General features: G+C 69.7%; 41 protein-coding genes and 1 tRNA gene. 29 read left to right on the top strand and 13 right to left on the bottom strand.

What is annotated here, in order from left to right; translation table 11 throughout:
- From T398_RS12590 to T398_RS12570, 5 genes are all read left to right on the top strand, one after another.
- Positions 1 to 287, top strand: a 287-nt coding sequence (locus tag T398_RS12590) for a transposase family protein (RefSeq protein ID WP_496446823.1), incomplete at its 5' end; no start/stop codon positions are given.
- An 81-nt stretch (positions 288 to 368) separates the two neighbouring features.
- Positions 369 to 653 carry a hypothetical protein gene (locus T398_RS12585; protein ID WP_496446822.1) on the top strand — a complete coding sequence of 95 codons (285 nt, stop codon included), beginning with the start codon at positions 369 to 371 and terminating at the stop codon, positions 651 to 653.
- A 585-nt stretch (positions 654 to 1238) separates the two neighbouring features.
- The gene (locus tag T398_RS12580) at positions 1239 to 2798 is read left to right on the top strand and encodes a replication initiator (protein WP_496446839.1); all 1560 of its coding nucleotides are present in this window, start codon (positions 1239 to 1241) and stop codon (positions 2796 to 2798) included.
- A complete protein-coding gene (locus T398_RS12575; protein ID WP_033669086.1) occupies positions 2795 to 2992 on the top strand; it encodes an excisionase family DNA-binding protein in 198 nt (65 codons plus the stop codon). The genes T398_RS12580 and T398_RS12575 overlap by 4 nt, the downstream gene beginning before the upstream one ends.
- A complete protein-coding gene (locus tag T398_RS12570; RefSeq protein WP_496446821.1) occupies positions 2992 to 4209 on the top strand; it encodes a tyrosine-type recombinase/integrase in 1218 nt (405 codons plus the stop codon). The genes T398_RS12575 and T398_RS12570 overlap by 1 nt, the downstream gene beginning before the upstream one ends.
- Before the next feature lie 71 nt (positions 4210 to 4280).
- Here T398_RS12570 and T398_RS12565 read toward each other — a convergent pair.
- Both T398_RS12565 and T398_RS12560 read right to left on the bottom strand, forming a co-directional pair.
- Positions 4281 to 4357, bottom strand: a tRNA-Pro gene (locus T398_RS12565).
- A 69-nt stretch (positions 4358 to 4426) separates the two neighbouring features.
- On the bottom strand, positions 4427 to 5320 hold the full coding sequence (locus T398_RS12560; RefSeq protein ID WP_496446819.1) for a metallophosphoesterase: 894 nt from the start codon (positions 5318 to 5320) through the stop codon (positions 4427 to 4429).
- 25 nt (positions 5321 to 5345) lie between these two features.
- Between T398_RS12560 and T398_RS12555 the strand changes: the two genes are divergently transcribed.
- The gene (locus T398_RS12555) at positions 5346 to 5783 is read left to right on the top strand and encodes a GatB/YqeY domain-containing protein (protein WP_496446817.1); all 438 of its coding nucleotides are present in this window, start codon (positions 5346 to 5348) and stop codon (positions 5781 to 5783) included.
- A gap of 72 nt (positions 5784 to 5855) precedes the next feature.
- On the opposite strand, the gene T398_RS12550 is transcribed toward T398_RS12555, so the two are convergent.
- Positions 5856 to 8285 carry a penicillin-binding protein gene (locus T398_RS12550; RefSeq protein WP_496446815.1) on the bottom strand — a complete coding sequence of 810 codons (2430 nt, stop codon included), beginning with the start codon at positions 8283 to 8285 and terminating at the stop codon, positions 5856 to 5858.
- A 405-nt stretch (positions 8286 to 8690) separates the two neighbouring features.
- On the opposite strand from T398_RS12550, the gene T398_RS12545 reads away from it, so the two are divergent.
- Positions 8691 to 9011, top strand: a complete 321-nt coding sequence (locus T398_RS12545; protein WP_496446813.1) for a WhiB family transcriptional regulator — start codon at positions 8691 to 8693, stop codon at positions 9009 to 9011.
- 115 nt (positions 9012 to 9126) lie between these two features.
- Here T398_RS12545 and bagB read toward each other — a convergent pair whose 3' ends face one another.
- The 3 genes from bagB to T398_RS12530 are packed head-to-tail and all read right to left on the bottom strand — an operon-like array spanning position 9127 to position 11963.
- Complete coding sequence (gene bagB, locus T398_RS12540) at positions 9127 to 10284, bottom strand: ATPase BagB (RefSeq protein ID WP_496446811.1); 1158 nt, start codon at positions 10282 to 10284, stop codon at positions 9127 to 9129.
- A gap of 54 nt (positions 10285 to 10338) precedes the next feature.
- Positions 10339 to 11316, bottom strand: coding sequence for an ATPase BagA (bagA, locus tag T398_RS12535; RefSeq protein WP_496446809.1), 978 nt, complete (start codon positions 11314 to 11316; stop codon positions 10339 to 10341).
- 20 nt (positions 11317 to 11336) lie between these two features.
- Positions 11337 to 11963: an Rv0361 family membrane protein gene (locus tag T398_RS12530; RefSeq protein ID WP_496446808.1), complete on the bottom strand. Its 627-nt coding sequence runs from the start codon at positions 11961 to 11963 to the stop codon at positions 11337 to 11339.
- Between the two features lie 314 nt (positions 11964 to 12277).
- Here T398_RS12530 and T398_RS12525 point away from each other — a divergent pair, with 314 nt between their 5' ends.
- From T398_RS12525 to T398_RS12485, 9 genes are all read left to right on the top strand, one after another.
- Positions 12278 to 12667, top strand: a complete 390-nt coding sequence (locus tag T398_RS12525) for a hypothetical protein (protein WP_496446806.1) — start codon at positions 12278 to 12280, stop codon at positions 12665 to 12667.
- A 48-nt stretch (positions 12668 to 12715) separates the two neighbouring features.
- Entirely contained in the window at positions 12716 to 12871 is a 156-nt protein-coding gene (gene sp36 / locus T398_RS12520; RefSeq protein WP_013736319.1) for a Sp36 family protein, read from the top strand.
- On the top strand, positions 12868 to 13329 hold the full coding sequence (locus T398_RS12515) for a RidA family protein (protein WP_496446805.1): 462 nt from the start codon (positions 12868 to 12870) through the stop codon (positions 13327 to 13329). The genes sp36 and T398_RS12515 overlap by 4 nt, the downstream gene beginning before the upstream one ends.
- Before the next feature lie 113 nt (positions 13330 to 13442).
- On the top strand, positions 13443 to 14264 hold the full coding sequence (locus tag T398_RS12510) for an MBL fold metallo-hydrolase (RefSeq protein WP_496446803.1): 822 nt from the start codon (positions 13443 to 13445) through the stop codon (positions 14262 to 14264).
- Between the two features lie 2 nt (positions 14265 to 14266).
- A complete protein-coding gene (locus T398_RS12505; protein ID WP_496446802.1) occupies positions 14267 to 17839 on the top strand; it encodes an adenylate/guanylate cyclase domain-containing protein in 3573 nt (1190 codons plus the stop codon).
- A 128-nt stretch (positions 17840 to 17967) separates the two neighbouring features.
- Positions 17968 to 18447 (top strand): hypothetical protein, encoded by a 480-nt coding sequence (locus tag T398_RS12500; protein WP_496446800.1) that lies wholly within the window; start codon positions 17968 to 17970, stop codon positions 18445 to 18447.
- 69 nt (positions 18448 to 18516) lie between these two features.
- Positions 18517 to 20013: a serine/threonine-protein kinase gene (locus T398_RS12495; RefSeq protein ID WP_496446837.1), complete on the top strand. Its 1497-nt coding sequence runs from the start codon at positions 18517 to 18519 to the stop codon at positions 20011 to 20013.
- Between the two features lie 53 nt (positions 20014 to 20066).
- On the top strand, positions 20067 to 20705 hold the full coding sequence (locus T398_RS12490) for an HAD-IA family hydrolase (RefSeq protein WP_496446798.1): 639 nt from the start codon (positions 20067 to 20069) through the stop codon (positions 20703 to 20705).
- Between the two features lie 194 nt (positions 20706 to 20899).
- Positions 20900 to 22306 carry a right-handed parallel beta-helix repeat-containing protein gene (locus tag T398_RS12485; protein ID WP_496446796.1) on the top strand — a complete coding sequence of 469 codons (1407 nt, stop codon included), beginning with the start codon at positions 20900 to 20902 and terminating at the stop codon, positions 22304 to 22306.
- Positions 22307 to 22457: 151 nt separating this feature from the next.
- On the opposite strand, the gene T398_RS12480 is transcribed toward T398_RS12485, so the two are convergent.
- The 5 genes from T398_RS12480 to T398_RS12460 all read right to left on the bottom strand — a co-directional run bounded on the left by T398_RS12480 (position 22458) and on the right by T398_RS12460 (position 29077).
- Positions 22458 to 23153: a copper homeostasis protein CutC gene (locus T398_RS12480; RefSeq protein ID WP_496446795.1), complete on the bottom strand. Its 696-nt coding sequence runs from the start codon at positions 23151 to 23153 to the stop codon at positions 22458 to 22460.
- Entirely contained in the window at positions 23150 to 25330 is a 2181-nt protein-coding gene (locus tag T398_RS12475) for an ABC transporter ATP-binding protein (RefSeq protein WP_496446794.1), read from the bottom strand. Before T398_RS12475 ends, T398_RS12480 begins: the two co-directional genes overlap by 4 nt.
- A 12-nt stretch (positions 25331 to 25342) precedes the next feature.
- Positions 25343 to 26245: an ABC transporter permease gene (locus T398_RS12470; protein ID WP_496446792.1), complete on the bottom strand. Its 903-nt coding sequence runs from the start codon at positions 26243 to 26245 to the stop codon at positions 25343 to 25345.
- Entirely contained in the window at positions 26242 to 27201 is a 960-nt protein-coding gene (locus tag T398_RS12465; protein ID WP_496446790.1) for an ABC transporter permease, read from the bottom strand. Before T398_RS12465 ends, T398_RS12470 begins: the two co-directional genes overlap by 4 nt.
- A gap of 73 nt (positions 27202 to 27274) precedes the next feature.
- A complete protein-coding gene (locus tag T398_RS12460; protein WP_496446789.1) occupies positions 27275 to 29077 on the bottom strand; it encodes a peptide ABC transporter substrate-binding protein in 1803 nt (600 codons plus the stop codon).
- 296 nt (positions 29078 to 29373) lie between these two features.
- Between T398_RS12460 and T398_RS12455 the strand changes: the two genes are divergently transcribed.
- The 4 genes from T398_RS12455 (at position 29374) to T398_RS12440 (ending at position 34588) form a co-directional block, all read left to right on the top strand.
- A complete protein-coding gene (locus tag T398_RS12455; protein WP_496446787.1) occupies positions 29374 to 30516 on the top strand; it encodes an ROK family protein in 1143 nt (380 codons plus the stop codon).
- A 13-nt stretch (positions 30517 to 30529) separates the two neighbouring features.
- Positions 30530 to 31999 (top strand): M81 family metallopeptidase, encoded by a 1470-nt coding sequence (locus T398_RS12450; protein ID WP_496446786.1) that lies wholly within the window; start codon positions 30530 to 30532, stop codon positions 31997 to 31999.
- Positions 31996 to 32985, top strand: coding sequence for an ROK family protein (locus T398_RS12445; RefSeq protein ID WP_496446784.1), 990 nt, complete (start codon positions 31996 to 31998; stop codon positions 32983 to 32985). Before T398_RS12450 ends, T398_RS12445 begins: the two co-directional genes overlap by 4 nt.
- A gap of 187 nt (positions 32986 to 33172) precedes the next feature.
- Positions 33173 to 34588 (top strand): right-handed parallel beta-helix repeat-containing protein, encoded by a 1416-nt coding sequence (locus T398_RS12440; RefSeq protein ID WP_496446782.1) that lies wholly within the window; start codon positions 33173 to 33175, stop codon positions 34586 to 34588.
- Between the two features lie 185 nt (positions 34589 to 34773).
- On the opposite strand, the gene T398_RS12435 is transcribed toward T398_RS12440, so the two are convergent.
- Positions 34774 to 35025 carry a FadR/GntR family transcriptional regulator gene (locus tag T398_RS12435; RefSeq protein WP_012015523.1) on the bottom strand — a complete coding sequence of 84 codons (252 nt, stop codon included), beginning with the start codon at positions 35023 to 35025 and terminating at the stop codon, positions 34774 to 34776.
- A 160-nt stretch (positions 35026 to 35185) separates the two neighbouring features.
- Between T398_RS12435 and T398_RS12430 the strand changes: the two genes are divergently transcribed.
- The 3 genes from T398_RS12430 to cas3 all read left to right on the top strand — a co-directional run bounded on the left by T398_RS12430 (position 35186) and on the right by cas3 (position 38081).
- Positions 35186 to 35608 (top strand): hypothetical protein, encoded by a 423-nt coding sequence (locus tag T398_RS12430; RefSeq protein ID WP_496446835.1) that lies wholly within the window; start codon positions 35186 to 35188, stop codon positions 35606 to 35608.
- A complete protein-coding gene (locus tag T398_RS12425; protein ID WP_496446840.1) occupies positions 35605 to 35733 on the top strand; it encodes a hypothetical protein in 129 nt (42 codons plus the stop codon). The genes T398_RS12430 and T398_RS12425 overlap by 4 nt, the downstream gene beginning before the upstream one ends.
- Positions 35734 to 35876: 143 nt before the next feature.
- Positions 35877 to 38081 (top strand): CRISPR-associated helicase Cas3', encoded by a 2205-nt coding sequence (gene cas3, locus T398_RS12420; protein WP_496446834.1) that lies wholly within the window; start codon positions 35877 to 35879, stop codon positions 38079 to 38081.
- 58 nt (positions 38082 to 38139) lie between these two features.
- Here cas3 and T398_RS12415 read toward each other — a convergent pair whose 3' ends face one another.
- Positions 38140 to 38343: a hypothetical protein gene (locus T398_RS12415; protein WP_491639981.1), complete on the bottom strand. Its 204-nt coding sequence runs from the start codon at positions 38341 to 38343 to the stop codon at positions 38140 to 38142.
- A gap of 553 nt (positions 38344 to 38896) precedes the next feature.
- Here T398_RS12415 and cas5c point away from each other — a divergent pair.
- Genes cas5c through cas2 form a run of 6 tightly spaced genes read left to right on the top strand, consistent with a single transcriptional unit; the run spans position 38897 to position 44237 of the window.
- Positions 38897 to 39586: a type I-C CRISPR-associated protein Cas5c gene (gene cas5c / locus T398_RS12410; protein ID WP_491639989.1), complete on the top strand. Its 690-nt coding sequence runs from the start codon at positions 38897 to 38899 to the stop codon at positions 39584 to 39586.
- Positions 39586 to 41415 carry a type I-C CRISPR-associated protein Cas8c/Csd1 gene (gene cas8c / locus T398_RS12405; RefSeq protein WP_496446779.1) on the top strand — a complete coding sequence of 610 codons (1830 nt, stop codon included), beginning with the start codon at positions 39586 to 39588 and terminating at the stop codon, positions 41413 to 41415. Before cas5c ends, cas8c begins: the two co-directional genes overlap by 1 nt.
- Entirely contained in the window at positions 41412 to 42275 is an 864-nt protein-coding gene (gene cas7c / locus T398_RS12400) for a type I-C CRISPR-associated protein Cas7/Csd2 (RefSeq protein WP_496446777.1), read from the top strand. Before cas8c ends, cas7c begins: the two co-directional genes overlap by 4 nt.
- The gene (gene cas4 / locus T398_RS12395; protein WP_496446775.1) at positions 42272 to 42922 is read left to right on the top strand and encodes a CRISPR-associated protein Cas4; all 651 of its coding nucleotides are present in this window, start codon (positions 42272 to 42274) and stop codon (positions 42920 to 42922) included. Before cas7c ends, cas4 begins: the two co-directional genes overlap by 4 nt.
- The gene (cas1c, locus tag T398_RS12390) at positions 42915 to 43943 is read left to right on the top strand and encodes a type I-C CRISPR-associated endonuclease Cas1c (RefSeq protein WP_496446773.1); all 1029 of its coding nucleotides are present in this window, start codon (positions 42915 to 42917) and stop codon (positions 43941 to 43943) included. Before cas4 ends, cas1c begins: the two co-directional genes overlap by 8 nt.
- A gap of 3 nt (positions 43944 to 43946) precedes the next feature.
- The gene (gene cas2 / locus T398_RS12385; RefSeq protein WP_496446772.1) at positions 43947 to 44237 is read left to right on the top strand and encodes a CRISPR-associated endonuclease Cas2; all 291 of its coding nucleotides are present in this window, start codon (positions 43947 to 43949) and stop codon (positions 44235 to 44237) included.
- Positions 44238 to 44338 lie beyond the last annotated feature (101 nt).

Raw genomic sequence — 44338 nt, 5'->3', positions numbered from 1 at the left:
CCTGGACCGGCGACGACCTGCGCGTGCTCGGCGACCTCGGCTACGAAGGCGAAGCGACCATGATCACGGTCGCGTTCAAGAAGCCCAAGAACGGTGCCTGCACCGACGTCCAGCAGCAGTTCAACCGCGCCCACAACGGCATCCGCGCCATCGCCGAACGTGGAAACTCCCTGCTCAAGACCACCTTCAAAGCGCTGCGCAACGTCAGCCTCTGCCCATGGAGCATCGGAAAGATCACCGCAGCCGCTCTGGTCCTCCTGCACATTGACCACGCCCGCACCACGTGATCACACACCGCCACGACCTGTTACGCGGAAAGGCTCACTGCTGCTCTTGAGGGCCGGGACCAAGCGCTTTCGCCGAATTCGGTGTTGGTGGGGCTGGCGCTCTACGACGACGACCGTTTCTTCGTCGAGCGATGGTGCTACCGGATCGCGCAGGATTGCGCTGACCTTTGGCTCGTCGCCACGGCGTCGCTTTGCCTGGGTCACCTCGCCCGACGCTTCGGGTATTTGGAGCCCGCGTCAGTCGTGCTCGTCCGTGAGCTTGCCGAGCGGACGGACCTCGACGGTCGGGTCTTCTCCGCACTGGAAGACGTGACGTTCTTCCTTGAGGAGTTGCCCAACCGGAGGAAGGCGGAACAGGGCAACTAGGCCGAACTTCAAGCATGTCCTGGGACCGAACCGTCAAGCATGTGGTGGGACCAGACTGGCGGCAATCCGGTTCGAGCGCCTTCGACGTGGGGTCACGGCGGGTTGACGTGTCGGTACCCGGTGCTACCCTGGCCCTCGTCGAGCACGTCAGCGCGGCCTTCCCGCCGGATCGCTGAACTCGACTCCGGAGTTGCCGAGCGGCCTATCTGCCGCTGACGCGGGTCACGTCCCGCCGGCTCTCGATCGCACCGGCCGTTGCATCGGCCCGAAATCCGCTGAGCGGCCCAGCACGGCCTTCCCTGCCGTCCACGATGGCCCTCGGATTCGCGCACCTCGACGGGTGGGGATCGCCTGCGGCAACCAGCCGGAAGCCGACCACCAGGCACCCCACCCGTCCCGGCATCACCCACGATCCAAGAACCCAGCTCAACGGCGGTCCAAGGCCGATGGCCTGCACCCGCCCTCCGGCGTGAGCCGCCCTCTCCGGCGGTGCCAGGAGACACCACGAACACCACCGACGGACACCGCTCCGGCGTCCGGTGGCAGTTCGTCGCCCGTCCCCTGCCACCCCTTGAGGAGAAAACCGTGTCCACCCTCACCGCCGGCCGTGACGCCCAGGCCCTGCGCCGCGCCGCCGCCCCGGACTACTTCGGCTGGCTGGAGCACACCCGCGCCGCCGGAGGCTGCACCCGCCCGATCCGTCTGATCGGCACCCTCACCGCCTTAGAACCCGGCACCGGCCGAGTCCTGGCCGAGCAGCACACCGACGAGCTGCCCGACCGGACGCTGTACAAGGCGTGCGGCAACCGCCGTGCCGCCCAGTGCCCCGACTGTGCCTGGGTCTACGCCGGTGACGCCTTCCAGGTCGTCCGCTGCGGTCTGACCGGCGGCAAGACCATCCCCGCCACCGTCAGCGCGCATCCGGTCGTCTTCGCCACCTTCACCGCGCCGTCCTTCGGCCCGGTGCACCACCGGCACATCCCCCGCCACACCTGCGCCCACCGGCGGCGCTGCGACTGCCGTCCCGCACCCTGCCGCGCCCGGAGCACCGCCGGCACCTGTCCACACGGGCAGCCCGCGGCCTGCTTCACCCGCCACGACGCCGACGATCCGCAGCTCGGTCGACCGCTCTGCCTGGACGGCTACGACCACGACCACCAGGCCGTCTGGAACTACTTCTCCGGCGAGCTGTGGCGGCGCACGAAACAGGCCATCGAACGCCACCTCACCGCAGTGTGCCGCCGACGCGGTATCCCACACGTCCAGGTCGTCACCGACTCCGGCCGGCTGCGCCGGGTGCCTCCGGTGCGGGTGTCCCACGGGAAGGTCGCCGAGATGCAACGCCGGGGTGCGGTGCACTTCCACGTCCTGCTGCGCCTCGACGGCGTCGACCCGCACGACCGGCACGCCCTGGTGCCGCCGCCGGCCGGCATCACCGTCGACGACCTCGACGCCGCCGTCCACGCCGCCACCCGACAGATCACCTTCACCACCCCACCGCACCCCGACCGCCCGCAGGGCTGGCCGATCGCCTGGGGCGAGCAGGTCGACGTACGCCGCATCGGCACCAGCGACGGCGACGTGACCGACGCCAAGGTGGCCGCCTACCTCGCCAAGTACGCCACCAAGTCCACCGAGGTCACCGGCCACCGCTCCACCCGACTCACCCCGGACGCCGTCGACGCCTACGCCGACCCGGAAGGCGACCACCTTGCCCGGCTCATCGACGCCTGCTGGCGACTCGGCCGCCCCATCCACCACCACACCACCCGGACAGCCGGGAAGACTGAAGACCGTCAAGGCGACCTTGACCCCACACCGAACGAGTACGCCGGGCTGCGCCGATGGGCGCACATGCTCGGCTACGGCGGCCACTTCCTCACCAAGGCCCGCCGCTACTCGGTCACCTTCGGCCTGCTCCGCGACACCCGCGCCGCCTACCGCCGCACCGAGCACACCGACACCGCCGACAGCGACGACACCGCCGGCACGGTCACCGTCGGCACGCTCACCTTCGTCGGCTCCGGCTGGCTGACCAACGGGGACGCCCTGCTCGCCAACAGCGCCGCCGCCCAACGCCGCGAACGCCAACGCATCGGCCGGGAGGAACTCGCCCACGAGGCGTGGTCGGGGGTGGCGGCGTGACCCAACACCTCACCCCTCGCTGGTATTCGCCCGCCGAGGTCGCCGTGCTGCTCGGCTTCGGCCTGTCCAAGGTCAAGATGAAGATCGCCACCGGGGAGCTGCGCTCCATCAAGGACGGCAAGTACCGCCGCGTCCTGCCCGAGTGGGTCGACGAGTACGTCCGCGAGCAGGTCCAGCGGCAGGAGGCCGCCTGATGCCCGCCCGCACCCGCGCCAACGGGGAAGGCTCGATCTTCCCCTACCGCAACGGCTTCGCCGCGTACGTCTGGGTCACCAAGCCCGACGGGCAGCGAACCCACAAGTACGTCTACGGCCAGACCCGGGAGGCCGTCCACGACAAGTGGATCAAGCTGCACCAGCAGGCCAAGGTCGGGCCGGTCGTCACCCGGGTGCCGACCCTCGGTGACTACCTGACCTACTGGCACCGGGAGGTCGTGCGCCCCAACCTCGCGCCGCTGACCTGCGCCACCTACGAGACGATCCTCCGGCTGTACGTGATCCCCGGCCTCGGCGGGAAGCGGCTCGACCGGCTCCAGGTGCGCGACGTGCAGACCTGGATCAACGAGGTGGCCCGCACCTGCCAGTGCTGCGCCCAGGGCAAGGACGCCCGCCGCCCGGAACTCAAGAAACGATGCTGCGCGCTCGGCCGGTGCTGCGGTGACACGCCGTCCGCCCGCACCGTCAAGGACGTCCGAGGTGTGCTGCGCTCCGCGCTCAACCACGCCGCCACCGAGGAACTGGTCACCCGCAACGCCGCCGCCCTGGTCAAGCTCCCACCGATCCGTCGCAGCAGGGGCCGGGCGTGGACCAGTGACGAGGCGCGTCGCTTCCTGGAGTCCGCGCGGGCCGACTGCGATCCGCTCTATGCCGCGTACGTGCTGATCCTGGTGCTCGGACTGCGCAAGGGTGAGGTGCTCGGCCTCACCGGGGACACCGTGGACCTGGCGGCGGGGGAGTTGTCGATCGGCTGGCAGTTGCAGCGGGTCGGCGGCCAACTGCTGCACCGGGAGACCAAGACGCAGACCTCGGACGCCACGCTCCCGCTGCCGGACATCTGCGCGGCGGCGCTCAACCTCCGCCAGCAGGCGAGGCAGGCCGACCGCGACCAGGCGGGCATCGCCTGGCAGGGCTCGCCGCTGCTGTTCACCACCCGCTACGGGACCCCCATCGAGCCGCGCAACTTCAACCGTTCCTGGGACGCCCGCTGCGCCCGCGCCGGGGTCCGGAGGACCACCGTGCATGACGCCCGGCGTACCTGCGCGACCCTGCTCGTCGACCTGGACGTGCACCCGCGCGTCATCATGCAGGTGCTCCGGCACGCGGAGGTGTCGGTGACGATGGAGATCTATTCGCAGGCGTCGTCGGACGCCACCCGCGACGCGCTCAAGCGTCTGGGCGAGAGCCTGCGTTGACTGCTGCTGTACTTCACTGCTGTACAGGCGCACAAGAGGGCACATCCGTCGATTGGATGTGCCCTCTTACCTGGTCGGGGTGGCCGGATTCGAACCGACGACCTCTTCGTCCCGAACGAAGCGCGCTACCAAGCTGCGCCACACCCCGAGGCGTGCCGACAAATAGTAGCCCACCCGATCCGCCGGTCAAATTCGGTATCCCCGTGCCGTCGCCGGCTCAGCGGGGGATCAGGGTCAGGATGCTCGCCTCGGGCGGGCAGGCGAAGCGGACCGGCGCGGTCGGATGGGTGCCAAGGCCGGCCGAGACGTGCAGCCAGGCGTCCGAGCCGGGCCAGCGGTGCAGGCCCTTGGCCATCGAGCGGTGCAGCCCGCAGTTCGTCACCAGGGCTCCGACCCCCGGTACGCAGACCTGACCGCCGTGGGTGTGGCCGGCGAGTAGCAGGCTGAACCCGTCGGCGGCCATCTGGTCCAGCACGGCCGGCTCCGGGGAGTGGCTGAGGGCGATCGAGAGGTTGGCCGTGGGGGAGACCGGGCCGGCGACGGACGCGTAGTCGTCCCGCTCGATGTGTGGGTCGTCCACCCCGACCAGCTCCACCAGCCGCCCGCCGGCCTTGAGCGTGGTACGGGCGTTGCTCAGGTCGGCCCAGCCGGCACCGGTGAAGATGTCCCGCAGTTCGTCGTAGGGCAGGGTCACGCCCTCGGTGTAGTCGCGGTCGGGCAGGAAGTAGGTGAACGGGTTCTTCCAGACCGGGCCGGTGTAGTCGTTGGAGCCGAAGACGAAGGCGCCCGGGTGGTTGAGGAGCGGCTGCAGCGCGCACAGGACCCCGGGGACCGCGTCGGGGTTGGCCATGTTGTCGCCGGTCACCAGGACCAGGTCCGGGTCCAGCCCGGCCAGCGACGCCACCCACTCCTGCTTGCGTCGCTGCCCGGGCATCATGTGCAGGTCGGACAGGTGCAGGATGCGCAGCGGCTCCGCGCCGGCCGGCAACACCGGCACCTCGTACCGCCGTAGGGTGAACATGTTGCGCTCGATCAGCGATGCGTACGCCAGGGTGGCCGCACCCACGACGGCGGTGCCGGCGGCGAAGCGGAATAGTGTGCGCTTTCCCATGGCTGACAGAGTAGTTTGACCGTCCATGGGTACCTTGAAGGACCGCCTGACCACGGACATGCGGGCCGCGCTGAAGGCACGTGACGAGATGACCACCTCCACGCTCCGGATGGCGCTGGCCGCCGTCGGTGCGGCCGAGGTCGCCGGTCAGGCCAAGCGGGAGCTCAGTGACGAGGAGGTGCTCGCCCTCCTGGGCAAGGAGGCGAAGAAGCGCCGGGAGGCGGCTGCCGCCTTCGCCGAGGCGGGCCGCGACGAGCAGGCCGCGAAGGAGACCGCCGAGGGTGTGGTGCTGGAGCGCTACCTGCCGAGTCAGCTCTCCGACGACGACCTGGCGGAGGCGGTCAGGACCGCCCTGACCACGGGTGGTTTCACCGGCATGGGGCAGATGGGCCCGGCGATGAAGGCCGCCCAGGCCGCTGGGGGGCGGGTCGCCGCCGAGGTACGCCGGCAGCTCGCCAGCTGACCTGGCGCCGGGTACGCGAAGGGGCGGCCAACCCGACCGGGGTGGCCGCCCCTTCGACGTCTCAGCGACCCACTAGTCGGCGGGGCGTTCCGTTGGTCTACCGCCGGTCGGCTCGGGCTGCGCGGTCGGTTCGGTCGGCTTGGTGGGCTTGGGGGCCGGGCCGGAGCTGACCTTGATGGTGACGACGCTGCCCTTGGCGGTACGGCCGGTTGGGCTGGTCCCGGCAACGGTGCCGGCCTGGCAGCTCGACTCGACCCGGTTCGTCGAGACGACCACCGCGAATCCGGCCCCGGTGATGCGGGACTTCGCCTTCTCCACGCTGACGCACTTGACGTTCGGGATCGACCGCTGGTCGCCGTAGCGGAGCTTGTTCTCCGGTGGGGTGAAGTCGACCCTGGGCTTGCCCTTCATCGCGTCGCGCAGCGTCTCGTACACCGGCGGGTTGATGCCCGTGGCCACGTTGTGACCCATCTGCTGGTTGGTCTGTGGCCAGTCCGGGTCGGCCATGATGCCGGCGACCGCGTACTGCTTGGTCATCGCGACCAGGGAGGCGGTCTTGTTCTTGTCGGTGGTGCCGGACTTGCCGGCGACCGGGGCGTCAACGATGCCCCGCACCTCGCCGGCGGTCGTGCCGGCGCACTTGGTTGTGGACGAGCGGTCCCCGACCGGGCAGCGGGCGGCGTCCACGGCGGCGCGGGCCACCTCGGTGCTGATCCGCTGTTCGCAGCGGGGGTTGGCGATGTCGAGCTTGTTGCCGGCCGGGTCGCGGATCTCCTGCACCGGGATCGGCTCGCAGTACAGCCCGTCGGCGCCGAGGGTGGCGTACGCGTTGGCCAGCTCCAGCGGCGTGGTCTGGGAGACGCCGAGGGTGAAGGCGCCCCACTGGCCGGCGTTCTTCTCCCGATCGAGGTCCTCCTGGGTGCGGAAGGTGATGCCGAGCTTCTTGGCGGCCTCGACCACCTTGTCCGCCCCCACCTGCTGCTGGAGGGGGACGAAGTAGGTGTTCACCGACCTTCCGAACGCGCTCCACATGTTGTGCACGCCGGCCATGTTGGGGTTTGCGTTCTTCGGGCAGTAGAAGTGGCCGTTGCAGGCGGCGGGGCTGTTCTCCTCGATGACGTAGTCGGACTGGAACTGACGCTCAGCGTTGATGGTGTGGCTGAGCGGGATGCCCTTCTCCAGCGCGGCCACCAGGGTGAAGATCTTGAAGGTGGAGCCGGCCTGGTAGCCGGTGATGCCGTCACCGCCGGTGAGGAGCGGGTTGACGGTGTTGGGATAGTTGCCGAGCGCCCCGGTTTCGCGCTTCGCCGGGTTGCTGTGGGGCTTGTTCTCCGGGTTGTCCGGGTCGTCGAGCTGGTAGTCGCGGTTGGCGGAGAGGGCGCGCACCCGGCCGGTGCCGGGCTCGACCGCGGCGAGCATCCGCGCGGCCTTACTGGTGGCGGGGAGGTTCTTCCGTACCGCCTCGTCGGCGGCCTTCTGGACCTGGGGCTCCAGGGTGGTGATGATTTCGAAGCCGCCGCTCTTGAGTAGCCGCTCCCGGTCGTACGAGGTGGAGCCGAACGCCTCCTGATCCATCCACCAGCGGTAGAAGTAGTCGCAGAAGAATCCCCACTCCTGCGTGTTGGTGTCAACGCAGCCGTTCGGCGCCCGCTTGCCGACGATCTTCGGCTTGCTGGCCTTGGCCTCCTCGGCCTCCTCCGCGCTGATGGCCTTGATTTTCACCATGTTGTCGAGGACGTAGTCGCGTCGGGCCAGTGCGCTCGGGTAGCCGCTGGGCGTGGTCGGGTCCAACGTGCTGGGCGCTTTGACCAGGCCGGCGAGGAGCGCCGCCTCGGCGATGGTGAGCTTGCTCGGCGGCTTGGCGAAGTAGACCTGACTGGCGGCGTGGATGCCGTAGGCGCCGTTGCCGAACGCGGCGATGTTGAGGTAGCGCCGCAGGATCTCGTCCTTGGAGAACTCCTTCTCGATCTGCACGGCGTAGCGCATCTCGCGCAGCTTGCGGGCGGTGGTGTCCTCGGTGGCCGCGACCACGTCGGCGGGGTGGGTCGCCGAGTACGCGATGGCGAGCCGGACGTACTGCATCGTCAGCGTGGAGGCGCCCTGCTGGTGGGCGCCCTCTTGGCTGTTGTTGATGAAGGCCCGGGCGACGCCGTTGAGGTCGACTCCGTTGTGTTCGTAGAAGTCGTGGTCCTCAGCGGCGAGGATCGCCTTCTGCATGGCCGGCGCGATGTCATCGATTTTGGCGATGTCGCGGCGGTTCTCGTCGTACATCGTGGCCACCGGTGTCTTGCCGTCGGCGGCGAGCAGGTGGCTTATCTGGGGCCCGGTGCCGACGGCCAGCTCGGTGGGGAGGGCGTCGAAGGTTTCGGCGCCGGCCTTCGCGGCCAGCCCGGACAGTGCCACCGCGGGGAAGGCCGCCGCGGCGACCACCACTCCGGCGAGTAGGCCACAGACGAGCAGCGATGCGGCGTTGGTCAGCACATTATGATCACGTTTCCGCATCCAGGTCACCTCGACAGGGTAGCGAACCAGCGGCGGGCGGCGCGGGGCGGCTTTTCCCCATTTCCTGCGCAGGCCCTCCTCGTTGTGTTAAACGCACGACCCCCGGTAGGCGGTTGCGGCCCAGGCGTCGCCGAGTCTCCTCATGGCGCGGGATGGGCGTCCAGCGTTTTGGTGGACCTCGGTGGGGTATGCGGGCGCCAGCCAGCCCGGTAAGCCGGGAGTGTCCGGAATAATGGATTTTGCCGACAACGTTGCGTAATCAGCCAACTACAGAGCATGATGGGAGCGGCGACAGCGCCACAGGTCGTCCGTGCCGCCTTGGGGGAGGTCGGTGGGCGATCGGGGGGAAAACAGCCGGCTGGTCCGCGATGGGGTCGGTAGTACTGCAAGGGGGGACGTGTACAGATGGGCATGATCACTGACTGGCCGTCGCTGGCGGCATGTCAGAACGGGGACCCGGACGCGTTGTTCGTACAGGGCGCCGAACAGAACGTGGCGAAGCGGATCTGCCGAAGCTGCCCAGTCCGGTACGAGTGCCTGGCCGACGCGCTGGACAACCGGATCGAGTTCGGCGTGTGGGGCGGCATGACCGAACGGGAACGGCGGGCGTTGCTGCGCCGCCATCCGCAGGTCGCCAGCTGGCGCAAGACGTTCGAGGCCGCGATGAAGAAGAACGCCAAGGAGAAGGCTGACCGGGACAAGGTCCTGGCAGCCACGGTCAGCTGACGAGTCTTTCTCGACCGCCCGCAGTCGGGCGGACGAGACCCCTGGCGCTGCGGCCGGCTACGGAGCACCCTGGCGCTGCGGCCGGCTACGGGGAGCACCCTGGCGCTGCGGCCGGCTACGGATCACCCTGGCCGGCCAGCGAACCGATCGTCCGCAGCCCGTCGATGTCGTGGACATCGGCGGGCTGCGCGGCTACCGAGGCCACCGGCACGGTCGGGAACGCCGCGGTGAACCGAGCAGCCACCCGCTGTTCGCGGATGGCCTGGTGGGCAAGGGTGGCATGGGCCCGGAGCGCGTCCACCGTGCCGTCGTGGCCGCCCAGCCTGGCCAGCCGGTCGGCGGCGGCCACGCTCTCGTCGGGGCCGAGCCCCGGGGCTGCCGGGCGGTGCACCCGGTTGAGCACCAACCCGGCGAGCGGCATCCGATCGGCCCGCAGCCGGCCCGCGAAGTACGCGGCCTCCCGGACCGCGTCCGGCTCCGGCGCGGCAACCAGGAGGAACGCCGTCTCCTGAGCCTGCAGGATGCGGTAGGTCTGCTCCGCTCGTTGGCGGAAACCGCCGAACATCGAATCGAGGGCGGCCACAAAGCCGGACAGATCACTCAACAACTGGGCGCCCAACAACTTCTGGACAACCTTCGAGAACATGCCGAACCCGGCGGTGACGAAGCTGAACATGCTCCGCCCGCCGGTGCGGGCCGGGGCAAGCAGCAGCCGCAGCATCCGGCCGTCCAGGAAGCGGGCGAGGCGAGCCGGTGCGTCGAGGAAATCCAACGCCGAGCGGGAGGGCGGAGTGTCCACCACGATCAGGTCCCACTCGCCCCGGGCGTGCAACTGCCCGAGCTTCTCCATCGCCATGTACTCCTGGGTGCCGGCGAAGGTGGAGCTCATGGCCGCGTAGAACGGGTTCGCGAAGATCTCGGCGGCCCGCGCCGGATCGGTGTGCTGGAGCACCACGTCGTCGAAGGTGCGTTTCATGTCGAGCATCATGGCGTGCAGCTCACCGCCGCTGGCCTCGACGTTGATCCCCTTGACCTGGCGCGGAGTGTTGTTCAGCTCGGTCAGCCCCAGCGACTGGGCCAGCCGGTGCGCCGGGTCGATGGTGAGCACCACCGTGCGGCGACCGTGCTCCTCCGCGGCCCGGAGCGCGAGCGCGGCGGCGGTGGTCGTCTTGCCCACCCCACCCGCCCCGCAGCAGACCACGATCCGTACGCCGGGATCGGCGAGGATCCGGTCAACATCCAGCGGCGGCGCCGCGTCGTCGGAAGGCACCAATCGAGCGTATCGGGCCCGGTTCAACAACGCTCCCGAGCCAACCGGAGGAGTGCCTCAAGCCGCTCGGACGAGCGCCGCGGCCAGCCGATCCAGACCCGCCCGGTCCACCCCGTCGGGCAGCAGCGGCAGCTCGACCAGCGGCAGGCCCAACTCGGCCAGATCGGTCCGGAGGGAGTCCTCCAGGTCGCGGCGGACCGACTGGTCGCGCGCCTCGGTCGCCAGGCCGGAGACGGTCATCTCGTCGGCGGGCAGCCCGGCGGCGAGCAACCCGGCGGTGAGCTCCGCCGGGGTGATCGCGGCGTTGACCGGTGCCGGCGGGCGGGCGGCGTTGACGATGATCCGCCCGACCGGGAAGCCCAGCGCGGCGAAGTCGGCGATGGCATCCGCGGTCTCCTGGACCGGCATCTCCTCAAGGAGTGTCACCACGTGCACGGCGGTCATCGGGGAGCGCAGCAGCGCGGCGACCCCCTCGCTCTGGGTTTTGATCGGCCCCACCCGGGCCAGCCGTGCGGTCTCGGCGGTGACATTGAGGAACCGCGCGATCCGCCCGGTCGGCGGGGCGTCCAGCACCACCGCGTCGTACACCCGCTGCTGGCCCAGCGTGCGGGTGGTGGCCTCCTTCACCTTGCCGGTCAGCAGCACGTCGCGCAGCCCCGGGGCGATGGTGGTGGCGAAGTCGATGGCGCCCAGCTTGCGCAGGGCCCGCCCGGCGCCGCCGAGCTTGTAGAACATGTCCAGGTACTCAAGCAGGGCCTCCTCCGCGTCCACAGCGAGAGCCCGCACCTCGCCGCCGCCCGCGGCGTCGGTCAGGTGCCGCTCGGCGTAGGGGAACGGGTCGGTGTCGAAGAGCTGGGCGATGCCCTGCCGTCCCTCGACCTCGACCAGCAGGGTGCGCCGGCCCCCGGTGGCGAGGGCGAGGGCGAGGGCGGCGGCGACGCTGGTCTTGCCGGTGCCGCCCTTGCCGGTCACCACATGGAGGCGGGCCGGCCACTCGGTGCCGGCCGGCTCGGCCGGTCGCTGTGCTGCTCCCACCCGTTGAGCCTAACCAGCGGTCACCCGCCGGCCACCTCGCAGACCCGCCAACCTTCCGTCCAGATCACGGTGAGGCGCAGGGGCAACTCGGCGGCCTGCTCGTCGGCGGTGGTCATGGTGACCGTGGTGGTCACGGTGGCCTGGTCCTTGCTCTGGTTGTCGACCTTCGGGGGGCTCCACCGGAAGTGCGGCTTCTCGTAGTCGGCCGCGTACTTCTCCAACTCGGCGATCTTTTCGGAGATCTTGTCCTGGTCCCGGGCGGACGAGCAGACCAGGCTCGATGCCTGGGCCGCGTCCCGGTCCTGGTAGACGGCGGTGAGGAACTCATCCACGGCGACCCGGGGCTCCTCGGCGCCCGGGCCCTCCTCCGCGGGACGCAGCAGCAGGAATGCAGCGACCCCGCCGCCGAGGCAGAGCACCAGGGTCACCGCAAGGGCGATCGACGCGATCAGGAATCCGCGTCGGCGGCGGGGCGCCGGACTCTGCTGGTTCGGGGGGTAGGGGGTGGCCGGTGCGGGGAATGCCGACGGGTTCGGTGCCGGTGCGTCGGGTGCGGGGAATGCCGACGGGTTCGGTGCCGGTGCGTCGGGTGCGGGGAATGCCGACGGGTGCTGATTGGTCGGGTCGTCGCTGGCTGGCTGGGACATCGCTCCCCCGGGGGTGGGACTGCGTCGGCTCGGCGAGGCGACGGGTGGCGGTGGGCCACCGCTTACGACCGGAAGGGTAGCGGTTGGCCCGGCCGTTGACAGGACACCGGTTCTGCCCGGGACCGTGGCCCCCCCCGGACGTTGTCCGTATTCCACCGGACCAGGTGTCGCATATGTGACTTGGCGGTCGGAATGCCGCGCGTCTTGTTGGCGGCCGTCGAACAGCAGCCTACGTTCCGATGGTGCCGGGATCGGGCCGTGGGCCGGGCCGAGCGGCGTGGGCACGATCAGGTACAAACCGCCGGAGGCAGGGCATGCACGACGTGGAGAACACCCCCCGTACCCAACTCCCGGCCGCGATCCGGCTGCCCGCCCCCGGCGGTGTCCCGGACCGGCCTGTCCTGCCGCCCCGGGACGAGGAGGAACCGGGCTACGTGGTGCATCTTCCGGTCCGGGTCGCGGACCACGCCGCTGCTGTCGCGCTGGCGGGCACGATCGCCACCTCGTTGAGCTTCCTCGGCGCGGTTGACGCCGGGGAGACCACCGTCTCCACGGCGGACGACCAGAACAACCGGCACCGGGTCTTCTGTGACCTGCCGCTGCTGGACCGGTCCCGCTGCCCACGGCCCTATGACCACGCCGGCGCATGCGGGGAGGCGGTGGCCGAGCAACGTCCCGCGCCCCAGCCCGCCGTCGGACCGTAGGCTGTGCCCTGGAAAGAACCGCCCTCCAGGAAAGAGAGCCTTCCAGCGATGCAGAAGTGGGAGTACGCCACGGTCCCGCTGCTGGTCCATGCGACCAAGCAGATCCTCGACAACTGGGGCGAGGACGGCTGGGAACTGGTGTCCGTGGTTCCCGGCCCGAACCCGGAGCAACTCGTCGCCTACCTGAAGCGGCCCAAGGCATGACCGGGCCGTACGCGAAACTCGTCGAGCTGGGGCACGAGTTGCCCGAGGTGGTGCCCCCGGTCGCCAGCTACCTGCCGGCGGTGCAGTCCGGGCAGCACGTCTACGTCTCCGGCCAGCTACCGATGGCCGAGGGCAAGCTGCTCGCCACCGGCAAGGTCGGCGCTGACGTCTCTCCCGACCAGGCCAGGGAGTTGGCCCAGCGGTGCGCGCTGAACGCGCTCGCGGCGATCAACTCGTTGGTCGGGCTGGAGCGGATCGTCAAGATCGTCAAGGTGACCGGCTTCGTGGCGAGTGCCCCGGGCTTCACCGGCCAGCCCGGCGTCATCAACGGCGCCTCCGATTTCTTCGGCACCGTCTTCGGCGAGGTCGGTCGGCACGCGAGGAGCGCGGTCGGGGTGGCGGAGCTTCCCCTGGACGCGCCCGTCGAGGTTGAGGTCATCGTCGAAGTCACGGCCTAGCGCCCGTCGCGATCTTGCACTTCCTGCCGGTCAAAACCCCTGAACGGGTACGAAGCGGCGGCTGGAGGTGCAAGATCGCGGGGGCCGGTGCGGGTGGTCGTACGATCGCAGCCATGAGCGGGCACTTCACGGCGTCGGCGACAGCTCTCGCCGGCGCGCTGCCGGGGTGGGTCACGCTGTTGCGGGCCCCCAACCCCGGGCCGATGACGTTGACGGGCACCAACACCTGGGTGCTCCGCGCCGCCCCTAAGAAACCGGCGGTGGTGATCGACCCCGGCCCGGCCGACGAGGCGCACCTGGCCGCGATCGTGGCCCAGGGGCCGATCGGGCAGGTGCTGATCACCCACAGTCACCCCGATCACACCGAAGGTTCGGTGCGCCTGCACGACCTGCTCGGCGGGGCGCCCGTACGCGCCGTGGATCCGGCCCACACCATCGGCGGTACGCCGCTGACCGAGGGCGCCGGCGACTTCGGCGGCGACCCGCTGGAGATCCGCCTGCTGGGCACCCCGGGGCACACCGCCGACTCGGTCTGCTTCCTCGCGACGTACGGCGACGAGCAGGTGCTCCTCACCGGTGACACCATCCTGGGCCGGGGCACCGCCGTGGTCGCCCACCCGGACGGGCACCTCGGGGACTACCTGGACAGTTTGGAGCTGCTCGCGACGTACGCCGGAATCCCGGCCCTGCCCGGTCACGGCCCGGCGCTGGCGGACTGTGGCGCCGCGGCGGAGTTCTACCTGGCCCATCGGCGGGCCCGCCTCGACCAGGTCCGGGCCGCGCTCGACGCCGGTGCCCGCACCGCCGCCGAGGTGGTGGCGGTCGTCTACGCCGACGTCGACCGGTCACTGTGGTGGGCCGCCCAATGGTCGGTCCGGGCACAGTTGGCGTACCTGGGCCGGGAATCCGGCGCCACCGATGCGGAGTTGGAGTAGACGTGACCTGCCCGGTGTGCGGAACCGTCGCGGTACCCGGTGCCCGGTTCTGCCACAACTGCGGCGCCGCGCTGCCGGCTGCGGCGACGCTCCCCGCCACCGAACGCCGCGTGGTCACCGTGCTCTTCGGTGACCTGTCCGACTTCACCTCCTGGTCGGAGGATCTCGACCCGGAACGGGTCGGTGCCGTCACCGACCGGGTGCTCGCGGCGCTGGCCGGTGCGGTCAAGACCTTCGGTGGGCACGTCGACAAGCTGACCGGGGACGGCATCATGGCGGTCTTCGGTGCGCCGGTGGCGCACGAGGACGACGCCGAGCGGGCCGTTCGGGCGGCGCTGTCGATGCAGCGGGCGGTGCGCCGGGTCCTCGACGACGAACGTGGTGGCGGCGGGCCACTGGGGCTGCGGGTCGGGCTCAACACGGGGGGCGTGATCGCCGGGATCCAGGCGGCCCTTGAGTACACGGTCATCGGAGACACGGTCAACACCGCCGCCCGACTCGCCGACGCGGCGGCGGTCGGCGCGGTGTATGCGGGGGACCGGACCGCCGCCGCCACCCGGCACATCGCCTCCTGGCGGGGGCTGCGCCCGCTGCGGCTGAAGGGCAAGCGCGAGCCGGTCGCGGCGTACGAGCTGCTGGGCCTGCTGGACGCCACGGGCACCCGGTCCGGGTTGGGGGACGAGGCGCCCTTCGTCGGCCGGGAGACCGAGATCGGGCGGGTGGCGGGCCGGCTCGCCGAGGTGGTTGACAGCGGTGAGCCCCGGGTACTGCTGATGACCGCCGAGGCCGGTATCGGCAAGTCCCGCTTCGCCGCGGAGGTGGAGCGGCTCGCCGCCGGCTACGACGTGGGCGCCGGCCGGTTCGCGGCGTACACCGGTGCGCGGGTGCTCTCCGTGCGCTGCGTCGCGTTCGGTGAACGGCGCCGGCTCGCTCCCCTGGCAGACCTGGTCCGTGTCGCGGTCGGCCTGCCCACCGACTCGGCCACCGCGCTCACCCGACCGGCGGTCGAGGAGCGACTGCGTCGACTCGGCCAGCGCCTCGGCCGTGCCGGTGGCGATTCCGCGCCGGTCGCCACCGAGCAGTTGCTGGCCCTGCTCGGGTACGCGGAACTGCCCAGCGGCCCCACCGACCAGGGCGAGTGGCGCTCGGCGAGTCAGTCCGCCGACGGCGACGCGGTGCCGAACGCCGTCGCCGACCTGCTCAGCGCCCTCGCCGCGGAGGCGCCGCTGGTGGTCATGGTCGACGATCTGCACGACGCGACCACCGAGAGCACCCAGGCGCTCGGCGAGACCCTGTCCCGGCTCGTCGGCCCGGTGCTGGTGCTGCTGTTGGGCCGGCCGGAGCTGGTCCGCACGGCGGGTGCCCTGACCCGGGTGGCCGACGCCGAGGTCCATGCGCTGCCGCCGCTGCGCGGTGCGGATGCCGCGCGGCTGCTCACCAGCTACCTCGATGGAGGCCGGTTGCCGCAGGTCGACGCCGATCGCCTGCTCGCCACCGCGCAGGGCAACCCGTTCTACCTGGCCGAGCTGGTCACCCTGCTGATGGAGCGGGGCGCGCTGACCGCTGGTACCGACGAGGACTGGCAGCTCACGCCGGGCTCGCTCGGCAGCCAACTGCTCTCCCGTGACCTCGCGGCGGTGCTCGCCGCGCGAATCGATGCACTGCCGGCGGACGCCCGTTCGGTGCTGCGGGACGCGGCGGTGGTCGGCGACACCGTACCGGCGGGGGCGCTGGAGGCGTTGCGGGAGCAGCGGAGCGGTCGGGACGGCTGGCCGGCGGCGGTGGCCGCCGTGGAGCTGGAACGCGCGGTCGAGGAGTTGCTGCAACGCCGGATGTTGCACCGCGCGTGGTCCGGCCACACGTTCGCCACCCCGCTGATGCGGGAGGCGGCCTACGCCGGCGTCAGCAAGGCCGAGCTGGCCGAACGGCACGCGGTCCTCGCCCGTTGGGCGGCGACCGACCCGCCGACCGGTACCCCCGCCTCCGGTGGTTTCACCGAGGCCGCCCGGGACGACTTCGTAGCCGGGCACGTGGAGCGGGCGACCGCGCTCGCCGACGCGGTCGGTCTGCGGCCGGACGCACCGGCGCGGGCCGTGGTCCCGGTCGGGGTCGCCGCGTTGGGCCACGCCGCCCGCCGGTCGATGTACGTCGGAGAGCCGCTGCTGGCGGTGGAGTACGCCGAACGCGCCAGCGAGCTGGCTCCGGATGGGGTCCCGGCAGCCGACCGGGTGGTGCACGCGCGGGCGCTGCTCCAGATCGGCAAGGCGGCCGACGCGCTCGCGAACGCGGAGAAGATCGCCGCCAACGCCGGGGACGAGGCGGCCACCCAGGCGAGTGCGCTGCTCCTGGCCGGGCAGGCGCAGCAGACGATGGGCGACCCGGACCGGGCGGTGAGCTCCTGGCAGGAGGCGTTGCAGGTCGCCTCCGCCCACGAGTTGCCGACGCTGCGGGCGGCGGCGATGCGGCAGCTCGGGATGGCCGACTTCATCGCCGGCCGGCTGGGGCAGGCGAGCAGCCGGCTCGCGGCGTCGTACCAGACCAGTCTCGCGGTGCAGGACCGCCGTGGGCAGGCGTGGTCGTTGCAGAACCTGGCTTGGGTGACCACCACCCGGGGCGACTTCGCCGGTACGGACGCGGTGCTCGGTCGAGCCGCGCGGTTGTTCGCCGAGCTGAAGGATCCGTACGGGCGGGCCTGGCTGCGGGGCACCACCGCCTTCGCCCGGCTGCTCGCTGGCCGGCTGCACGAGGCCGGCCGCCTCGCCCGGGCGTTCCTGCCGTTCGGCGAGCGGGTCGGCGAGCAGTGGGCGGTCGGCACCCTGCGGGCGGTGGAGGCGTTCGCCGCCGCCGAGCTGGGTGATCTGGCTGAGGCCGACCGGGCGGCCCGGCGGGCGTACCGGGACTTTGACGCCGCCGCCGACGAGTGGGGGCGGGGCTTTGCGCTGGTGGTGCGCGGGGTCATCGCGCGCGGCCTGGGCGAGCCGGAGCACGCTGCGGATCTGTTCACCGACGCGATGGGGTACGCCCGCCGTACCTCGCATCCACTGTTGACCGGCATGGCTGGCACGCTGCGGGGGTTCGTGGCGTTGGACTCGGGCGACCACGACCGGGCCGAGCGGGAGGCGCAGGCGGTGCTGGCCGCCGTCGAGCCGTACAACCCGTGGGCGCCGGCGCAGGTGGCGCCGCGGGTGCTGCTGGCCACCGCCCGGCTGGCGGCCGGCGATCCCGGCGCTGCGGTCGGCCTGCTCGCCCCGGTGGCGACCGCCGCGCAGACCACCCCGGCGTTGCTCTTCTCCCGTCGCCTGACGCTGGCCCAGTACGCCTCCGCCCTGCTCGCCCACGGGCAGGCCGAGCAGGCGCTGGACTGGGCGCGGCGGGCCCGTGCCGTCCCGGCGGAGGATGTGCGCAGTCAGGTGATCACCGCCGCCGTGTTGGCGAGGGCGTTCGCCGCCACCGGCGGGTCGGTGGCGGCGCGGGCCAGTGCCCAGGAGGCGGTACGTCTGGCGTACGCGACCGAGCAGCGGAGCGAGCGGCGGGCCGCGGACGACCTCCTCAGCCGGTTGACAGCGGCCGACTGATCCGGCCGTCGGCGGCAGCGCCGGTGGCAGCTTTTGGCAATTCCGGTGATGCGGGACAGGGTGGATGGTCGATAGCGTGGGGGCGCGCACGACCCGGGAATGTGGGCGTGCCGGACGGAAGGGGTCTGATGAAGCTGCCGCGTTCCGCCGCCGGCTGGACAGTCACGGTATTTGGCCTGCTCGCGTTGCTTGTGGGCGCGGTTGGGCTGATCTGGCCGGAGGTGATGCTGCGGCTGCTCGGCTTCGAGGTGCTGGAGTCCCGGGCGTCGGGTGACTATACCGTTACTTTTCTGACGGCGTCCTCGATGGCGTCGTTCAACATGGGGGTCTACTACCTGCTCGCCTCGGCGACTGAGTGGCGCGCCTTCTACCGGTTCACGGTCGGGTTCCGACTCCTGACGTTCACCGTTTTCACCGTCCTGGTGTTGGTGGACACCGCTCCGGGCCGGTTCTTCGGGGTGGCCGCCTGGGAGGGGCTGGGCGCGTTGGCGACCGCTGCGGGTCTGTGGTGGGATCGCCACGGCGCGGGTGCCGCGGCACCGGGCAGCGCCGTCGACCCGTCGGCTGAACCGGCGGGTCCGGCGTCCACCGCTGACGCGGTTCGCTGACCAGCCCGCCTGGTTCGGTATTTTCAAGCCGTGACCGAGACCTCGCCTGGCGCGCTACCAACGCCCCTTGTGCCCGGGCTAACCGATCTGCGGGTTTTTGCCCGGGGCGGTTACGCGACGATCTACAAAGCCACCCAGATCTCGGTGGACCGTGAGGTGGCGGTCAAGGTAGAGAACCGCACGCTGGACAGCGAGCGGGACCAGGCCCGGTTCCTCCGCGAGGCACGGGCGGCCGGCCGGATGTCGTCACACCCGCACGTGGTCGACCTCTTCGATGTCGGCGTCACCGTGGACCAGCACCCATACCTGATCATGGAGCTCTGCGACGGGTCGTTCGCCGAACGGATGCGTACCTCGCCGCTCGGCCCGGTGGAGGCCCGCGACCTCGGAGTCAAGATCGCCGACGCGATCGCCCACTCCCACGCGGCCGGGGTGCTGCACCGCGACATCAAGCCGGCCAATATCCTCCACTCCCACTTCAACCCGGCGGTGCTGGCCGACTTCGGGCTGGCCGTCGTCGCCGAGCTGCGCGACGCCACGGTCGCCCTGGAGGTACTCACCCCGGCGTACGCGCCGCCGGAGATGTTCAACCACAGCCCGCCGTCACCGGCCGTGGATGTCTACGCGCTCTGCGCCACCCTCTACGCGGTGATGCACGGTCGGCCGCCGCGTTGGCGTTCCGAGCGTGACCCCAGCCTGGTGACGGTGTTGGAGATGTTCCATCAGCCGGTCCCCGGCCTGCCCGGAGTGCCGGAGGCGTTGGTCAACATCCTTCGGGCCGGCATGTCGAACGACCCGGGGACACGACCGTCCGCCGCCGAGCTGCGGGACCTGCTGGCCGCGCTGCCGGTTGGTGGGACCGCCGCCAGCGCCCCGGCCGAGCTGGCCGCTGGCGGGCACCCCGGGACGGCCCCGGGCGGGCACTCCGGCGGGGCCGCGGGCGGCCGGCCGGCCGCCCCGGCACCCCGCGCGCCGGTCGAGGACGCACACCCGACCCTTCCCGCCGCGGCCCGGCGTCGGCGGCCCTGGTTCCTCGGCGGCGCGGGAGTGGCCGCCCTCCTCGCGGCCGGTGTCGGGCTGGCCGGTGTTGGGCCGGATTGGGTTGGGCCGGACTGGGTTGGGCTGGACGGTGGCCGGGATGTGCCGCGACCGACCTCGAGCGTGGGCCGGACCGCCGATCCCACCCTCCGGCCCGCCTGCGCCCAAGCCGTGGAGCTACCCTCCGGGGCCCGGTGCGGAGCCGAGCTGGAGTGTTTCGGTCCCATCTGGGGCAGCGGGTCGCGGACCCCTGCCGAGCAGGTGCCCTGCTCGGGTGAGCACACCTGGGAGAGCTACGCCGAGGGCGAGCTGTCCGAGCCGGCACCCGGGGTCCGCTACCCCGACATCAGCGTCGACCCGACGGTTCGTCGGGTGTGCAACGAGACCACCTTCAAGCTCGCCGCCGGCCTCACCCACACCGAGGGGTGGAAGCTGGAGGTGCTGCCCCCCGGGGAGGCGGAGCGGACGTACCGCTGTGTGGCCGGGCGCGGGCTGGACGCGCTCGCCGCCCCGACCCTCGTGCGCTGAGCACCGGGTTGCGACCCTGGTCGCAGGTCGCCGATGACGAACGTGAAGGCCAGGTGAACATGGATCGGTCGGTTCTTTTCGACATCGACGGCACCCTCGTGGATTCGACCGAGGCGGTCACCACCAGCTGGCGTACGGTCGCCGCCCGTTACGGCGTCGATGCGGACGCCATCCTGCGGGTCTGCCACGGCCGGCGCGACGAGGATGTGGTGCCGGAGTTCTTTCCGCCCGAGGCGGTCGCGTCGGTCCAGCGGGAACTGGCCGACCTCGAGCTCGCGAACGCCGAGTTGGTGCGCCCGATCCCGGGGGCCGTCGCCGCGCTGAACACGATCACCGACGGCAGTTGGGCGGTCGTCACCTCCGGGTCTCGCGCTCTCATGACCGCCCGGTTGCGCGGTGCTGGTCTGCGGATTCCGTCGGTCATCGTGGCGGCGGAGGATGTCCGCCACGGCAAGCCCGATCCCGAGGGGTATCTGCTGGCCGCCCGGCAACTCGATGTTGCCGCCGCATCCTGCGTTGTCGTGGAGGATTCCCCCGCCGGAGTCGCCGCCGGCAAAGCGGCCGGGGCCGTGGTCGTGGCGCTCGCCACCACCCACGCCCCAGCGGAACTGGCCCTCGCCGACGCCATCATCGACGACCTGCATGAGCTGGACCGGGCGATCAGCACATCCGTTCACCGCGCGCGACGGTGACGAGGCGGCGGGCCGCCCGGACGGATGCTTCATCCCTTTAGTGGGTATTACTCGCATTATGGGTTGTTTGGGGCCTAAGTCCGTTTTGCTCGTGGTGGTTGCTACCGCCTTCTGGTAGCCGAGGAGCGCCCGCCCGGTCTGCCCCAGGCGGCGAAGCTTCTCGCCGTTCACGGGGGAAGGACGCCAGGATTGCGATGAACCATCAGGACCACACACCCGGACCCAAACCGGTGCGCCCCGACCAGGGGCGTGCGGGGGTGCGGTGGCGATGGACTGTGGGGCTGGCCGGGGTGACCGGACTGGCTCTCACCACGGTCGGTCTCGCCGCCCCGGCCGCTGACGCGGTCGGACGTCCCCTCGCCTCCGTCAACGAGCAACCCTCCGTCGACCGTCACAGCGGGGACGAGCCCGACCAGGGCAGGTCCGGCAAGGGGCGGAAGGGGAAAAAGCCCGAGGGGATCCCGGTGCCCTGTGATGCGGACAAGCTGATCGCCGCGATCACCCTCGCCAACGCTCGCGGCGGAGCCGTGCTCGACCTCGCCGAGAAGTGCACCTACACCCTCACCGCCAACATCGACGGTGCCGGCCTGCCCGCGATTACCACCCCCATCACCCTGAACGGCGGCAAACACACCGTCATCACGCGTGCCGCCGCCGTTGACGACTTTCGGATCATCGCCGTCGATGTGGGCGGGGACCTCACCCTCAATCACCTGAAGATCACCGGCGGGCAGGCGGACGGCGACGGCGGGGGAGTGCTCGTCAATACTGGTGGAGCGTTGACCGTCAAGAACAGCGTCGTCACCCGCAATATCGCCAGCAGCAGGGGCGGTGGTATCGCCAACGACGGCATCACCACCACCAAGCACGCCACGATCAGTCGTAACATCGCGGAAAGCACGGGTGGAGGAATCGACAATGATGGTCTGCTCACCGTCGAAAAGTCCTCCGTCACCGCGAACACGGTCAACAACGCTGCCGGCTTCGGCGGAGGTATCGGCGGTTCAGCTGGTAGCACCAGCCTCGTGACCGGCAGCACCATCAGTGGTAACCGCACCGGTGACGCCGGCGGCGGAGTCGGTAGCTTCAACGCGACCGTCACCCTCACCGACTCCACAATCACCAACAACACCGGCAGCAACGGTGGTGGGGTCTTCGCCGAAGGGGGGATGCTGACCATGCGGCGGGTCACCGCCACCGACAACACCGCCGCCCTTCAGGGGGGCGGCCTCAGTGTCCAGGCTCTCACCGAGGCGGCTGTGGCCACCGTCGAAAAAAGCAAGATCGCGGATAACACCGCGCCGGGCGCGAACGGCGGCGGGATCGTGAACGCGGCCCTTGCCTTCGCCTCCACAGTAGTTGTCCGAGACACCCTCATCGCGGCCAACCAGACAGTATTCGGGGGTGGGATATTCAACACCGGAGTAGGCGGGGCCACGGTCACGTTGTTGAGCGCAAAGATTGTCAAGAATATCGCCACCGGTAACGGCGGGGGTATCCTCAACGCGCTCGGTACGGTGAACCTGAACCCGGCCACCGGTACGGTCGTCGTCAAGAATCGACCAAACAACTGCGTCAACGTGCCCGGCTGCGCCGGATAGCGGCCGGCGCGCGTTGGACCCGGAAGGGGGCTCGTTCCTGTCGTAACCCGGTGGGAGCCGGCCCCCTCGTGAGTCCGAGACGTCGGAGGGCACCCGAGCTGCGCCCCAATCAGCGACAGCTACGAGCTGGACCGGGCGATCAGCGCATCCGTTAACCGCGTGCGGCGGTGAGGAGGCGGCTCACCTCATCGCCGTCGGTCGCCTCGCGTCCGTCGCGCCGGACGGGCGCGCGTAGGTGCACCTCCCGTACCCCGGTTTCGGCCAGTACCTGCCGGACGTTGTGCGAGCGGATACCGCCGGCGGCGATCACCCGAAGCCGATCGCCGGCCCGCTGCCGCAGTGCGGCGATCCGGGCGGCACCGGTCAGCGCGGTGGTCGCCGCGCCCGAGGTGAGCACGGCGTCCGCCCCGAGCCCGATGACCTCGTCGATCGCCGCGAGCTGGTCGTCGACCTCGTCGAAAGCCTTGTGTACGGTCACCGGTAACGGCCCCGCCGCCTCGACCAGGTTCCGCAGCACGGCCAGGTCGAGGTTGTTGTCGGGGGTGAGCGCGCCGACCACCACCCCGACCGTGATCCCGTGTGGGTTGGGCAGGGCGCGGAGGGCCGCGATGTCGGCGAGCATCACCTGCTGCTCGATCTCGCTGACCCGGAAGTCGCCACCCCGGGGCCTGATCATGACGCGCAAGTCGGCCGTACGCAGCGTACGCAGGGCGACCTCAACCGTCCCCAGGCTCGGCGTGGTGCCGCCCTGGCCGAGGTCGGCGCAGAGCTCCAGCCGGTCGGCCCCGGCCGCCTCGGCCACCAGTGCGGTCGGCACATCACTGACGCAGATCTCTACCGTGGTCATCCGACGGCCTGGACCTGGGTGGGCGTGCCGGTCGGCTCCGGGCGTAGCGGCAGGTGGCAGGCCACCTGGTGCAGGCCGCCGGCCAGCGGGGGCTCCGTCGTGCAGATGTCCGCCGCGCGGGGGCAGCGCGTACGGAACCGGCACCCGGTGGGTGGGTCGAGGGCGCTGGGAAGCTCCCCCCGGATGGTCGTGCCGTCGCGAGTGGCTGCCCGATCCGGCGTGATGGACGGGACCGCGTCGACAAGTGCCTGCGTGTACGGGTGCCGGGCAGCCCGCACCACTTCCCGGGCGGGCCCGATCTCGACGAGCTTGCCGAGGTACATCACCCCGATCCGGTCCGCCATGTAGTCGACCACGGACAGATCATGGCTGATGAAGATGTACGCCAGACCGAGTTCGCGCTGCAGGTCCCGCATCAGGTTGAGCACCTGTGCCTGGATCGACACGTCCAGCGCGCTCACCGGCTCGTCGCCGACGATCAGCCGGGGGTGCAACGCCAGCGACCGGGCCAGTCCGATCCGCTGCAGCTGACCGCCGGAGAACTCGTGGGGGTAGCGTTCCAGCGCGCGCCGGGACAATCCCACCTGGTCGAGGAGAGTGGCGATCCGTGCCTGCCGTGCCGAACTGTCACCCACCTTCTGGATCTCGAGCGGTTCGGCGAGGATGGCGTCAACCCGCATCCGGGGGTTCATCGCGGCGTAGCTGTCCTGGAACATGAGTTGCACCTGTCGGTGCATCCGGCGTCGTTCCCGGCCGGTGAGGTCGGTGAGATCCATACCGTCCAACACGATCTGTCCGGCGGAGGGTCGTTCCAGGCCGACGGAGAGTCGCCCCACGGTGGACTTGCCGCAGCCGGACTCACCGACGAGCCCGAAGGTTTCCCCGGGCCTGACCTCGAAGGAGACGTCGGCCACCGCGCTGACCTGCCCGGCTGCCCGGCGCAGCAGCCCACGGCCGTGTACCGGGTAGTTCTTGACCAGGTTCCGCACCGACAGGACAGGCGGCTCCGCGAGTTCGGGCGGCGCCGCGGTGACCGGCTCGGCTGCCGGTTCGACCTGTGTCGGCTTGGCCGCCGGTTCGACCCGTGTCGGCTCCGCCGCCGGTTCGACCTGCGTCGGGACTGGCCCGGTGACCGCCCCGGCGGGCGTGGGTACCGGGTGCAGACACGCGTGCTGGTGCGCGCCCGGGGTCAGGGACGGGTCGGTGCTCCGGCATTCGTCGTTGACATGCGAACACCGTGCCGCGAACCGGCATCCGGTCAGGGGACCGGACAGGTCCGGCGGCAGTCCCGGGATGCTGATCAGCCGGTCGTGTCCGCCGCTGTCCCGGATGGCCGACTCGGGTAGCGCCCGCATCAGGGCCTCGGTGTAGCGGTGTCGGGGTGCGTGGAACAGCTGCTCAGTAGCCGCGGTCTCGACGACCCGTCCGGCGTACATGACGGCTACCCGGTCCGCCCGACCGGCGATCACTCCGAGATCGTGGGTGACCAGGATGACGGCCATCCCGAACTCTTCCCGGAGGTCGTCGATGAGTTCGAGGATCTGCCGTTGGGTGGTGACGTCGAGTGCGGTGGTCGGTTCGTCGGCGATGAGCAGGCTCGGCGAGCAGACCAGGGCCATGGCGATGGCGACTCGTTGCCGCATGCCGCCGGACAGTTCGTGCGGATAGTTGTCGACGATCCGTTCCGGGCGGGGCATCCCGACCCGGCGCAGGATCTCGATGGCCCGGTCCCTGGCCTCCGCCCTGCCGACCCGCTTGTGCACGCGCAGCGGTTCGGCCACTTGGGCGCCGATGCGGATGGTGGGGTTGAGCGAGGTGAGCGGGTCCTGGAAGACCATGCCCATCCGGACGCCTCGGATCCGGCGTACCTCATCGGTTGGCAACGATCGCAGATCCCGGCCCTCGAACAGAATCTGCCCACCGGTGACGCGACCGCCGGACGGAAGTAGCCCCATGATCGACAGTGCGGTCATCGTCTTGCCGCTGCCGGACTCACCCACAACGCCGAGGGTCTGCCCGCGCGCGACGTCGAGACTGATGCCGTCGAGGGCGTGTACCGCGCCCCGGCGCAGCGCGATATCGGTGTCGAGGTCACGTAGTTCCAGCAGGGGCCGGCCGGCTGCCGCGTGCCCAGCCGGCGCGGGGTGCCGGGCGGTTAGACCGATCGATTCGCTCATTCTCTGCTCCTGCTAGCGTCGCCGGAGGCGAACCTCGAAGGCGTCCCGGAGTCCGTCGCCGATGAAGTTGAAGGCGAGGACGATGAGGATGATGGCGATTCCGGGCGGGTACAACAGCCACCAGTGGCCGCTGTAGGTGTCCGCGAGACCATCGGAGAGCATGCCGCCCCAGTTCGCCGCCGGTGGGGGGACGCCGAGGCCGAGGAAGGACAGGTAGGCGACGTAGAGGATGGCGTCGGCGACCTGGAAGGTGGCGTTGACGATTACCGTGCCGATGGCGTTGGGGATGATGTGCCGGCGGACCGCCCGGCCGCCCGTGCCGCCCATCCCGCGCATCGCCTGGACGTACTCCCGGGAGCGCAGCGTCAGTGCCTCGCCCCGCACGAGCCGGGCCGGGCCCAGCCAGGCGAAGGCGCCGATGATGAGGATGAGCATCGGCGCGCTCGGCGTGACGATGGCGGCGAGCAGCATGAACAGGAACAACGAGGGGATCGACATCATCGCGTCAACAACGCGCATCACCGCGGCGTCCACCCAACCGCCGAAGAAGCCGGCGATGGCACCGAGGAGCGTGCCGACGATGGTGGCGAGGAGCCCGGCGGCCAGTCCGACGATGATGGAGGTCTGGCCGCCGAGCATCAGCCGCCCCAACTGGTCGTAGCCGACCCCGTCGGTGCCGAGTAGATGTCCCTGCTCTCCCGGGGCCCGGTATACGGCGGTGAGGTCCGTGTGCACCTGGTCGGTCTGGTAGACCAGCGGCCCGAGAAAGCAAACCCCGGCCAGCAGGACGAACAGGCCCAGTCCCACCAGGGCAAGCCGGTTCTCGCAGAAGACGATCAGCCCTTGCCGCCAGAGGCCACGCGGTGGCGCATCGTTCGGCTCGGCCGGGCCGACCGCTTCGGACAGCGTGCTCATGTGGCGCTCCCACGGAGTCGGACTCGGGGGTCAACGGCGGCGTAGAGCAGGTCGGCGACCAGCGCGCCGACGACGGTGGCGAGCGAGATGATGACGGTGACCCCGAGCAGGATCGGGAAGTCACGCTTCAGCGCCGCCTGCCAGAACAACTGGCCCATCCCGGGGAAGTTGAACAGCGACTCGACGACCAGCGCCCCGCTGAACAGCGCGGGCAGGTACATCCCGAGCAGCGTGATGACCGGGAACAGCCCGTTGCGCAGGGTGTGCCGCAGCACGACCCGTCGCTCGGAGAGCCCTTTGCTGCGGGCGGTGCGTACGTAGTTCTCGTTCAGGTTGTCGATCATCGATGACCGTACGTACCGCGCGTAGACCGCGATGGTGACGATGGCGAGGGTGGCCGTGGGCAGCACCAGCCCGGCCGGATCGGCGAGCAACTCGGCCACCGTGAACCCCTGCGGCGCCTCCGGGGGCAGGATCGGCCAGACCTGCGAGAAGACGATGATCATCATGAGGCCGAGAAAGAAGATGGGCGTGGCGTACGCCAGCAGCGACAGCGCGGTGATGGCGTAGTCGGGCCAGCGGTTGCGGCGGATCGCCTGGAGCACGCCGAGCGGGATCGCCAACACGACGGCGAGCAGGGTCGACAGCAGCGACAGCACCATCGTCTTGGGTAGCCGCTGTTCGATCGCCTCGAGGACAGACTGGTTGAGCTGGTAGGAGTAGCCGAGATCGCCCTGCAGCAGGCGTTGCACGTACCTGCCGTACTGCTGGATCAACGGCCGGTCGTAGCCCATCTCGTGGTTGAACGCCGCCAACTGCTCCAGCGTTGCCTCCTTGCCGAGGGTGGCACGTGCGGCGCCCCCGGGCAGCAGGTGCAAGATGAGGAACGCGATCACCGTGACGAGCACGATGACGATGAGCGCCTGTCCCAGCCGTGCGATGAGGTACCGGGCCACTGTGCGGCTTCCTCTCCCTGGTCGGGGCCCCGACGACGCACGGCGCGTCGCCGGAGCCGGGACGATCAGCGGGTTACTTCCAGGACCAGTCCTGGAAGTACATGAGGTTCATCGGGTCCTGCGGCTCGACGCCCTGCAGACCGGAGCGGTACGCCGACACCTGGTACACCGGGTTGGGCATCCACAGCACGGGCAGGTCCTTGGCCAGGAAGTCGTTGTACGCCGTGAGTGCGCTCTCGTCGCCGGCGAACTGGGTGGCCTCGATGAGCTGGTCCGCCTCCGGGTTGCTGTAGCTGCCCAGGTTCACCGGGGCGTCGGTGGCGAAGAGCCGCTCGCCGCTGGCGAAGGCCGGGTAGTACCAGCTGCCCTGCGAGCCGAAGAAGGACATGTCCCAGGAGCAGCTCGCCTCGGTCGGCTCACAGGTTGGCGTTACCGCGACCGAGTCGGGCACCTCCTTGATCGTCAGCTGGATGCCGAGCTTGGCCATCTGTGACTTGATCTCGGCGAACATCTTGGTCGTGGCGGCGAACCCGGTCTGGCTGGTCACCGTGAACTCGAGCGGGGCGCCGGCGGCGATTCCCTCGCCGCACTGGTTCGGGCCGGTGCCCGGCGACTGGCAGGTGGTCTGCCCGTCCGGGGTTACCTTCCAGCCGTGGCTCTCCAGCAGTTCCTTGGCCTTGGCCGGATCGAAGGAGTACGCGCACCCGGCGGCGTCGGTGTTGGTGCCGGGTTTGGCGGGTACCGGGCCGCAGGTCGGCGCGGCGGTGTCCGACCAGATGACCTTGCTGATCGTCGGCTGGTCGATGAGCATCTGCAGCGACTGCCGAAGGTAGGGCTGCTGGAACAGCGCGCCGGACTTCGGGTTGTTGTAGTTCAGCTGGAGGTAGGTGATCGACCAGCCGTACCACGGTGAGACCGTGTATCCCTTGGACTCGAGGTAGCTCGTCTGGGACATGTTGGCCGCCGGCACGTACCCGTAGTCGATGTCACCGGCGCGGAGCACGTTGAACTCGGCGTCGTCGCTGGTGAACGGCCGCAACACGACCTTGGACAGCTTCGGCTTGTCCGTACCGGAGTAGTTCGGTTGGGCGGCGAGGGTGACCTCACCGTTGGGCACGTACTTCTCCAGTGTCCACGCGCCGCTGGTGACCTGCCACAGCTCGTTGGAGTCGTACGTCTTGGGGTCCTTCGCGGCGGCGGTGAGGAAGTCGAAGACCTTCTTGGCGCCCTCCGGGCTGCTGGCGAGGTCACTCACGTCGGCGGTCGCGGAGTCCTTGTTCCAGGCGTGCTGGGGCAGGGGCGTGATGCGGTTGAGCTGGTTGTCGACGAACCACGCGGTGTTGTAGACCTCCGTGGTGGTGATCGAGAAGGTTTTCTCGTCCTTGATCGACCACTTGTCGACGTTGTCGGGGAAGCCGCCGGCCCGGTAGGACGCCCACTTGTCCTTGTTCGCCGTGACCAGGTCGTACCAGAACTGGATGTCCGTGGTGGTGATGGGGGCGCCATCGGACCAGGAGTTGTCCTTCAACGTGATCGTCAACGTCCGGCCGTCGTCGCTCACCTGTGGTGGCTCGGCCATCGAACGCTCTGGGTCGATGTTGTACTGCGCCGTGCCGTCCAGCCGGTACTGGTAGAGGGGGCGGTAGAGCGCCTGGCCGAAGATGGCGTTCTCCCCCTGGGTGAAGCCGGGCGCTGAGATCGGCAGGATCCAGTTGGGGGTACGGAAGGCGACGGTCACGGTGTCCTTGCCCTGACTGCCGCCGTCCTTGGACGATCCACTGTTGTCGCCGCAGCCGACCAGACCTGCCCCGAGGGCGATCGTGGCGGCTGCCGCCACCGCGCCACGCAGGGCGCGGCCGGGAAATCTGCTCGTCATGAGTCTCCTCGTGTGATGTGCGCGTGCCCCTACGTCACCGGGTGTCGGCGCCTTGGCCGGGTACCCCCGCCGGGCGCTGCCTCGGCGATCAACGCGAAGAATGTATCCAGGTGTAAGTGGCTCGTCAACGAAAATTAACCACTTCATTCACTAAGTTCGGCCGGTGTACGATCGAAGTCGCCCCGAAGCATTGACCGCTACTCCTCGCCTGGGCGGCCGGAGTCCACCCCCGACTTTGAGCTGCGACACGACTGGGGCGGGCGCTCGAGAACCACCCGACCAAGGGAGAGGCAACTTTGGAGCCACCAATCTCCGCCACGCTGCGCGATCAGACCCTCGACCTGCTCTCCAGCGGTGCGGCCACGTCCCGCGCCGACCTCGTCGAGGCATTGCAGGTCGCCCCGTCAACCGTCACCGCCGTGGTGCGCCGGCTGTTGGCGGAGGGTGTCCTCGCCGAGGAGGGCATGGGCCGCTCCACCGGTGGTCGACCTCCCCGGATCCTGCGCCTGCGAGAGACCGAGGGAGTCCTGGCCGTCGCGGAACTCGGCGGCCGGCACGCCCGGGTGGGCTTGTGCACGCCCGGCGGCGAACTGCGCACCACCGAGGAGGTGGCGATCGACATCGCCGTCGGGCCCGAGGAGGTCTTCGCCGTCGTAGGAGCCACCTTCACCCGCCTCCTGGCGGCGACCACTCCCGGTCAGGCGCTGCTCGGAGTCGGTGTCGCCCTCCCGGGCCCGGTGGGTTTCCCGGGCGGGCGGTTGGTAGGCCCGGCCCGGATGCCCGGTTGGAGCGGCGTCGACGCCAGCACCCACCTCACCGACCGCTTCCAGGTGCCGGTGGTCGTCGAGAACGACGCCAAGGCGGCGGCGATGGGTGAGTACGTCACCCGGCGTCGCGAAATCGGCGACATGATCTACGTAAAGGCCGGCACCGGCATTGGTGCCTGCCTGGTCAGCGGCGGACAGATCCACCGTGGCGGGCGCGGACTCAGCGGCGACGTCACCCACGTACGGGTGGCCGACAGCGGCGAGCGGCACTGCTCCTGCGGCAGCCAGGGCTGCCTGGAGACCGTCGCCAGCGGTGCCGCCCTGGCCCGTCAGTTGGCCGAGCAGGGCTCCCCGGCAACCACCGTCCCCGAGATCATTACGTCGGTCGGCGACGCCGACCCGACTGTCGTGACCATGGTGCGCCACGCCGGTGGACTGTTGGGCGTGGCGCTCTCCGGGCTGGTCAACTTCCTCAACCCCGACGCCATCGTCATCGGCGGCGTGCTGTCCAGCCTCGACGTCTACGTGGCGGCGACCCGCGGAATGCTCTACGAACGCTGCCTACCGTCCATGACCCAGTCCCTGACCATCGAGGCCAGCGTCGCCGGTTCGGATGCGGCCCTCATCGGCCTCGGGCACCTGCTGCGCACAACCGCTGCCGTACGACCCTGAGGAGCCAACACCCGTGCCTCGTCCCCTTCGTGTCGCCATCGGCGGCATCCACATCGAGTCCAGCACATTCTCCCCGCACCTGAGCACCGCCGACGACTTCGAGGTGACCCGGGAGACGGCGCTGCTGTCACGGTACGGCTGGCTCTCGCCGCCGCAGCCGTGGGCCGCCGACGTCGAGTGGATCCCACTCGTGCACGCCCGGGCCCTGCCCGGCGGCGTGGTGGACGCCGCAGCGTATGAGGAATGGGCAGCGGAGATCATGGAGAAGCTCGCCGCGGCCGGGCCCGTGGACGGCCTGCTGCTGGACATCCACGGTGCGATGAGCGTCGTCGGCCGTACCGACGCGGAGGGCGACCTGGTCACCGCCGTCCGGTCGGTGATCGGGCCCGAGCCGTTCATCTCGGCGGCGATGGACCTGCACGGCAACGTCTCACCGGTGCTCTTCGACGCCTGTGACCTGCTCACCTGCTACCGCACCGCGCCGCACGTCGACGTGTGGGAGACCCGGGAGCGGGCCGCGCGCAACCTCGTCGCGGCGCTGCGTCGCCAGCAGCGTCCGCGCAAGGCACTGGTCCACGTGCCGATCCTGCTACCCGGCGAGATGACCAGCACCCGGGAGGAACCGGCCCGCGGGCTCTACGCGCGGATCCCCGAGATCGAGGCCCGGGTCGGCGTGATCGACGCGGCGATCTGGGTCGGTTTCGCCTGGGCCGACCAGCCACGCTGTCAGGGCGCGGTCGTCGTCACCGGTACCGACGCCACCGTCGCCGCCACGGCGGCCCGGGAACTCGGTGAACACTTCTGGGCGGCCCGGGACGAGTTCACCTTCGTCGCTCCCACCGGCTCAATGGGCGAATGTCTCGACACCGCCCTGACCGCCGTCGCCGATCGGGCGAAGCGGCCGTTCTTCATCAGCGACTCCGGGGACAACCCGGGTGCCGGCGGCGCCGACGATGTCACCTTCGCTCTCGACCGGATGCTGGCCCGACCCGAGATCCGCGACGGCTCGTGTCGTGCCGTCTTCGCCTCGCTGGTTGACCCACAGGCGGTGGCGCTGGTCGCCGACCAACCGGTCGGCTCTCCGGTCCGGGTGAGAGTTGGCGGGCGGATCGATTCCCGGCCGCCCGGTCCGCTGGAACTCGACGGGATCCTGGAGGCGGTGGCCGACGACCCCGACGGCGGGCGATGCGTCAGCGTACGGGTCGGCGGGCTCAGCGTCTTCGTCACGTCCCGGCGGATGCAGTACCGGCTGTTGGCGTCGTACGCCCGGCTGGGGGTCCGGGTCGACGAGGTGGACGTGGTCGTGGTGAAGATCGGCTACCTGGAGCCGGAACTCTTCTCCGCCGCCGGGGACTGGCTGCTCGCCCTGACCCCGGGCGGCGTCGACCAGGACCTCGCGCGGCTGCCGTACCAGAACGTGGAGCGGCCCATGTTTCCCCTGGACCGCGACTTCGGCACGGACCTCGCCGTGGTGCTCGGGTGAGCGGCGTGACCCAGCCCGCGGGCCACTGCGTCCTCGCCGTCGATGTCGGCGGGACGACCATCAAGGCGGCCGTGGTCGGCGAGGACGGCCGCTTCCTGAGCGCACTGACCGCGCCGTCGCAGGCGGACGACGACCCCGTCCTGGCGATCCGGTCCCTGTGCCGCCAACTGCGCGAGCACGCGCTCTCCCTCGGTGGTGAACCCGCCGCGATCGGCGTGGTGACGCCCGGCCTCGTGGACGAGCGGGACGGAGTGGTGCGGTACGCCGCCAACCTTCGCCTCCGTGACGTGCCACTGCGCGACCTCGTCAGCGGCGACCTCGGACTGCCCGTGGCGATCGGGCACGACGCCCGGGCAGCCGGTGTCGCGGAGGCCACGGCGGGCGTGGCCGTCGGGCTGGACAACTTCCTGCTGCTGCCCCTGGGTACCGGTATCGCCGCGGCGGTGGTGGTGGATGGCGTACCGCTGCCTGGCGCGACCCGGGCGTCCGGCGAGGTGGGCCACATGCCGGTCTACCCGGGCGGGGAGCCGTGCAGTTGCGGGCAGCGGGGATGCCTGGAGGTGTACGCCTCGGCCGGTGGGATGGCCCGCCGCTATGCCCGGCGCGTCGGCACCTCGGGGGCGGACAGCCAGCTCATCGCCGACGCGGTGGGCACCGATCCGGACGCCCGCGCCGTCTGGGACGACGCGACCCGGGCGTTGGGGATCGCCCTGGCCACCCTCACCCTGGCCCTCGACCCGGCCCGCGTCGTGTTGGGAGGCGGGCTGGCCGAGGCGGGCGCGTTCTTCCTCGACCCGGTGCGCGAGGCGATGCGGGACGCCCTGGCCTGGCGGACCCCGCCCCCGGTGCTGCGCTCCGCCTTCGGTGCTCAGGCGGCACAGGTCGGCGCCGCCATCATGGCGCGGCGGAAGGCCGGGCTGTCCGTTCCCGACGGCTGGGGCGCACCCGATCTCGTACCGCCTGCCGCAGCAGAACTGCATCACTAGCCGGGCATGCGTTAAGAAACTCATGTCACGTTTGGCGGCTTAAGTCAGGTTAGGGCCCTTGTGAGGCTTACTTCGGGTTTGCTCGGGATGGTTGCTACCGCCTTCCGGTAGCCGAGGAACACCACCCGGTCCGCCCTCGGGGCGGTGGAGTTCCTAGCCGTTCACGGGGAAGGACACCAAGATCGCGATGAACCATCAGGACCAGACCCGGGGGTGCGAACCGGTCCGCCCCGACGAGGGCCGGCCGGGATCACGGTGGCGGTGGTGGGCTGTGGGGCTGGCCGGGGTGACCGGCCTGGCTCTCACCACCACGGGTGTCGCCGTCCCGGCCGCGGCCGCGGCCGGACGCCCGCTCACCTCCGCCGACGAGCGGCCTTCTGCCGACGAGCGCCGTAGCGGGGGCGAGTCCGGCAAGGGCAAGGGAAAGAAGGAGCCGAAGCCGAAGGGCATGCCGGTCCCCTGTGACGCGGACAAACTCATCGCCGCGATCACCCTGGCCAACGCCCGCGGCGGTGCCGTGCTCGACCTCGCCAAGAAGTGCACCTATCTCCTCACCGCCAACATCGACGACGGCGCCGGCCTACCCGCCATCACCGCCCCCATCACCCTTAACGGCGGTAAACACACCACCATCGAGCGCGCTGCCGCCGTCGAGCAGTTCCGCATCATCGCCGTCGACACCGGCGGTCACCTCACCCTCAACCACCTGACACTCACCGGCGGGCAGACCGACGACGACGGCGGAGGAATCCTGGTCAACACCGGGGGGGAATTGACCACCAACAACAGCACTGTCACCCGCAACATCGCTGGTAATGACGGCAGCGGAAGCAGCGGCGGTATCGCCAACAACGGCATCGCCACCATCAAACACTCCACCGTCAGCCGTAACACTGCGGCAACCGCCGCTGGAGGCATCGGCAACACCGGTCAACTCGTCATCAAGAAGTCCAACGTCACCACGAACGCGGCCAACGCCATCGTGGGCGGGTTCGGGGGAGGTGTCGGTAGCTTCCCCGGTGGCACCACGGTCGTGACTGGCAGCACCATCAGCGGTAACCGTGCCGGCGAGGCTGGTGGAGGTGCCGGCGGCTTCGACGCGAACGTCACCGTCACCAACACCGCCATCACCGGTAACCGAGCCAGCAACGGCGGCGGGGTCTTCGCGGAGGGGGGCGTGCTGGCCCTGCGCCACGTCACGGCCACCAACAACACCGGCACGTTCCAGGGCGGCGGCCTCGCCCTCCGATCCTTCGACGCTGCGACCGTGGCCACCGTCGAGGACAGCACAATCGCGCACAATGTCGGTACTCAGAACGGTGGAGGAATCGTCAACGTCGAGATCTCCTTGGCCTCCTCCACAGTCGACGTGCGGAACACCCGCATCACGGCCAATCAGGCACCATTTGGTGGCGGAATCTACAATATCGGCGCCGACGCCACGGCCACGCTCACCAACACGAAAGTCATCAAGAACATCGCCACCAGCAACGGCGGGGGCATCCTCAACTCGGGAACGGTGAACCTGAACCCGGCCACCGGTACCGTCGTGGTCAAGAATCAGCCGAACAACTGCGTCAACGTGCCCGGCTGCGTCGGATAGCGGCCTGATCGCGTTGGGCTTGGAGGGCCCGTTCCTGCCGGCAGGTGGTGGGAACGGGCCCGCCGGCATCACGTGCTGCCAGCCACGTGCGGATCACCGTAGGAGATCGCGCGACATCCGTTGGACGCCGCCGACGGTGAGGCTCGGCCGTGGCGGTCGCGAATCCGTAACACCCGAGCTGCGTCCTAATCAGCGACGAATACGCCTACGCCGGGCAATGTCTCGGTCTTCCCCTTGATTCGCAGTACCTGCATGGCGCGGTCTATCACTGGCTCGGTGACCCCGTAGCGCTCGATCAGCTCTCGCCGGCTGGGTAGCTTGGAGCCGGGCGGAAACTCGCCGGACTCGATGCGTTCGGTGAGGTCGTCAGCGATCTGCTCATAGCGGTAACGCGGTGGCACGGTGTTTCCCCTCGGTTGGCAACACGAGTAGACCACCTACGTCAGCCCTTGACTACCCAACGGTACCTGTGGGAGCTTGCTGAAGAGGTCGATTCCCTTGGTTGGCGCCTGTGAACCGTCCTCGCTGGTGTGGATGTCTGACGCTTCCAGGGTGGCCGGGCATCCACCCTCCTAGAGCTGCGGAGAGAGGAGGTGGCTGTGCGCCTTTCATCTTGGCTGGCACGGCAGTCCATGGCTCAGAGACGAGCGATGCGCCGATGAGGCGAGTCACCTACGACGAGTACGTCTTGGCGGTCGCGTTGACTCTCGCGCGCCGGCATCGGCCGGTCTGGTGTTGGCGGCGCTGGCGGCGGGTCTGCCGGTGCGGCGGAGAACTTCCGTGCCGTGCCCGACACCGAATTCCGATCAATCGCGGACACTGGCCAGCGGAGGGGGCGTAGTGGGCGACGGGCCGGAGCGGACGATTCTCACGGCGCACCTTCGGGGGCGCGACGGCATGTGTGTTGGTTGTCGGGCGTGGTGGTCGCGGATGGTGCCGTACCCGTGTTGGCAGGTGGAGTGGGCGACCCGCCGGTTGGCGCGCGCGAGTGTCGCCCGGTTCCTGGGCGTGGTGCGGTGACCGCCCACGGGCCGGTGCCGCGCATCTGGAGCTGCGGCGGCTGCGGCCTGCCCTGGCCCTGCCCCACCCGCGAACGGGAGCTCCGGGCGGAGTACGCGAACGCGCCGGTGTCGCTGGCGCTCTAACTCGCCGTACGGCTTCACCACCACTCGTTGCCGCCGTCGGCTGTCGGCGAGACGACTCAACAGATTCGTGATGACCGTTAGTGTCCGGTGTGACTTCCCTCCGGGCGCACAGCCCAGCCCCTGCCGGCAGTCGATGGCACTCCCTGGCTGACCACCTTCGTAGCACGGCGGAGTTGGCGCGGGATTTCAGCGCTCCGTTCGGCGGGGGTGAGGTGGCGTACTGGCTGGGAGCGTTGCATGACGTGGGTAAGGCGTCCTGCGCCTGGCAGGACAGGCTCGCTGTCGCCGCCTCTACCGGTGGTCCGGTAGGTATCGATCACAAGTCACTCGGTACCGGGATTGCGTACGAGCGTGGACTCGCTGGGTTCGCCGGTGCGATCTTCGGCCACCACGGGGGCCTGATCGACACGCCCAACCTACGCGAGCGGTATCGGAGTCGACTCGCTGAGGCACCCGGCAACGCGGCTTCCGCTGAGCGGGAGTTGCCGGGACTGCTGCCGGACCTGCCCGAGCGGTTCGATCATCTGGTGCCGGCTCAGTGGCGGGATCCGCTGGCCGGGGAGATGGCGCTGCGATTGTGCTACAGCGCGCTGGTCGACGCGGACAGCCTGGACACCAGTGCGCACTTTCAAGGAATGTCCGGCCCGTGGGTGCGTCCGGATGCCGACTTCGGGCACCTCTACAAGGTGTTCGAGCAACGGCGGCGCGACGAACTCGCGGGCCGTGGGGGTACTCCGATCGGGAGTCTGCGGGAGCAGGTCTACGCGGACTGCCTGGCGGCAGCGGAGCAGGGGCGTGGTGTGTTCCGTCTCGGTGCTCCGACCGGGGCCGGGAAGACACTGGCGAGCGGTGCGTTCGCCCTACGGCATGCGGAGAAGCACGGCCTGCGTCGGGTGATCGTCGCGGTTCCGTTCCTCACCATCACCGAGCAGAACGCGGCCGTCTACCGCCGGCTGCTCGACCAGGACGGCACCGATCAGGTCGTTCTCGAGCATCACAGCCAGGTCGACTTCGACGACCCGGGAGCCGGCCGGTGGGCGCGACTGGCGGCCGAGAACTGGGATGCGCCGTTCGTCGTCACGACCTTCGTCCGGCTCTTCGAGTCGTTGTACGCCCGCAAGCCCTCAGCGATGCGCCGGGTGCACCGGCTGGCCAACTCGGTGATCGTGCTGGACGAGGTGCAGGCGCTACCGCACGCGATGCTCGTCCCGATCCTCGACGGAATTCGCCTGCTCGTGCGGCACTTCGGCGTGACCGTGCTGCTCTCCTCGGCAACCCAGCCGAGCTTCTGGGCGCTGAACGCATTCAAGGAGATGCCCTGCACGGACCTGATCCACGACACGCCGAAGCTGGTCAGCGATCTGCGGAGAGTGCGGTACGAGTGGCAGCTCGACCCGGAGCCCACCCTGGCCGACATCAGCGACCAGGCCGCGGCTGAGCAGGCCGCACTGGTCGTGGTCAACACGACCGCGGACGCGAAGACGGTGTACGACCGGTGGCGTGAGACCGGTGCGGGCGGTGTGGCGTGGCACCTGTCCACCCGGATGTGCCCGGACCACCGGCGGCGGGTACTGGAAACCGTACGGGCGCGCCTGCGCCGGGGCGAGCACGTGCTGCTTGTGGCCACCCAACTGATCGAGGCCGGGGTGGACGTGGACTTCCCCGTGGTGTTCCGGGCGATGGCACCGGCCGACTCGCTGCTTCAAGCAGCCGGGCGGGCCAACCGTGAGGGGTGGATGACCGACGGCGGGCGGGTGGTCGTGTTCGCTCCGGAGGACGGCGGGCAGCCGCCCACGTACAAGACGCTGGTCGGCTGTACCGGACGCCAGTTCGGGCCGGACAAGGCCGACCCGGACGACGTAGCGGCGCTGGGACGCTACTACCGCGACGTGTACAAATTGCTCAACCTTCACGACGTCCAGCACGTCGGGCAGCGCATCCAGCAGGCCCGGCTGCGGTGGGAGTTCGAGACCGTGACCGACGGGCCGATCGACGCGAGCACCAAGCGACGGGATCGGACGCTGGCCTTCCGGATGATCAGCGACGACGGGATCAGCGTGGTGACGCCACAAGGGGCCGAAACACCTGAACTGCGGAGTGAGCTGCAGCAACTGGTCGAGGAACTGCGCCAGGCGCCGGTTCCGGACCTGACGAAGCTTCGCCGGTTGCAGGCGTACACGACGAACCTGCACCCCAGCGTGCTGCGTCAGCCCGGCGTGACGGCACTACTGCGGCCGATCCTGGGTGGAAGCGAGGTGCGGCAGGGCGTTCTCGTCGAATGGGTCGGCGAGTATGACCACGCTACCGGCATCACTCTCGACCCGAATCTTGAGCAGTTCGTTCTCTGACGCGAGGCCGAGAGACCAGGTGGACAAAGGCGTAGTGCGTCCACCTGGTGACCCGACCTCAGCTCATGATCTTGTGCATTCCGCCGGCCGTGATCAGGCAGGCGAGCACGCCCGTGGGAAGACTCTCGGCCGTGCCGACCATGATGCCGACGGCCGCGCTGATCCCCATGATGACTGCCCAGCGGAGAGGCAGAAGAGCAGGCTTTTCGGGATCCGGGTCTTGGGCAGGTGGCCTGCGGCCGCGGCTTTGCTTTACCGTCATGTGGTTCCCTTCGGCCTGGTCATATGGCGGGGAGCTGGGCGGTTCGCTGTTCGCGCAGCGGACCGTCCGTCTTTCGGAACGGCGCCCATCGGGTTCGGAGCCAGGCTTGCGCCCCAGCCCGCTTGTTCCTACCCACCCCCTGACGGGGTCCCCGACGCATCACGATGCAGCAGGTGGATGGTCCCTGTCAATACGACCATGCTGATCCGGACTACGTCCGGCTCAGCATCTAAGGAAGTGGGGTAGACTTTGTCAGCGCCATGTGGATTCGGGCGCCTGCAGTGCCCTGTGGTGCTGGGGATCGCAAGCTTAGGTGCTGACCGGAGATCGTTCGCCGCTGCCGGCATGGACTGTATGACATACGGTCCATGCCGGATGGTCTCTGACCGACGACGATTGTCTCAGGGCGATCAATCGGCGGGCTTTGTCGTACCGATCGTGGATCCTCGTACCTGTTGTGCGAGGGATCCGCTGACCCGCTGTTTCAGTGAGTCCTCGATCGAATGTTCGGCTAGTTCTGATCTTGGGAGGGATTTGTGCTGTGACGAGGGATGTGGTCAACGGGTTGACGCTGCGGCGGAGCGCGGAGGGCGATCTTCCGGTGGTGGTGCAGGTCAGTGGTGACGCGGCGCTGTTTTCGCGGCCGGAGTTGAAGGTGGAGCGGGTCAGCTATCCGGTGATGACTCCGTCGGCTGCGGTGGGGGTACTCGAATCGATCTTCTGGAAGCCGGAGATGCGGTACCAGATTGTGGCGATCGAGGTGCTCAAGCCGGTGAAGCAGTTTTCGGTCCGGCGGAACGAGACGTCCGATGTCGCGCCGCTGTCCGAGGCGATCAAGGGCACCCGTCGGGTGGACACAGCCGCACATCGCGATCAGCGCAACGCCGTCTGCCTGCGTGATGTGGCGTATCGGATTCACGCTCACGTCGAGGTGGCCGGGCATGCGGACAAGCCGGTAGCCGCATATCGGGACCAGCTTCGTCGTCGGGTCCGTAAGGGAGCATGTTTCCAGCAGCCGTACCTCGGAACTCGGGAGTTCAGCGCCGAGTTCGGTTGGCCGGATGACACCCCGCGGGCGGACGTCAACGAGGAGATCGGCATCATGCTGCACTCCATTCACCGTGACGGCAAGCCGGGTCAGCCTCGGATGGAATGGTTCGCCGCCCGGGTCGTCGCCGGTGTGCTCTACGTGCCCGAGCGTGGCATCGAGTTGGCGTTGCCGGTGGAAGGCCAGGTGACGTAGTGCTCCTGCAACGGCTGGTGGAGTACGCCGACACCAGCAAAGATGCCATCCCGGCGTTCTATGCCCGCAAGCCCGTCCGGTGGAGCCTGGCGATCGACGGCAGCGGCGTCCCCCGTGGGGGCCTTGTCAGCACGGCGGACAAGGACGATCCGCACCGGCGGTTCGGCGTGCCCCGGTTGGTGCCGGCGGTGACCCGAACCGTCGGGATCTCGCCCGCGCTCGCGGTCGACAACGGCGAGTACGTCTTCGGCTGGCTGGCGGAGGGGGCCAAGCCGGAGCGGGTAGTGAAGCAGCACGACGCCTTCCGCGCTCTGATCACCGAGTGGGCCGCCGCTGAACCTGACGGACCGGGGCCGGCCATCGTCGCCTTCTACCGGAACGGGCATGCCGGCAGGTTTCAGCCGCCGGCGGACTGGAGCAGGGGTGACCTGATCGGCTTCGAGGTCGGCGGAGTCTATGCGGCCGACACCGACCCGGCGAAGCGGTTCTGGGCCGGGGTGGCCGGTGACCGGAAGGGGTCGGGGCGGTCCGGCCTGTGTCTGGTCTGCGGGCAGGTGCAGCCGTTGCTCAAGACGGTGCCGCAGCAGATCCCTCGGCGGTGGGTGCCCGGCGCTACCCAGAGTGCGTCGCTGGTCAGCATGAACGAGGCCGTGCACGGCTACGAGCTGCAGAAGTTCCTCACCAACACCCCGATCTGCGCCGACTGCGGGCTCAAGTTCATGACCGCGCTGACCGGTCTGCTCTCCGATCCGCTGCACAGCACCGCCGTGTCCGGGCAGAACGCCCGTCTCGCCTGGTGGGTGCTGGGCGGGTCGACCTTTGATCCGTGGGTAACCGTTGAACAGTTGGACCCGACCCAGATTCGGAACCTGATCGCGGCTCCCGCCGACGGCAGGGAGGCGACGGTCGAGGACGTGTCCCGGTACTGCTCGGTGACGGTCGGTGGCAACGTCGCCCGGGTGGTCGTCCGGGACTGGGTCGAGCAGCCGGTCCGCCAGGTGAAGAGCAACGTCCGGGCCTGGTTCGACGACCACCGGATCGTCGATGCCTGGACCGGTGAGGTGGTGACGGTCAAGGTCTCGCAGTTGGCGCGAGTGGCCGGGCGGTTCGAGGCCGGGCGGAACGGCGGCCCCGGGACCTGGACGAAGTTCGGTGCGTCCGGCGAGCATCGGCCGCCTGACCTGCTCCACCGGCTGCTCGGTGCCGCGCTGCTCAAGCGGCCGTTGCCGCCGAAACTGCTCAACCATGTCATCCACCGGATCCGGATCGACGGCCGGCTCGACGCGTCCCGAGCCGCACTGATCCGGCTCGCACTGCGCCGCCATCCGAATTTGCCCGAGCACGACCGAGAGAGGCTGACCCCAACGTTGAATGTGGATAAAAAGCAGCCGGCCTACGTGTCCGGTCGCATCTTCGCTGTCATGGACGACCTGCAACGGACCGTGTTCCGGGTCGCGGACCAGAAGCTGAACACCACCTTCGCCGAGCGCTACTTCGGCCGGGCCATCGACAACCCGCAGGTCGTCATCGTCACCGGCCGCCGCAACGTGCAGGCGTGGCTCAAGCGGCTCCGTGGGCCACTGCACCGGCCGAACTGGTCCGAGGCGTACGAACGTCGACTTGACGACCTGTTCGTCCAGCTCGACGCGATCCCCAACGGTGCGGTGCTGACCGACAAGGCCCAGTTCATTCTCGGCTACCACCAGCAGCGGGCCGAGATGCGGACGGAACGGCTCGCGGCGGCCGCGAACAAGAAGAAGACCGACCTGCCCCCGGGCGGCAACGACGCGGCGCCGACCGCCAACGACGATGAAGGAGACGACGCATGACCGCCGCACACCTCGACCCGACCCGCCGCCACGACGCCGTCCTGCTGTTCGACGTCAGCGACGGAAACCCTAACGGCGACCCAGATGCAGGCAACCAGCCGCGCACCGACGACGAAAGCGGACAGGGCCTGGTTACCGATGTTGCGATCAAACGCAAGATCCGCGACACGGTGTCGCTGATGCGGGGCGACGACCCGCGCTACGGCATCTTCGTCGAGGCGGGCTTCGCCCTGAACACCCGGATCGAGGCGGCGTTGACGGCCAACCCGGGCAAGGCCGATGAGGCGCAGCGGTGGATGTGTGAGCACTACTACGACATCCGGATGTTCGGCGGTGTGCTCAGCACCGGCAAGAGCGGCGGTGCCGGCCAGGTCCGTGGCCCGCTCCAGCTCACCTTCGCCCGCAGCATCGACCCGATCCTGCCCACCGACCACACCATCACCCGGGTTACCCAGACCCGTCAGGAAGACATCGACAAGGGGGAGCGCGCGGAGATCGGCTCCAAGTGGACCGTCCCTTACGGGCTGTACCGGGCGCACGTGTTCTACTCCGCGCCCCGCGCCGCGAAGACCGGTGTGACCAGTGATGACCTGGCCGCGTTGTGGCAGGCCATCACGGTCATGTTCGATCATGATCGGGCCGCGACCCGAGGCGAGATGAAGCTGTGCGGGCTCTACGTGTTCAGCCACCCGGATGCGCTGGGGGTAGCCCCCGCGGCGGCGCTCACCCAGAGCATCACGCTTGAGCGCCACAACGTTGACAAGGCGCCGCGCGCCCACACCGACTACACCCGCGCCATCGACGAGTCGGGCCGACCGGACGGTGTCGAGCTGACCAAGCTGGTCGACCTCTGGCCGTGACCGGCGATCATCCGGCGGACAGCGACATTGACCTGCGGGAGGTGCCGCTGTCCGCGCTGGAACACTACGCCTACTGCCACCGGCAGACCGCGCTGATCCACGTCGAGGGCGTCTGGTCCGAGAGCGCCGAGACGGTACGCGGCGACCACAGCCACACCATTGTCGACCTTCCCGGCATCCAACGGCGGCGAGGCCGCACCGTGATCCGGTCACTACCGGTGTGGAGCTACAGCTGCGGCCTGCGTGGCATCTGCGACATCGTCGAGTTCGAGAAGGGCACGGCCGCCCCCGTCGAATACAAGGTCGGACGCTACAAAGCTGGCGGGCCCGCCGAACTGCAGCTCGGCGGACAAGCCCTCTGCCTCCTCGAAGCCGGCTTCGACGTGCCCACCGGCTACATCTACTCAGTCGCCGAACGGCGCCGACACGCCGTACCCATCGACGCTGACCTGCTTGATCGGGTCGTGGCCGCGGCCGAGGCGGTACGCCGGCTGCTGGACACCCCGACGTTGCCGACGGCGCGCAACGACGCCCGCTGCCGACGATGCTCGCTCCGGGAGGACTGTCTGCCTGAGCTGACCGACGGACGGCAGCAAACCACACCCGACTTGTTGACCCCACAACCATTGGGACAGTGGCGTGACTGAGCTGCTCAACACCCTCTACGTGCAGACCCCCGGCACCAGCCTGCACCTCGACGGCGACACCGTCCGGGTGTACCACCCCGACCAGACCGGACGCCGGCTGCTACCACTCGTTCGACTCGACCACCTGGTCCTGTTCACCGGCGTCACACCCAGCGACGACCTGCTGCTGCGATGCGCCGACGACGGCCGTCCCGTCAGCTGGCTCACCGGAAGCGGACGGTTCCGGGCCAGCCTCGTCGGCCCCACCCACGGCAACCCGCTACTCCGCCAAGCCCAACACCGGGCCGCCGACTCACCGGAACAACAACTGCCAATCGCGATCGCCACCATCGCCGGCAAAATACACAACGCGCGACAAGTGTTGCTCCGCGCCGCCCGGGACGCCAGCGGCCACCGCCAGGCCGCGCTGCGGGCAAGCGCCGAACTGCTGGCCGGACGACTCGAGCTGCTCGCCACTGCAGCCAGCACCAACGAGGTACTCGGCGTTGAAGGCATCGCCGCCCGCGACTACTTCGCCGCCATGCCCTACCTACTCGTCGAAAGCAAGGACTGGAAAGCCTCCGGGCGAAACAAACGACCACCCACCGACCCGCTGAACTGCCTGCTCTCCTTCCTCTACGGCATGCTTCGCGTCGCCGTGCAGGGCGCACTCGACCAAGTCGGACTTGACCCCTACATCGGCTTCCTACACGCCGTCCGGCCAGGCAAACCAGCTCTCGCCCTCGACCTGATGGAGGAGTTCCGGCCCCTCCTGGCCGACCGGCTCGCACTCACCATGCTCAACCGGCGAGAGCTGACCCCCGCAGACTTCGAAGAACTACCAAACAAGGCCTACCGTCTCACCGACAGCGGACGAAAGACCGTACTGACCGCGTGGCAGCAGAGCAGACAGCGCAACTGGCCCCACGCGCAAATCGGCCGGGAGGTGCCCGCCGCGCTGCTGCCACTCGTGCAGGCCCGGCTGCTCGCACGCCACCTCCGCGGAGACCTGCCTTCGTACCATCCATGGACGGTGAACTGACCTATGGACCTCCTCGTCACCTACGACGTCGAAACAGCCACCACCGAAGGGCAACGCCGACTGCGCAAGGTCGCCAAAATCTGCGAAGCGTACGGCCACCGCGTACAGAAATCCGTATTCGAGGTCGTATGCCGCGAAACCGACAAAGCGCGCCTCGTCAGAGCTCTCCAAGAAGCCATCAACCCGACCCAGGACAGCATCCGCATCTACCGACTGCCAACCCACGCCCTCGACGACATCGAACACCTCGGCAAGCCACGGCAGGTCGACCCACGAGGAGCGTTGGTGATCTAGGAGCCCCAAGTAAACACGGAAGCCCAGAAGATTCCGAGGCGATAAATGCCTATCAAATGCGTAAAACGGACCGCGGGCAAGGATGCAAGAGTTGACGCATC

The organism is Salinispora goodfellowii, assembly GCF_059570675.1.
Note: the sequence above shows the minus strand (reverse complement) of the source record. Positions and strands in the feature narration are given on the sequence as shown.

What these genes read in the sequence shown, in the direction of transcription:
- T398_RS12525 (WP_496446806.1), top strand. Translation starts at nt 12,278, where the DNA reads ATGCACGACGTGGAGAACACCCCCCGTACCCAACTCCCGGCCGCGATC.
- T398_RS12560 (WP_496446819.1), bottom strand. Translation starts at nt 5,320, where the DNA reads ATGGGAAAGCGCACACTATTCCGCTTCGCCGCCGGCACCGCCGTCGTG.
- T398_RS12415 (WP_491639981.1), bottom strand. Translation starts at nt 38,343, where the DNA reads ATGACGGTAAAGCAAAGCCGCGGCCGCAGGCCACCTGCCCAAGACCCG.
- T398_RS12440 (WP_496446782.1), top strand. Translation starts at nt 33,173, where the DNA reads ATGAACCATCAGGACCAGACCCGGGGGTGCGAACCGGTCCGCCCCGAC.
- T398_RS12530 (WP_496446808.1), bottom strand. Translation starts at nt 11,963, where the DNA reads ATGTCCCAGCCAGCCAGCGACGACCCGACCAATCAGCACCCGTCGGCA.
- T398_RS12480 (WP_496446795.1), bottom strand. Translation starts at nt 23,153, where the DNA reads ATGACCACGGTAGAGATCTGCGTCAGTGATGTGCCGACCGCACTGGTG.
- T398_RS12545 (WP_496446813.1), top strand. Translation starts at nt 8,691, where the DNA reads ATGGGCATGATCACTGACTGGCCGTCGCTGGCGGCATGTCAGAACGGG.
- T398_RS12515 (WP_496446805.1), top strand. Translation starts at nt 12,868, where the DNA reads ATGACCGGGCCGTACGCGAAACTCGTCGAGCTGGGGCACGAGTTGCCC.
- T398_RS12470 (WP_496446792.1), bottom strand. Translation starts at nt 26,245, where the DNA reads ATGAGCACGCTGTCCGAAGCGGTCGGCCCGGCCGAGCCGAACGATGCG.
- sp36 (WP_013736319.1), top strand. Translation starts at nt 12,716, where the DNA reads ATGCAGAAGTGGGAGTACGCCACGGTCCCGCTGCTGGTCCATGCGACC.
- T398_RS12485 (WP_496446796.1), top strand. Translation starts at nt 20,900, where the DNA reads ATGAACCATCAGGACCACACACCCGGACCCAAACCGGTGCGCCCCGAC.
- cas2 (WP_496446772.1), top strand. Translation starts at nt 43,947, where the DNA reads ATGGACCTCCTCGTCACCTACGACGTCGAAACAGCCACCACCGAAGGG.
- T398_RS12550 (WP_496446815.1), bottom strand. Translation starts at nt 8,285, where the DNA reads ATGCGGAAACGTGATCATAATGTGCTGACCAACGCCGCATCGCTGCTC.
- T398_RS12510 (WP_496446803.1), top strand. Translation starts at nt 13,443, where the DNA reads ATGAGCGGGCACTTCACGGCGTCGGCGACAGCTCTCGCCGGCGCGCTG.
- T398_RS12500 (WP_496446800.1), top strand. Translation starts at nt 17,968, where the DNA reads ATGAAGCTGCCGCGTTCCGCCGCCGGCTGGACAGTCACGGTATTTGGC.
- T398_RS12460 (WP_496446789.1), bottom strand. Translation starts at nt 29,077, where the DNA reads ATGACGAGCAGATTTCCCGGCCGCGCCCTGCGTGGCGCGGTGGCGGCA.
- T398_RS12555 (WP_496446817.1), top strand. Translation starts at nt 5,346, where the DNA reads ATGGGTACCTTGAAGGACCGCCTGACCACGGACATGCGGGCCGCGCTG.
- cas7c (WP_496446777.1), top strand. Translation starts at nt 41,412, where the DNA reads ATGACCGCCGCACACCTCGACCCGACCCGCCGCCACGACGCCGTCCTG.
- T398_RS12570 (WP_496446821.1), top strand. Translation starts at nt 2,992, where the DNA reads ATGCCCGCCCGCACCCGCGCCAACGGGGAAGGCTCGATCTTCCCCTAC.
- T398_RS12475 (WP_496446794.1), bottom strand. Translation starts at nt 25,330, where the DNA reads ATGAGCGAATCGATCGGTCTAACCGCCCGGCACCCCGCGCCGGCTGGG.